This window comes from Vibrio methylphosphonaticus (assembly GCF_023634655.1).
In the GTDB taxonomy this organism is placed as follows: domain Bacteria; phylum Pseudomonadota; class Gammaproteobacteria; order Enterobacterales; family Vibrionaceae; genus Vibrio; species Vibrio methylphosphonaticus.
The window spans coordinates 1-57,671 of the sequence record NZ_JAMKMS010000016.1; the positions used below are offsets into that span (position 1 = coordinate 1).

Genomic DNA, 57,671 nt, shown 5'->3' on the forward strand with positions numbered 1-57,671 from the left:
CTAAATTTTTAAAGAACATTTCTAACGTTTTCGTCGCTTAGCGTCTCGTCGTTAGGGGTGCGTATCTTACGCTTCCCGACTGGAGAGTCAAGATGTTTTTTCAAACTTTCTTTTCTACTCCAAACCGACTCGTCTATGTGACTTTCGTCTCACTCCGTGTCGGTGAGGCGGCATTATAGAGATCACTCAACTGATGACAAGTGTTTTCTTCAAATTAATTATTGTTTGCTCAAAATGCCATCAAGATGCTTTTTTCTTGATTAAAATCCAACATTTGAAATACATCACATCAATTAATTGGAAAAATCCCCCTCAACTACGTAATATTCTTATATCTATTTTTTAACGATAGATGTCATTATTCGCAATTAAGAAAAGTAGTATTTAAATATGGATTCTAAAAAATCAGTCTTTCTGGTGATCGCTGTTGCCGTAATAGGGGGAATCATCTTCTCTCAATTTACAGTTTCGCCAGCTCTCGCATTTGTTGTTGGTGTGGTTGCCACTTTTTTCGTCGTAAAGCTTTCAACCTCCACACCTAAGCAAGTATCCGAATCATCGAATTCAACTAAAACTCTCTATGTAGGGAACCTACCGTATAAAGCTAATGAATCTCATGTAAGAGATCTATTTGGTGAACACGGGGAGGTTTTTGCTGTGAGACTAATGAAGGATAAAAGAACCGGTAAACGCAGAGGCTTTGGATTTGTTGTTATGGCTAGTTCTGATGTCGATGCCGCTATCAATGCTATTAACGAGAAAGATTACATGCAGCGTACATTGAAAGTTCGTGTCGCTAACGACCCTAAACACCCTGAAGGGGAAATAGTTGAATAGGTGTAAAACCTAACAATTGTACTGCGTTATTTAGTGCCGCCTCCTCTACGGGGGGCGCACTACAAAAAATACTCAATGCCCCTTCTTCTGCATCTTGCCCGACTTCTCCTAAAAGGCTCGCGACCCTTCTTGCGATGGCTTCACCAGAATCTATCAATTCAACCTTATCACCGAGTGCATAACCGATCTCTTCTCTTAATAGAGGAAAGTGAGTACACCCTAAGACTGCAACATCAATATTGTTATTGAGCGATGAAAGGATCTCCCCTATCTCACTTTGGTCTACCGCACGACCTCTCAGTTTATCCTCAGCTAGCTCAACTAAGCGAGTTGAGCCAATGAGCTTAACTTCTTTATCCGTTGAGAAATCACGAATCAGATCTTGCGTATACTGTCTCGTAATAGTGGCAGGAGTCGCAATCAGTGCTACTGCTGTCTTCGAAAGAATTGAGGCTGGCTTTATTGCAGGTACAACACCAACCACAGGGATGGCTGTCTGCTGACGCAAATGAGGTAACACAATCGTACTCGCCGTATTGCAAGCAATAACAATAATATCAATCCTTGTCACCGACACCATTTGCTTCACTAACGCGCAAGTTCTGGTCACTAAGACGTCTTGAGCCAATTCACCATAAGGGTACGCTTCATTATCGAACAAATAGATATAGTTTTCGTTAGGCAATCGAGCATAGATCTCTTTAAAAACTGAGAGTCCACCGACACCAGAGTCAAAGATGAGAACGTTTTTCTTGGTTACTTGATTCGACATAACAACAAAACTTTAGCGATATTGCCGCTAATCATACTGAGAAGCATGGTTAGCGTAAACCAGGTTAATGTTAATCTGACACGATGCGGTAGCGCAGATGACTAAATCGCTCTGCGGTTTCAATACTGCAATGCTCTAATTGAAGTGATGACGAAAAGTATTGAGAGTTCATCACCAGGGTATGAAACTCCCCATCTTCACCACAAGGGTCAACATGCTTAGGTAGATTATCAATTAATTCTTGAGTATAAACCTGTCCACATGTGGACTCTGGTAGCACGTTGCGATCCACCGTCACCATTACTGTTTCAATACCACGTTGGAGTATTTCTTTTGCTAGGCTATAGCTGTTCTCCCCTAGTAACGGAAAGACAGCCTCATAACCTGCAGGCTCCACGTAACTTTTACGGTAATCAACAATGCCGTTGCAAAACATATCGCCAAACGCTATTCCATCAATCGACATTCCTGACGCCTGTATCCCCTGAATAACTGTAGACTGATAAATCTCATTGCTAGGAAAGATAGCTGGTAACTCTATTGTGATGAGTGGTAAGCCTAATCGGTTAGCTTGCATCTCAACAACAGATAACGGCGTCACTTGAAAAGGGACTTCACCGTTTACGTGCGTCGTGTACAAACCTACTACATGGTAATCGTCAGATTCCATTAACCTTTCTAAGGCTAGCGTAGAATCTTTTCCTGATGACCAACTGATAATAATGTTTTTCATAATTTACAAAAAAGCCGCCATTATTGACGGCTGCTTCTCCTAAAACTCATACATAGCATTGACATAGTAGTTACGCTCAGGCGTTTTATAGCCTTTAACCATCTCATACTCTTCGTTAAGCAGGTTACCCACTTTAGCGCCTATGCTAACCCCATTACTAAAGAAATATGTCCCGGCTATATCCACTAGAGAATATGGGTCTAGTTCTTTAGTGTTGGTCAAATCATCATAACGCTTTCCTTGATAAAGGTAGCTTAAATCAAACTGCCAAGCCTCTAGACTATACGATGCATTCCATTTGCCGCTATGGCGTGCTCGCCTAGCTAAAAAGTTTCCCGTCGTTTCATCCTTTGCGTCTAAATAGTCATATGACACTTCGTGAGAAATAACCCCAGTACTAAATCTAGTGAGAATTTCAACGCCTTCGATTTTCGCTTTATTAATGTTCACATTCGTAGAACCATTACTTGCAATCATCTTATCCACGTTACTTTGATACGCCGCAAGACGAAAATCCAAATGAGAAAAATCCCCTTCCAACGCGATTTCTGATGTGGCAGATTCCTCAGGTACTAGATTTGGGTTTCCTTCATAACAACCCCAAGAGCCACACTCTTTAGGCCAATATAATTCATTAAACGTTGGCGCTTTGAAGGCTGTTCCGTGCATCGCAACAACCTTCAATTGCTCAGTAACACTAACGCCTCCACCAAGCTGATAAGTTGTGTAGTTACCATAGGCACTATTATCATCGTGTCTAACATTACCTTCGAACGTAACGATTCCTTGCTGGTAAAGTGCTCCGGCAAATACAGCACCATTGTCACGACTGTCCTTTGTCATCAGCTTAGTCGTATTGTCGATATTATCCTTATACCAATCCACACCACCAATTACATTTAGTTGTTCTGTAACTTTTAGATTGTTATTCCAATTTATCGCAACTCGATTTGTTGATATCGTCCCCTCAGGCTGGCCTTGTCCATAAGATTTAGCCTTATCTTGATTTGTGGACAACGATAACTCCGAATCAAAGCCTTCACGACTATATTCGCTAGCGACACTCAAGCTATACAGGTCACTATCGGACTTATCAACGCCTGTCCACGGATTATCAAACTCCGTATAGTGCTTTTGATAATAGCCATTGGCTTTAAGTAGCCACGCATCGTTAAGTCTTTTCCCCATATCAAGAACAAGATATTGGCTTTCATAGCCGTCGTCATCAGCATCTATCGGGTTGGTGCTTGTTGGCTGTATATTGTAACCTTCACTTGTTTGATGCGTTGCTGTTAAGTTCAACCACCCAGAATGAACGTCTCCTAATGATAGAGTGGCACCAATATTGTAACTACCAAAGCTACCCACCCCTGCCTTAACTCGGCTAGGAGCGTTGTTCTGACTAGTGGTAATAATATTTACCACTCCACTTACCGCATCAGATCCATAAACGGCAGCGCGAGCTCCACGAATAACTTCAATTCGCTGAACACCATCTAATGGCATTGCCGAAATATTCGCAGAGCCGGTCGTAGCACTACCCAGTCTCACACCATTAATCAGTACTAAGGTGTTCTTCGTCGAACGACCACGTATATACAGCTCCGCACTCTGCCCGACACCACCTTGATTAGCGATTTGAACACCTGGTAAGCGCCTCAACACCTCTGATAGTGACTTAGCTTGGATCGCGTCAATTTGAGTTCTGTCAATAATTTCAATTGGTGCTAAAACGTTAGTGAGTTTCTGCTCAACACGGTTTGCAGTAACTACCATGGTTTCTTGGGTTGGTTTTTCTTGCTCTTGCGCCAGTGAAAAAGAAGCATAAGAAGAGAGCGATGCAGCCACTGCTATCGCCAAAAAAGATTGGTTCATTGTTATATTGCCCTAATCGCGTAAGTCCTTCCAAGTCGCTCATGTTTTAGTGTTGTAAGCAACTTGGCTGCTGGCAGGTATTCGGACTTAAGAGCACAAGGAACATCATGTTCCTAAATCTACTAACTCGACTTCCCGTACTCAATACAGTGTCTTAATGAGTGTTCGTTCTCTTTTACCGCTGCGCGTCAGTTCTGGATTTACACCAGATTCCCTTTTCAGTGAGATTCCTTTGTCATTCTCACACCAGCTAAGCGGCATGGTATTAACAACATGATAATTTGTCCATAACAGATTGAACTAAGCTATAGATATACAGCCCTAATAATAGACATTTCTGGGAAAAACTGGACAACGACGGGAGATTGAATAAAATCTGCCCTCCTTTACAAAACTCATTACGACGATAGGCAACCATAATGGCAAACCTCGACTTCACACCAGAAGGCTACCAAATTCAGCTCGACGAAAAATCTCAACGACTGATCGACATGATGGCGCCTTATTCTGCTCCTGAACTCGAAGTCTTTACTTCTCCTGAGAAGCACTATCGCATGCGTGCCGAGTTCCGTGTTTGGCACGAGGGTGAGGACATGTACTACGTCATGTTCAACCAAGAAACGCGCGAAAAGTATCGTGTTGATCAATTCCCCGCTGCGAGCCGCCTCATCAATGATTTGATGCCACTTCTTATCGATGCGATGAAAGGTAATGAGGTTTTACGTAAGAAGCTATTCCAAGTCGATTTTCTTTCTACGCTTAGCGGTGAGGTTTTAGTTTCTCTGCTTTATCATCGTCAACTGGATGACGCTTGGAAAGTTGAAGCTCAAGCGCTAAAGCAAAGATTGAATGACGAAGGCTTTAAACTCAATCTAATTGGTCGTGCCCGAAAAATGAAAATCGTACTAGACCAAGACTACGTGATGGAAACTTTGCATGTAAATAGTCAGCCATACCACTACCAACAAGTTGAAAACAGCTTTACACAGCCAAATGGTCCTGTGGCGCAAAAAATGCTGGAATGGGCTGTGGATTGTACACAAGAGAGCAAAGGTGATCTGCTTGAGCTTTACTGTGGAAATGGTAACTTTTCTCTTGCTTTGGCACAAAACTTCGAACGCGTTCTTGCCACTGAACTTGCCAAGCCTTCTGTAGATTCAGCACAATTCAACATTGCAGCAAACCACATCGACAATGTGCAAATTATTCGAATGTCAGCAGAAGACTTTACTGAAGCCATGGAAGGAAAACGTGAATTCCGCCGCCTAAAGCAACAGAATGTCGATTTAAAAAGCTATAACTGCAATACCATTTTTGTCGATCCACCACGCTCTGGAATGGATGTAGATACATGTAAAATGGTGCAAGGTTACGAACGCATCCTCTACATTTCGTGTAACCCTGAAACCTTAAAGGACAATCTGGATATCCTTGGTGAAACACACACCATTACTCGATTCGCGCTATTTGATCAATTTCCCTTCACTCATCATATTGAAGCGGGTGTTATGTTAGAGCGTAAGGTTAACTAATACCTTTACGCTGTTAGAAGCAAAGCACCTTCAGAAATAAAAAAAACGAGCCATCAGGCTCGTTTTTTCATTTCTACATTCAACTTAGGCTTCTTTCATGATGTAGCCTAATTTCTTGCCAATCCAGAAAAGCAGCACCAACACGACAATAATCGCGAAGAAGTTACCACCCGCATCCGGATACTGCGCTTTAGTAAACGCGGAATGCCCAAATGCCCCAACAAAAAATGCCGCTAGGCCAACCATAGGGAAATCTTCAGGGATCGGGTTTTTTAGGTACTCTTGATAAAGAGCCTGCAGTGATAGCACAAGTGCAATCAAAGGAAAAATAGAGAAAGTCATGTCGCTAATCGTCAACCAAGACAACATAGCATTACCACACATACCAGCAATCAGTGCTAGTACCAGTGTTTTTTTACCGCTGTTACTGCTTTCAGAGGAAATTTCTTTAGACATCAGTTCGACCCTTCTTTTAGACGGTTTCGTTCACGTTCTTTACGGTACCAGTGTGCGCCCTTGGCCACGATTCTTAATTGGACAATCAACCTTTCAGCGAGTTCATATCTTTCCGCTTTACTCAAATCAAGCGCTTCAGCACCTGAACTGAATACTAGAATGACCGACGCCTCTGCTTGAGCAAATGCTTCATCACGATCCATACCAGTGCTAACCAAATACTCGGTCAGCTCAGCAGAAAAGTGCTGAATTTCTCTTGCTACCGCAGCGCGAAATTCAAACGATGTGCCCGAACGTTCTCTCAACAATAGTCGAAAAACGTTTGGACTACTCGCAATAAATTCCATAAAAGTCTCGACCGAAGTGCGAATCACACTGCCTTCTTTGACAATACGTTGGCGCGCTTGTCGCATTAACTGCCTAAGCAGTAAGCCCCCTTCGTCTACCATGGTGAGACCCAGTTCATCCATGTCTTTAAAGTGACGATAAAAAGAAGTCGGAGCAATGCCCGCTTCTCGCGCCACTTCGCGCAAGCTCAAATTAGAAAAACTACGATCAGCACTTAACTGGCTAAACGCAGCATCAATCAATGAACGACGCGTTTTTTCTTTTTGTTGTGCACGGATTCCCATTGATTTCATACTTAACCTAGGTGTACTTGTTGTTTACCGTCCATGACGGCAATCGAGGGAGAGCCAGTAATATAGCGCGAATAGTGACTTTGTATAAGTGTCGCGAAAAGGATTTTTACTAAAACCTTTTACAACTCTCACTTCACTTTGTAACCAATCACAACACGTCAAAGTGATAGCGCGATTTCTCTAAATCCCTACTGCGCTGTAATTTCAGTGCAAAGTCCGTGATCGTTCACACTGTATAGCCTCAGATTCGTTTACCTACGTTAATAATCCGTTAGAATCTCGATAACATAAATTTACGCAATGTTAATCAGCAATAACGTTAGTTAACCGAAATTAACGATATGCCCTCCCTTTCTCCACTGGCGCTTCAAAGCCAATACAGGGTATTGCTTAGTATTACCGCGAAACGAGGATTATTTAATGAGTCGCTCCAAACACTTTGATGCAATCGTTATTGGTAGTGGCCCTGGTGGCGAAGGTGCTGCTATGGGCTTAACCAAGGCAGGTCTAAATGTCGCGATCATAGAAAAAGAAGCCAGTGTCGGAGGCGGATGTACACACTGGGGTACCATTCCATCTAAAGCTCTACGCCACGCCGTAAGCCGAATTATTGAGTTCAACAGTAACCCACTATTTTGCAAAAACAACACCAGCTTGCATTCGACTTTTTCCAATATCCTCGGGCATGCTAAATCGGTTATCGATAAGCAAACTCGCTTGCGCCAAGGCTTCTATGACCGCAATGAGTGTACGCTTCTTTTTGGCACCGCCCGTTTTACTGATGCAAATACGCTAGAGGTCACCAAGCAAGACGGTACTGTGGATACGTATTCTGCGGATAAATTTGTTATTGCTACAGGCTCGCGCCCTTACCGCCCTGACGATGTTGATTTTGATCACTCACGTATCTATGACAGCGATTCCATTTTGTCTCTAGAGCACGACCCGCGTCATATCATCATTTACGGTGCCGGGGTCATTGGCTGTGAGTACGCTTCCGTTTTTCGTGGGCTTGGCGTAAAAACCGACCTCATCAACACCCGAGATCGATTACTCGCCTTCCTTGATAACGAAATGTCCGACTCATTGTCCTATCACTTTTGGAACAGCGGTATGATGATTCGGAATGACGAGACCTACGCGAAAATTGAAGGCACGGAAGATGGCGTTGTTGTTCATCTCAATTCGGGCAAAAAAATGCGAGCCGACTGTATTCTCTTCGCCAATGGTCGCACCGGTAACACTGATGCACTCAACCTCTCCTCTGTTGGTCTAACACCTGATTCTAGAGGCCAGCTAAAAGTAGATGGTAATTATCAAACAGAAATCGACAACATCTATGCGGTGGGTGATGTTATTGGCTACCCGAGTTTAGCGAGCGCCGCTTATGACCAAGGTCGATTTGTCGCCCAAGCTATCACACAAGGCGAAGCTGAAGGCACACTGATTGAAGATATTCCAACGGGTATTTATACCATTCCTGAAATCAGTTCTGTCGGGAAGACAGAGCAAGAACTGACAGAAGCAAAAGTACCTTATGAAGTAGGACGATCGTCTTTTAAGCATCTGGCGAGGGCGCAAATTGCCGGCAAAGATGTGGGTAGTCTTAAGATTCTATTTCATCGAGAAACAAAAGAAATCTTGGGGATACACTGCTTTGGCGAGCGAGCCGCTGAAATCATTCATATCGGTCAAGCGATTATGGAGCAAAAAGGGGAAGCCAATACCATTGAGTACTTTGTTAATACCACATTTAACTACCCTACAATGGCAGAAGCTTATCGAGTCGCCGCATTAAATGGACTCAATCGCTTGTTTTGAGCGCCTACTTAAGCGCCGACTTAGACGTTTAACATCTTTGCTCATAAAAACAGGACGATATTGAGTTCGTCCTGTTTTTTATATCCAAAATGTACTCGCTCATTTATTCCAAGCTTTACGCTGCCAAGAACGCCCCCTTACGCCACTGCTGGATAAAGATAACCGCAAGCCCAACTCCGCGCATTAACATAAAGCTGATCATGGCAAACCATAACGCATGATTACCCCACTCCGCCGACAGAGTGAAGATAAGAAAGAAGCAACACGTCGCAATAAACATGCTATTTCTCATCTCTTTGCCCTTGGTGGCACCAATAAAAATACCATCAAACAAAAAGCACCACATAGATATTAAAGGCATCGCTATCAACCAAGGTAAGTAATGTTGCGCTTGCTGCTGCACCGTTTCTATCGTCGTAATTAAAGCAACCAATGATGTTCCAGCTACAGCAAAAAGTACGGTTAGGGCAACACAAATAATGAAACTCCAGAAAAATGTTCCAACTAAGGATTCCACTAGCTCCGCTTTACTTTTCGACCCCATCGCCTTCCCTACCATGGCTTCCATCGCGTAAGCGAAACCATCCATTCCATAGGAGATAATCATCAAAAAGCTCATCAATACCGCATTGGCGGCAACAATATCATCACCAAAGGCGGCACCTTGAAAGGTCATAAAGCTGAATGTGGCTTGCAAACATAACGAACGAAGAAAAATGTCTCGGTTGAGTCGAACAAAACGAGCAAGATCTTGGGTCGCTTCGGAATAAAGAGCAGAGAGTCTAGGTAAATGTCGAGCTTTCCATGTTTTGGCAACACACAGTAAACCGAAGAGGCATCCACTATAATCAGCGATGACTGAAGCAAATGCCGCGCCTTCAACCTGCCATTTGAACCCCATAACAAACACAACGTCGAGTACAATGTTGATAACATTGGTGATCAGCACCATCCACATCGGAGCTTTCGCATTTTGGGTACCGAGTAACCAACCCAATAATACAAAATTCATTAACGCCGCCGGCGCACTCCAAGCTCGAATCGCAAAATACTGCGCCCCATAGTATTTCACTTGATCGCTGGCACTACTCAGTGAAAACACCACGTCTGACAACCAAGAGTGAAACACCAAGAAAAGAACAGCAAAACCTAATGCCATCAAACTGCCTTGCAAGAACACTAAAGCGAGTTGGCGCTTATCCTTTGCTCCAAAGGCCTGAGCGGTGAGCCCAGTTGTCGACATTCTTAAAAAACCAAGCAACCAAAATGTCACACTGATCATGGTGCTACCTAACGCAACACCGCCTAAGTACCACGCATGTTCGAGATGCCCAATAACGGCGGCGTCGACAAGGCCAAGCAACGGCACTGTAATATTGGAAAGAACCATAGGGATAGCAAGCAACAATACCCTACGATGTAAGGACATATTAAGTAGCAGCGAAAACGGATTTGATAGCACGCCAACCTCGATACATCACCATGGCAACCATGGCAAACAGCACAACGAAAAGGTCATGGTATCGCTAATCCTAATAGGTAAACAGTATGAAGAGGTTATTACGTGTTGAAGGTGCTGAATTACCAATGAATATTGATGACATTTGGCGTCAGTCTATTCTTGTAGACAGGTAATTTAGCAAGAACTCGTTGCCAGCGACTCCAGCGTTGGCAATGCTGATCTATTGGGGAGATCAGAGTAGCTCGATGAATCCATGGCAGCCAATTCAGCAAAGACTGAGTCGCTCTTTTAAAACCGTGCTGATACTCTTCACAACCCATTCTCTGGCCCAAACGGTTTTGACTCAGGTCACCCGCTAAAACAACGCACGCTTGAGCGTGTTGAAAATGACAACCAATAGACTGAACAAAATGTGCCACTCTGTTCTCTCGTCGATCCAAAAGCGCTTGCTCACACACGACTAAAACGGGCTGCGCCTGATCGCTCGGCAACTCGTGAAGCCATGCCATGTCGTCGATCGAGCCGCACATCAGCTGATAGCGCTCACTGCGATGAAATAACCGCTGACGCCACACTAAATGTTCGTTGGTATCCACTTCAATCCAGCGGCAACGCCCATTATCTAAACGATAGAAACGCGTATCTAAACCTGCCCCAACGTTAATGACCAAGCCATTAGGGTTAGACTCTAAGAAACGTCTTACTTGCAGGTCACAAATCTGTGTCACTGTTGCATGCAGCAACTGCCTTTGATCAACGTTTCCCGATAAACAATCAGAGGCGAGGTGACATCGACGACATGCATACGCCGCGATAGGGTCATAGACAAGCCCATCGTCCAACAAGCTCTCTCGACTTCTAAACCATAGCGGCTTAAGTAACTTCGAAGGTACATTTAGCGTTTTTGTGGTTGGTTGCTTGTGAGTTGTCATTTACACACCCCTTACAGAGTGGGAATGATAATCGATCTCAAGTATGGTCGCAAGTTAAATGATACTAGCTCTCATTTAACTTTGTGGAAGTGTAAAAAAAGCGACAGGATAACCTGTCGCTTTCTATCGCCAGTTGGCGAAATTGATCGGCATTATTCATGCCTCACAAATATCCATTTGTTATTCGTGCTTCCACTGCTAATTCTTATTTGTCATCATCCTGATGCGTTTTCATGTTCCCTAGCAAACCCATCTGCGAGAGTTCTTCCTAAACCCTGTCCCTTAAGTTTCTCAGCCTTGAGAAAGGTCACCATCCTTGTAAACCTGAACTCCAAGTTCAAGTTTTCCATTTATTCTTCTCAGCTTCCTAGCCAAGCATCCTTGGTTGTCATCCTGACACCAAATCCATCTCGCGACCCCCTGTCGACCCGGACTAATTTACCTGAGTAAAATGCAAAAACAACCGCTTGAAAATAATTATGAGTCGTCATTTCCCTACAACAGCCCAAAGCCTTACTATTCAATAAATTACGTCCAACACACTAGTCATCAACGATAGCAAGTATGGCAAATATCGCACACTGCTCTCAGAAAAGTTTCATCCATAACTCGCGCTTCTCAATAGTAATATGTGCGTGATGCCCAGAAATAACAAAGCCCTTCAAATGAAGGGCTTTGTTCGCTCGGATACGGGAAAAAAGAAACAGACGTTGGGCTCACGTATTCTAAACAGTGTCGGGCAATATTTTAGTGCAAACCACCAACATATTTCGACAATGTTGCAATATCTTCGTCGTTCAATTTCTTCGCGATATCACGCATCATGGCGTTCATATCGTTATTTCTATCGCCACTGCGGAATTTTTCCAGCTGGGCTTGAATGTATTCAGCATGCTGACCTGATATTTTAGGAAAACCGGATAACTCCGTGCCATTGCCTCGCGGCCCATGACAGGCGATACATGCTGTAATACCACGCTCAGCATCACCGGCGGTATAAAGGGTCTTACCTTGTTCAACGACATTTTCTGGTGTGCTGTTCGCTGAAATTGGCATTGACGCATAGTAGGCGGCCAAGTCAGCCATATCTTCTTCAGATAGTGGCATTGCCATACCACCCATGACGGGATCGTAACGACCTTGTTTACCGGCACTCGTCATGCCAAGTTTTAGGTCTTTCAATTGTTTTTCGATGTATTTTGCGTGCTGACCAGCAATTTTAGGGTATATCGTCAACTGACTGTTACCATCAGTACCATGACAAGCAACACAAGTTAGGGATTTTGCTTTACCAGCTTCAATATTGCCTTCAGCCCATACTGAACAGCTGGCTACAAGACTCAAGATTAGCGCTAATTTTTTCATGACATTCCATTATAATTATCAAGCTTCCAGTACCACTTTCCATCAGAGTTACACGTTTATTATTCGTTTGACGAGCAAAATAAGGTAACTCGGGCAATTAACACCGTTCATGGTACAATGTGTGGCCATATGCCGAGCACGGTTATTTTACACAATTTCACAAAAAAGTAATCAATCGACTACACAAAGTCGAGATGGAGTTAACAGTGAGCGTAAAAATTCATTATCAAAACACGCATTTTATAACAAGTGCGCCCGATATCCGTCACTTACCAGAAGATGAAGGTATCGAAATTGCGTTTGCAGGACGCTCCAACGCAGGTAAATCGAGTTCATTGAACCGACTCACCAACCAAAGAAGTTTAGCTAAAACCAGTAAAACACCTGGTCGAACTCAGTTGATCAACTTGTTCAAAGTGGATGAAGGCTGCCACATCGTCGATCTACCTGGATATGGTTTCGCTCAGGTTCCATTGGAACTGAAGAAAAAATGGCAACGTTCGCTCGGTGAGTACTTACAAAAACGCAAGTCCTTGAAAGGACTAGTGGTCCTCATGGATATTCGCCATCCAATGAAAGATCTTGATCAGCAGCTCATTGTTTGGGCCGTAGAATCCGATATCCCGGTACAAGTTTTGTTAACGAAAGCTGACAAACTGAAAAGTGGCGCTCGTAACGCTCAGATTCTGAAAATTCGCGAACAAGCAGAAGCGACATTTGATGGTGATGTACAAGTAGATGCGTTCTCATCATTAAAAGGGATGGGGGTGGAACAGCTTCGTCGTAAACTCGATACGTGGTTTGCTCCTGCATTTGAACATTTAGCAAAAGCTGAAGCGCAAGATGAAGACGCGATCCAAAAGCCATCTGAATCTGAATAACTCGTTGTAGTTTTTCAACGATAGAAACAAAACGCCCCGCCGTCCTGGCAGGGCAATGGGAGAGAGAAGATTTAGTTATTGTTTGATGTAAGAATTCATCAAGATAACTATTTTTTCAATTCAATGGTCTGTAAAATGTGACCTCTTCGACTCTCCCAATCTTTACTCCCTCGTAAGTTACGCAAAGAAAAGCCTCTTTCATTCTATATTTTTCAATACCTTAAGTTAACATCCCCAAAAAACGCCACTGACTTGATTTCAGCCTGAAATTATCATTAGTGTGATGGTGATTAAATTACAAAACGATAGGTAATAAAGACACATGAAATGTCAGAAATAATGAGAAAAGAAAGAAAAGCAGGGGTGAATTGATTTTTCTTTCGCACAAGAAAAAACGCCCCAGTCAAATACTGACTGGGGCGGCTGAATCAGCCTAATCCAATAACGTGAAACAAAAGGTCTGAAAGATAGAACATCTTACCTCTGTACCCTACACAACCAATGTACAACAACTGATCTAAAAATGAAACAGATTTTGTAATTTTTTTTCACCCTATTTTTATTAACCAACGAAATGAATCAAAAGGAATTCGCTTTATTATTGATACAAAAAAGCCAGTGTTTGTGCACTGGCTCATGATTTTCATACGATAATGGTCAATAAGTGTCTAGTGAGCTTGATCCCAGTTGTCACCGTGGCCAGAATCCGCCACTAACGGCACAGCGAGATCTGCTGCAGATTCCATCAAATCTTGTATTTTACTTTCAATTTCGCCTAAGAATGACGATTCTACTTCAAATACCAATTCATCGTGAACCTGCATTAGAATACGAACCTTTCCATCGCCTTCATTTTCAACCCACTCATCGACAAGTAGCATCGCTTTCTTAATGATATCAGCCGCCGTACCTTGCATTGGCGCATTTATCGCCGCACGCTCTGCTGCTTTACGACGCATAGCATTTCGAGACTTAATTTCAGGTAAGTGCAGACGACGACCAAAAATCGTTTCCACATAGCCATTTTCAGACGCGGCAGAGCGAGTATCTTCCATGTACTGCATCACTCCAGGATAGCGCTCAAAATAAGTATCCATATACTCTTGAGCTTCACGACGTGGAATGCCTAATTGCTTCGACAAACCAAACGCACTCATGCCATAAATCAATCCAAAGTTGATCGCTTTCGCTCGGCGACGTTGCTCTGTCGACACGTGCTCAATATCAACCCCAAGAATTTCAGCCGCAGTAGCCGCATGAATATCTTTACCCAATTTAAAAGCTTCCAGAAGTGCTGGGTCGCCAGATAAGTGCGCCATAATTCTCAACTCAATTTGAGAGTAATCGACCGCCAAGATTTTCCACCCGTGTGGCGCAACAAACGCCTGACGAATACGACGCCCTTCTTCATTCCTGATTGGGATGTTTTGCAAGTTAGGATCGGTCGACGACAGACGGCCTGTCGCCGTCACCGCCTGATGATACGATGTATGGACTCGACCCGTTTCTGGGTTAATCATCTTCGGCAGTTTGTCAGTATAAGTGGACTTCAATTTTGCTAAGCCACGATACTCTAAAATCAGTTTTGGTAGAGGGTAGTCCAACGCTAACTCTTGCAACACCTCTTCATTAGTAGAGGGAGCACCTGATGGCGTTTTCTTGATCACTGGCAGGGCCATTTTCTCAAATAGGATCGCCTGTAATTGCTTCGGCGAACTAAGATTAAACTCTTGACCGGCGACGTCGTAAGCCTGCTGTTCAAGCTCATCCAGTCTCACGGCTAACTCTTGAGATTGTGCCCCCAATAACATGTCATCAATGAGTACTCCGGTTCTCTCAATGCGTGACAATACAGGAACCAGTGGCACTTCTATCTCTTGATAGATCCGCTTAAGATCTTCATTTTTCTCAATTTCACCATTTAAACGCTGATGAAGTCTTAGCGTTACATCCGCATCTTCAGCGGCATAAGGTGAAGCTTCATCTAATTCGATCTGGTTGAAGGTCAGTTGGGACTTCCCTTTACCTGCAATTTGCTCGAAAGAAATACAACTATGCTGTAGAAATCTCAGAGCCAAGCTATCCATGTCATGTTTGCCACCCACACTGTTGTAAACATAAGACGCTAACATGGTGTCAAATTGAATGCCCTTGAGCTCAATATCATAGCGAGCTAATACACTGGCATCATATTTTAAGTTCTGACCAACCTTCTTTAGGTTCTCGTCTTCAAGTAAAGGTTTAAGCTGCGCAAGTACCCAATCCCGATCAAGCTGCTCAGGCGCCCCCATATAGTCGTGCGCCACAGGAAGATAAGCAGCAACGCCTTCTTCAGTAGCAAATGACAATCCAATAAGGTTCGCCACCATATAATTAAGGCTATCGGTTTCTGTATCTAAGGCAAACACCGAGCTCGACTTTATTTTTTCAAGCCAAGCCGTAAACTGCGCTTCGGTCAAAATCGTCTCATATGCGCTGCGATCAATCGTGACCGCAGACAGATCCATGTCCGAATCCGCACCTTTAGGAGAAGAGGAAGAACCTGATGCCGAGCGAGAGTCAGCAACCACCTCACCCGTCCCACCCTCTAACAATTCATTCAACCAAGATTTAAAGGTCAACTGAGCAAATAAGGTGGTCAACTCGTCTGTATTTGGTGTCTGCTTCAATAACTCTTCTGGCTTGTAATCAAGCTCAACATCAAGTTTTATCGTAGCAAGCTCATAAGACAGCGTCGCGTTATCTTTATTTTCTACCAGCTTTTTAGCCATCGTTTTCGACCCACGAAAACCGAGCGCGGCGATATCATCAAGACGTTCATAAATACTTTGAATACTGCCGATACCTTGTAATAAAGCGGTAGCCGTCTTATCCCCAACGCCTGGTACGCCAGGAATGTTATCGACTTTGTCGCCCATTAGGGCAAGATAATCAATAATCAACTCAGGTGGGATACCAAACTTCTCGACAACACCTTCAACATCCATAACAGTATTTGTCATCGTGTTAATAAGGGTCACATTTTCATCAACCAACTGAGCCATATCTTTATCACCAGTACTGATCAGTACCGGCATACCGACTTGAGAAGCTTGGTGAGCTAATGTTCCAATCACGTCATCCGCTTCCACGCCAGGTACACAAATGAGTGGTAACCCCATTGCTCGAATAACATTATGCAGTGGCTCTATTTGACAGCGAAGATCATCAGGCATTGGAGGACGATTCGCTTTGTATTCAGGATACATATCGTCGCGAAATGTTTTGCCTTTCGCGTCAAACACAACCGCAATACGATCAGAGGCGAACTGTCGCATCATGCTTCTTAGCATATTCACAACACCATAAACCGCATTGGTGGGGATCTCACCGTTACTCATCGTTTCAGGGTAAGCGTGGAATGCGCGATAAAGATAAGAAGAGCCATCGATAAGAATCAGCGGGTTGTCTGGTATATGAGCCATGTCTAGTCATCCAAAATTAGGGGATTTAACCTAAGGATGCCACGTCTGTTTACACTATGCTACGACCTTTCACTGGTTAGATACACAGCGATCACCTTTTACGAGTATAATCTCACGGCCAGCCTGTGGATAAGTCTGTTTATAGTGTTGTTAACACTTGAGAATAACTTGACTGACCACTAAAAAAATCACATATAAAGCACTGTTTTAAAAGGAATATAATACAGATCAACCACAGCACACATGATCCTTGATAGATCACGTCGTGTGGAAAACCATTTTGGCGAGAAATCTCGTAGCATAGAAGAATGTGCTGAGAAGCCGTGTTGATAGAACGAACAGATTTTAGATAGAAAAAAAGCGACATCATAGATGTCGCCTAGCAAAATAGAGGGATGAGCATCTCAAACAGAGAACATCTACCCTACCAAAAGCTATAAATACACTGGAAGCAATGTGAGCAATGTCGTGTCAAAAACGAATCCATTCCGCTGATAACCTCTATCGCAAAAGCACTGCTTAAAAGATAGGCTTATCTGGAATGTTTCCCCTTAAGACGAGGCTAATAATAATCATTCTCATTTGAATCGTCAACAACTAATTGCGAATTATTATCATTTAATTACTTATGCTTTTATTGCCACTCACTAGCGTTTTGATAAACATGATCCGTGACTCTACCAAAGGGACCCTGTGTTCATACCCCTCGATCAAATAATCATTTTTGATCAGCAATCTCAACATTGACGGAAACTGATTGCGAGATTTTACGGTAATCATTTGATAAGCGTGCTGACTCACCCAATTTTCTTGCCACTCTAGTAACGCCTGAGCAACACCAAGTCGGCGGGCATGTCGGGTCACACCACCGAACCAACTATAAAAGGTCAGGCCATCAATTTCATAACCTATTTTAAATCCAAGCAGCTCGCCATTGCTTTCAGCCACCAAAACGAGGCTGCGCTTATCATTTAAACGAGATGCTAAACTCTCTTCAGTTTCCTTTTGCGAAAATTCATCAATGGTCGCGACAATATCAGCGACTTCTTTCAAGCTCCCTTCACGAATCAACATCTTTTCATCTCCAACAAAAAAGGTCGGCAAATGCCGACCTTTATAACAATCAACAACCACGACTTAACGAAGGTGTTTTTGTGCCTCGCCATTTTCTTCAGCAAGCCATTCCGCTACATCTTTAGCGAAATAGGTGAGAATACCATCCGCCCCAGCTCGCTTAAAACAAACCAGTGATTCGAGCACCGTCTCACGCTCTTTAAGCCAACCATTTTGAATCGCGGCTTTATGCATCGCATACTCACCCGACACTTGGTACGCAAAAGTCGGTACTTGAAGCTCTGATTTCACTCGACGTACTACATCTAAATACGGCATTCCTGGCTTCACCATCACCATATCTGCGCCTTCATTAATGTCCATTGCTACTTCGTGCAAGGCTTCATCACTATTAGCAGGATCCATCTGGTAATTTTTCTTATTACCGCCTTTCAGGTTTGATGCTGAACCGACTGCATCGCGAAATGGCCCGTAATAGTTCGACGCATATTTTGCTGAGTACGCCATGATTTGAGTATGAATGTAACCGGCGTCTTCTAGTGCTTCACGAATTCTACCGATACGTCCATCCATCATATCAGACGGTGCAACCACATCCGCCCCAGCTTCAGCGTGCGACAGAGCCTGCTTGATCAATACTTCAGTGGTTTCATCATTTTGCACATAACCATTGTCATCGATAATGCCATCTTGACCATGGGTGGTAAACGGGTCTAAAGCGACATCGGTAATGACCCCCATATCTGGCACATTTTGCTTCAGTAGCTTCACAGCGCGTTGGACAAGCCCTTCAGAATTATAGGCTTCAACCGCACAGATACTTTTGGCATCCTGGTTAACCACTGGGAATAGCGCGATTGCAGGCACACCCAACTTTGCTAAGTACTCAGCTTCTTCCAGCATCAAATCAATAGACAGGCGTTCAACACCTGGCATCGACTCCACCGATTCACGACGATTTTTACCCATCAAAATAAACATTGGGTAAATCAAATCATCCACAGAAATCTGGTTTTCCGCCATCAAGCGACGGCTAAAATCGTGTTTACGCAAACGGCGCATACGTCTTGCTGGAAATTGACCTTGAATCGATACAGACACTTCGTGCTCCTTGTCTGGAAAATGCGAAAACCAAGCATAGCATTCTCAATGCTGCATGCTAGTAGTAATACTGGAAAATGCCGATCCACATTTAATTGCATAGGAACGTCTGTAGTATCGGTTGATATTACGACAGTGATTTTCGCCGCGAGAACTTGTGTATATACTTACCCAATCATTTAGACAGTAAAGTAATCCTATGATCGACACCCATGCCCACATATACGCCGAAGAGTTTGATGCAGATCGCGATGATGTTGTCCAACGTGCTCTTGCCGCTGGCATAGAGAACATTCTCTTACCGAACATCGACTTAGCATCAATTGAACCTATGCTTGCCACCGAAGCGGCTTATCCATCCATTTGTCGTTCAATGATGGGTCTACACCCTTGTTACGTTGACGGAAATGTCAAAGACACCCTCAAAGAGATTCAAGGCTGGTTCGATAAACACCACTTTATTGCCGTGGGTGAAATTGGCATCGATCTCTATTGGGATAAAACTTACAAAGCCGAACAAGAATATGCTTTCATCACCCAGCTTAATTGGGCTAAAGAGCGTAACCTTCCCGTTGTGATCCACACTCGTAACTCCATTGAGCAAACCCTTTCTCTACTTAAAAAAGAGCAAGATGGCACATTAAAAGGGGTGTTCCATTGTTTTGGCGGTAACTTAGAAGAAGCAAAAGCCATTAATGGATTAGGCTTTCATCTCGGCATTGGGGGCGTGTCAACATTTAAGAATGCGGGTATGGATAAAGTCATTCCTGAGCTCGATGTAAAGTGGCTGCTTCTTGAAACCGACTGTCCCTACTTGGCGCCAGTCCCACATAGGGGGAAACGCAACGAGCCTGCCTATACCGCTTTGATTGTTGATCGAATGGCACAATATAAAGAGACAGATAGAGAATCACTGATCGCAATGACGACCAGAAATGCAAAAGCGTTGTTCTCATTGTAAATACATAAAAAACATACAAATATTTACTTGATACCACTAAAAGCATACCCTTCCGAAATACCAACAAGTAGAATACACACCGGTAGCATATTGGTTGGCGGTCATGCCAACTTCTGAATCATTTTAGGTAGGTGGGTATGTGCAAGCACGGCAGTTTATTACAACGACAAAAGCGAACGTTTTGGCAGCGGCTTAAAGGCATTAAAGAAATTTATATTTGTTCTGGATGTGGACATACTGTCATCGTTAAGTAGCCTCACAGCCTTTCGCTTTATGCGATCAGCCACTTTACCCAAGAGTGGCTTTTTCTTTTCATCAATAACCCCTTTTTCACAAACCATCATCCCACACTGCGTACATCATGTGTTTCACTCATATTAAACTGTGATACTGCTTCCAATTTGGCATTCCCAAAGAAGTTCGTAATCAATAAAATGCCAGGCCAACAATCTCTCCAATCAAAGTATTATGGGTAATCAAGGAGATAACTATGTGTGAGCACGGAGTCTTACTGTGGCGTCATAAGCGTTCTATTTGGCAAAAACTCAACGGAGTAAAGCAGATCTTTATATGCCGTGCGTGTGGCTATACCATCATGGTAAGAAGCTAAAAAAATAGCGGCTCAATCGCCGCTATTTTTCTATCTCTTTTGGTTTAATCGTCGTCTTGCTCTTCTAACTCATCATCTTTACGAGTGTAAAACCTCGCAAAGAACAACCCGACTTCAAACAACAAGCACATTGGAATTGCCAATAGTGTTTGTGAAATCATATCGGGTGGCGTTAGCATCATCCCGACAATAAACGCTCCAACCACAATATACGGGCGCTTCTCTTTCAGACTTTTCACATCCGTTGCGCCAGTCCAGCACAATAGAATGATAGCCACCGGCACTTCAAAGGCGATACCAAACGCTAAAAACAGCGCTAAGACAAAATCAAGATAGCTGGATATATCCGTAGCAAACTCTACCCCACCCAATGAAATGGCAGTGAAAAAGCCAAACACTAAAGGGAAGACCACGAAGTAAGCAAACGCCACACCACAATAAAATAGCAACGAGCTCGAAAACATCAACGGCATGACTAAACGTTTTTCATGCTTGTACAAGCCAGGCGCAACAAACGACCAAACCTGATGCAATATAAAAGGTACAGACAAAAATATGGATGCGATGAGCGTTAATTTAAGCGGAGTAAAAAACGGCGACGCCACATCCGTCGCGATCATCGTCGCCCCTTCAGGCAAGCGTTCGACAAGTGGTTTAGAAACAAAATCGTAGATATCGCCAGAGAAATAAATCAAACAAAGAAAAACAACCAGTACCGCACCAATGGCACGCAACAATCGGTTTCTGAGTTCGAGCAAATGGCTAATTAAAGGTTGCGTCTGTTCAACGGTAGACATGAAAACCTCAAACAAGTAAGAAGATGACTAAACTAAAGCAGGGTTATCTTCGATATATAAAAAATAAGAGCGGATTACCGCCCTTATTGCACTTTTTTATCTGGCGACTCAGTTTCCACAGGTTTAACCACGTCTTCAACAACCGGTGAAGGCTCTGTCGTATCGGATGTGGTTGTTTGCACCTTGTCCTTAGCATAAGGACGAGTAACCTCTTGCGCAGCTTGCTTGAGTTCTTCTACAGAGCTTTTCAGTTCTGGAGACAGGTCTTCCATGCCCATTTTCTCAGCTTTACGCAAATTGTCTTGCAACTCTTGAACCTTAAGTTCATGCGAGAGCTCATCTTTGACATTATTTGCCATGCTCTTTGCTGAACTAATGAAACGAGAGACGCTGCGGATAGCAGTTGGTAAACGTTCTGGTCCAAGAACGACTAAACCAACCACTGATATGAGTACCAGTTCCCAAAAACCGATATCAAACACCGATTAAACCTGCTCTTTGTCTTTCTTAGTTTCCGTTGGTTCCGCTTGAGCTTCTGTTTTCTGTTGCTCAAGATTCTTCGGTTCAAAGTCCGCATCTTTTGTCTTCGACTTATCCGCAGACTCATCTTCGCTCATGGCCTTTTTGAAGCCTTTTACTGCTCCACCCAAATCACCACCAATTCCGCGTAATTTCTTAGTGCCGAATAACAGTACAACGATGACAGCAATAATAAGAAGTTGCCAAATACTAATACCACCCATTTTCTTTACCTCGGGTCTTGATTAACAAAGAATAATAAAATTAAAGTTTATCGCTTAACGTCGATAACTACGCCAACTTAACAGCCAAAATGTGATACCAACAGCACCGGATACACCGGATAGCTCTTGGTAAGAACCTCCTAGCAATATGGCTGAGCATACGATTAAAGTCGCACCAACGCCAAATAAAAATTGTCCTGTCGCATGTTGCCGTTTTGTTTCACGGTACCCATGATAAAGCATGTCTACACGCTGATTTATCATGCGACCTTGTTTCAAGCTATCGTACAGCAACTCTGGTAATTCAGGTAACTTTTCTGCCCAAAACGGCGCGCGTTCCTTAATCCCATTGATAACAGCTTGGGGCCCCACTTGATTCGCCATCCACTTTTCCAAAAATGGCATCGCGGTTTCCCACAAATCGAGTTGTGGATACAGCTGCCGCCCCAATCCTTCAATATACAACAACGTTTTTTGCAACAACACTAATTGAGGCTGAACTTCCATGTTGAAGCGACGAGCGGTGTTGAATAAATTGAGCAGTACATGACCAAATGAAATCTCACCCAGCGGTTTAGCAAAAATCGGCTCGCACACCATACGAATTGAGAATTCAAACTCATCCACGTTTGTATCCGCGGGCACCCAACCAGAATCAACATGCAACTCTGCTACTTTTCGGTAATCGCGGTTAAAGAACGCCAATAAATTTTCAGCTAAATAGCGCTTATCTTCACTGTTTAACGTACCGACAATGCCACAATCCAAGCCAATCCATTTAGGGTTCTCTGGGTGCTCATAACTAACAAACACATTGCCTGGGTGCATGTCTGCATGGAAAAAGCTGTCACGAAAAACTTGGGTAAAGAAGACACTCACCCCCCGTTCCGCGAGCAACTTCATATTGGTGCCATTGGCTTGTAAGGTAGGAATGTCGCTCACTTGAATCCCATAGATTCGCTCTGAAACCATCAAGCTTTCACTGCTAAAATCGGGCAATACTTCAGGGACATAGAGCTCTTCGCTGCCTTCAAAGTTGCGTCTCAGTTGAATGGCATTGGCAGCCTCGCGACGCAAGTCCAACTCATCTAACAGCGTTTTCTCATATTCTCTTACGACCTGAACAGGTTTCAAACGACGTGCTTCTGGCAGCGCTTTTTCAACAATGCGCGCCAAGCGATACATCAACTTAATATCCGCATCGATAACGGGACGAATATCAGGGCGAATCACTTTGAGCACCACCTCTCGCCCATTTTCTTTTAGCTTGGCAGTGTGCACCTGAGCGATCGACGCCGATGCCAGAGGCTGTACATCAAAGTCACTAAACCACTGCTCAACCGAACCACCCAAGGCTTTTTCAATATGCGTCTTGGCCAATTCACCATCAAATGCCGAGACTTGGTCTTGCAGCAAAGCCAGCTGGTCAGCAATATGAGGGGGAAACAAATCTCGACGAGTCGACATCATCTGACCAAATTTCACCCAAACCGGACCTAATGCCTGCAAAGCCAAACGTAAACGTTCACCTAGTGGTTTCTCTGGGTGAGCATTTTTAATCCAAAACAGGGATTTTCGTGCTAATAGGGGGGCTTTAGTTAACTGATGCGTAGGGACCAACTCATCTAAGCCATACTCTAATTGCACTTTGACTATTTGGTATAACCGCTTCATTTCACTCGGGGTCATAAGTGCTCCGAGTTATCTTCTTTCGAAGCTGTACGCGCATTCAGTGCACTCGATTCCAATAGATGCTCAATACGCACAGCAAGCTTATCTACGGCACTGCGCACATCATCCACTTGATCACAAAATGCAGCAATTTCTAACGGTGCGGGCGCTACTTTCCACTCTTCAGTCAGGACTTGTCCTAAGTGATCTTGATGCTTTCTCATTTGGGAAGAGACAAACCCGACCGCTCCTTTCGCGCCTTGCACAAAAGTATGCGCAACGACATCGCCCGTCACACGAGACAGCCACTCTTCTAAATCAGGCTTACAATCAGTCATCAACTGAGCAAACTTTTGCGCCAATTGAATATCGCCTTCAAGTTCAAGCTTATCTTGTTTAATCAAACGAGTGATATTAGCTTGCTCTCTTAGTTCAGGGAGCACAGATAAATTCAACGACAGCGAACAATCCGCCACCCCTTCATAGTTTGCCAACACATCGAGTTGATGGCTAAAGATAAAGGTCAACGACTTATTGAACTCACGCAGGTGAATTTGGATGCTTTGACCTTTTAAACGCGTTACGCGTTTAACGAGGTCATCATCATCTTTAATCAGAGTATTCAGCGTGGTCTCAACCACCGCCGTCACTAGTGGATCAAATGGCATTTACCTATCCTTAGAATTTATAGCCGCGGTGCAAAGCGACAATACCACCGGTCAGGTTAAAGTACTTAGTATGTTCAAAGCCAGCGTCTTGCATCATCCCTTCTAGCGTTTCTTGATCTGGGTGCATACGAATAGACTCAGCCAAATAACGATAACTCTCGGCGTCATTTGCCACGATCTCGCCTATTTTTGGCAACAAGTGGAAAGAATAAGCGTCATAAATTTTCGATAGTGGATCTAAGATAGGTTTAGAGAACTCTAGGACCAATAAACGACCACCAGGTTTAAGCACGCGATACATTGAACGTAGCGCTTTATCTTTATCCGTCACATTGCGAAGACAGAAGCTGATCGTAATACAATCAAAATAGTTATCTGGGAATGGCAGTTCTTCCGCATTCGCTTGGACATAATGAACATTACCAACGATGCCCGTATCTCTTAATTTATCACGACCCACATTGAGCATGGAGTTATTGATATCCGCTAAGATAACGTGGCCTTGATCACCGACAATACGTGAGAATTTCGCCGTGAGATCGCCCGTACCGCCACCTAGGTCAAGAATACGCTGACCTGGTCTTGCTCCACTGCAATCAATCGTAAAGCGTTTCCATAATCGATGGACTCCGCCCGACATGAGATCATTCATAATGTCGTACTTAGCAGCTACTGAGTGAAAAACCTCCGCAACACGCGTGACTTTTTCACCCTTAGAAACCGTTTCGAAACCAAAATGCGTGGTTTCATCTTGTTGATTTACTTGATTCGATTGCACGTTAGTATCCGTCATTATCCTTCCTCATACGCAGCGCGACATTACCCCGGCGCTGCCGACGGTCAGTTTACTTTATCCGTCTCTGGTTGTCTTTCCACCAAAGCATCATTTTGTGTAATTTCTGTGATAGAGGAAGAAATTGAGCGTTTCACTTCTACCCCCAGTTCTTTAAAGCTTTCTGCCTGACGAATGGCGTTTCCTCGCCCAGTGGCCAATTTATTCATGGCGCCTTGATAATTCTGATTCGCTTTATCTAATGCGCCGCCCAATGCTTCCATATCATCGACAAACAGTCTTAGCTTGTCGTACAACTTGCTTGCCTTATCGGCAATGATTTGCGCGTTTTGATTCTGCCTTTCATTGCGCCACAAGTTATCGATGGTACGTAAGGCCACCAGCAACGTGGTCGGGCTCACGACGATAATATTGTGTTCCATCGCGTCTTTTACCAAGCTTGGGTCGGCTTGAATCGCAACCTGAAAAGCGGGTTCGACCGGAATAAACATCAATACGTAATCCAGTGAACGAATGCCTTTTAACTGGTGGTAGTCTTTTTGTGATAAACCACGAATGTGGTTTCTTAGCGCCAGTAAGTGATCGCGAAGTGCCTGTTCTTTCTCTGTGTCCAAATCAGCATTGAAATAACGCTCGAAAGCCACCAGCGCCATCTTGGAATCAATCACCACTTGTTTGTCTTGTGGTAAATGTACAATCACATCGGGCTGAAAACGCTTACCTGCTTCATTTTGCAAATTAACCTGAGTTTCGTACTCATGCCCTTCACGTAAACCAGACTCTGCGAGTACGCGCGCAAGCACCACCTCTCCCCAGTTACCTTGTTGCTTGTTGTCTCCCTTAAGTGCCTGCGTCAAATTCATCGCCTCGCGAGTCATCTGATCATTCAAGCGCTGTAGGTTTTTCAGTTCATGTACTAGCGTATGTCGCTCTTTCGCTTCTTGGTTGAAGCTGTCGTTAACCTGCTTTTTAAACCCTTCAAGCTGTTGCTTTAACGGCGTTAAAATCCCATCCAGGCTCTGACGGTTCTGCGCATCCACTTTATTGCTATTAGCTTCTAACACTTGGTTCGCCAAGCGCTCAAATTGCTCTTTTAATCGCAGCTCAGATTGCTCAAGAAGCTGCATCTTTTCCGTATCTGAACGCTGCTGCTGTTGAAACGTGGCCAGCTGCTCACGTAATTCGGTTTCCGATAGGGATCGAGCCTGACGCACACGTTCAAGCTCTTGCGCATAATGTTGGCGCTCTTGTTTCACCGCTTCAAAATAACGCAATTTTTCTACCGCAGCCATCACCTTACCGTGCGCTTGTTTAAGCTCAAATGCCGATTTATCCCGCTCATCATCAAGCTCATCTAACTCTTGCTTGGCTTCTTTTAAGGCCTGCTGCAACCGTTCAATCTCTTGCTCTAAGCTCATTTGAACCATGTCCGCTTTTTGCTCGATGATTTCAGCGGTTTGTCGCGCTTTAAAGAAAAATATGGCAGCTGCCGAAAACCCTAGGCAGGTAGAGACAGAAGTGATTGAAAGTAGGAGGGTTTGGTGATCAATGATCCATTGCATGTTTGGTCAGCCATCAGCGTTTCGTCTAATGCTAATGGTAATTTATACTGGATAAATGTCCAGATATTTACAATTTTCTCAGCTTTAAACGCGAATTAATAATGTCTTCCATTATCTTTTGATCACGTTTGGCTTTTTCATATTTTTGTTTGTTTTTCCAACGCTCAAGTACTTGCTCTAAGCCATGCACACGCTGCGACTTTTGCTGCAATTGTGCCTCTATAGCATGACACTCCGCCTGCATCACCGCCTGCTCATGAACTTGGTGGTTCAACATGCTTTGCAACATACGGTCTACCATCGTCATGTTCATCAAACTCAGTCGACTACGAGATTGCACACCATGACCGTGGTGAAAGGATTTCAGCTCAGCTAATGCTGACAATCGCGACTCTAGTTTCTCGGTTTGTTGACGTGCAGTATCTAATTGCGACCCAATGCGGTCACGTTGAGTTTCTTCAAGCATGGTCAACGCGCCGACCGCTTTTATTTTACTCTCCATGATACCCTTCCTTGATAGTCAACACGCGACATGGCGCCGTTACGGCGACGTTGCTTCACTAGCAAAGAGCTGCGCCAGTTGCGTTAAGCTTTGCGAGTAATCCAGTGTCTCGTCGGCACCTTGAAGCAAATAGGCTTTCAACTGTGGGTGCATCATCACTGCGCGATCAAGTTCGGGGTCTTGCCCGGGCTGATAACCACCTAATGGCAATAACTCCTTGACCTGCAGGTAGCTGGCGTAACATTGACGAAATTGATTGGCAATCATGTGATGCATTTTTTCAGTACAAGCATTCATGCATCGGCTAATCGAGGCGTTAATGTCTATCGCCGGATAATGCCCTTGTTCCGCGAGTTGCCTAGAGAGCACAACGTGGCCATCTAATATGGCACGAGCAGAGTCGACCACCGGATCTTGCTGGTCATCGCCTTCCGCTAACACCGTATAGATTGCCGTGAGACTGCCATCCGGGTGCTCACTGTTTCCGGCTCTTTCTAACAATTGTGGCAAAATACTAAATACCGAAGGTGGGTACCCTCGTGAAGCCGGTGGTTCTCCCAATGCTAAGGCAATTTCTCGCTGAGCCATGGCATAACGGGTCAGTGAGTCCATCAACAACAAGACATCTTGACCTTTGTCACGAAAATATTCCGCAACACGATGACAAAGCAACGTAGCACGCAATCGCATCAATGGTGATTCATCCGCGGGGGCTGCAATAATAATGGCTTTGCGACGCGATTCTGGTGTGAGATTACGTTCAACAAACTCACGCACCTCACGACCGCGCTCACCAATGAGCCCGACCACAATAACGTCAGCTTCTGTGTTTTGGGTAATCATACCCATCAAGACACTTTTACCCACGCCACTGCCCGCCATCAATCCAATACGCTGTCCTTTTCCCACCGTGAGTAAGCCATTAATCGCGCGTACCCCGACATCAAGAGGCGTATCCACCGGACGACGTTTTAACGGATTGATCGGTTGAGGTTCCAACGATACTCGATCTCCCCCTGTTAGCGGCGCCCCATCATCAAGGACTTCCCCCAAGCCATTCACCACCCGTCCTAACCAGTGATGCCCCAAATGTACATGACTGTCCCCTTCTAACGGGATCACCTTAGCACCGGCAAATAATCCCCCTAAGCGACGAATCGGCATGAGATAAGCAATCGTATGATCAAACCCAACCACTTGTGCTTCAATCATGTCGCCTTCTGCCGTCTCAACTAAAAATCGCTGGTCGAGCTTAAAACGACACCCCACCGCTTGCAGCATCAACCCATTCACTTTAACCAAGCGACCCGTCACTTTCGCCACCGGCACCGCCTCCAATGATGCCATCGCATCATGAAGCCTTGCCGTTAGGGGTAACGACGCGGCACTAGTCATGATTGGACTCATGGCGCGCTGGCAATGTTTCGTCAAGTAGGTGATTCTTCACGTTATCCATGCAGGTTTCCAACCGCGCATCACAACTGGCATCCGCTTCTGCGTCATCCGTGACCAAATGACAACCGCCCACAGGTAGCTCGGCTTTCGCTACTAGCTTCCAATTATCGGGCAGTTCAGCATTGATGTTAGCGATACGCTCTAAATCTTGCGGATTCAAATGCACCAACACTTTTTCAGTCTTACCAGGCATCGCTTCCAACGTTTCATCCACCAGCGCGAGTATTTGCTGTGGCATGAGCGTCAATTCTGCACGAATGACCTGCTGGGCAACCTTTTGCACCAATTCACAAATCACGTGGCGCTGCTGTTGATCTTTCTCTTCCTGCCAACGCTCTAAATGATGGTAAATCTCGTTGACGGGCTTAATCGCCTCTAAAAAAGCCTGCTTGCCTGATTGCTCGCCGGAGATAAACCCTTTTTGAAATCCTTCTTTTTGCCCTTCAAGTAAGCCTTGCTGCTGACCTTGTTCAAGACCTTGTTGCACCCCTTCTCGGTGCCCTTGTTCAAGCCCTTGCTGAAATCCCATCTCGAGCTTTTCTTGCACGTCTGCCTGTGACGCCTCTTCTCCCCACATTATCTCTTCAGACCGATCATTGGCTTGAATTTTAGGGGCGACAGGAGGAAAACGATGCAGCCGATAATCGGATGCCGCTAGCCTAAGTATCGGCTTACTTTCAATCGCAAGTGGCGAGGTAACCTTATGCTTCATCGCTATTCCACCGTCTGTTCTTCGTACAGTGACAACTCAATTTCGCCCGCTTCAGACATCGCTTTAACCATCTGCATAATCTCACCACGCGCACGTTCCACCGCACTAACAGGCACTGCGCCTCTCAGTTGCATGTCGTCTTCCAATGCCTGGACTAAACGCTGAGGCATGGAGCGTTTTATTGCTTGCTGAAGCGAGATTTCGGCGCCTTTCAACGCGGTTCCCCACAGTTCGAGTGGAACTTGTTGTACCAATCGGTCCATGGTGTCTTCACGCTGTCGACCAAGCACCATGAAATCAAACATGTTTTCTTCGATTTCATTCACCACATCTTCATCATGTAGCTTGAGCATTTCCATCAACATACTCTTATCGCCAGAGAAGCGATTGATAATATCCGCCACTTGTTTAACACCCGACAATGGTGCACTTTGGCTCGTGGAGACATGCTCTATACACCGTTCAATCAACTCATTTAGATCGCTTGCCACGTCATGGTCTATCTCCTGCAAACGCGCAATCCGATACAACAGCTCATCATGATAATCTGCGGGCAACTGCTCAAGTACTTTCGACGAGGTTTCTGGAGGCAAATACGCCAAGAATATGGCCTGCATTTGGGGGTGCTCTTGAGCAATAAAGCGCGCTAAGATCTCGGCATCAACCCACTGTAAGCGCTGCATGTTGTTGCGAATTTCATCCCCATACAGATTGTTAAGCAGCCCCTTCGCTAAGTCATTACCTAACGCCTTGCGTAGCGTGTTCGACAAATACGCTTTTGATGCACCACGGATGCCACTATGTTGGCGAAAATCATCAAAAAAGTGTTGAATGACCTGCTTAGCATTATCACTTTTTATACCGCTCAAACGTGCCATTGCTTTGGTCACACGCTGCGTTTCATCTCGAGTAAAGTGTTGAAACACCTGTGCGGCGGCATCTTCCCCCATCCCAAGCAGTACCAGTGCGGTACGCTCAACATGACTAAGCGTGGCTGGTGTTGACTGCGCTGTTTTCATTCACGTTCACCCATTGTTTTAGTACTTCTGCGACACGCTCTGGCTCTTCGTTAGCAATAAGCTGCAGATGTTTTAATTGAATTTCTAGCGGAGAGCCCGCCGGCGGTAACATGTCGCTGCTTGCATCCAGACCCGATGAAGCCGACGTAATGCCCTTCTCAGACAACTTACGATTGAGTAACTCTTCTCGTTCTCGCTCTTCTCTGGTTTGCACATTCTCTTGATAGTCATCTTGAGGATTCTCAGCAAACTCAAGGCTCGCATTACGCTGATCGGCCCCTGTTAAATGCATAATCAAAGGACGCAACACAAACATAATCATCGCCATCCCTAACAGCCCACCAATCACATAACGCAACGGCTGCTGAACCGTTGGGTCTTGCCACCATGGCATGGCAACTGGTGCGTCAATTTCAATCGGCGTAAAGTTAAAACTCATCACGTTAAGGCGATCGCCACGACCTGCCGAGATCCCCACCGCATCCATAATCATGTCCGATATTTGATTACGTTCCGCGTCTGTCCACGCCGTACCATTCGGTGCTGCCGCTTCATTAAGCAATACCGATACACTTAACTGTTCCACTTCACCTTGCTGATATTGCGTTCGGCGAATACTGCTGCCCACCGCATACTGGCGATTCAATTCACTGCGCGCATTGGTATTTTTACTGTCTTGTGTTTCAACTTCACCTGTCACCGGTGGCTGGTTACTTAACGCGCCAGGAATACCTAACGCAATATTGTCGATACTGTTGTTTTGAATACTGTGCTCATTACGAACAACAGGAGTCGAATCAAGGATCTCTTGTGTTTCTTCTACTTGGCTGAAGTTAAGATCGGCCGCGACTTGAACTCGGTAGTTACTCGGTCCAACAATGGGCGTAAGCATATCCGCCGCGCGTTGAATCACCTGCTTTTCGACACTCTTCTGATAGTCGAGATATTTAGCATTCACCTTACCGGCTTCCATTGAGCCAATATCAGCACTAAGCAAGCGACCATATTGATCAATAACGGAAACAAACTCAGGCTTCATTGCCGTGACACTGCCCACCACCAAGTTAACAATCGCTTCGACTTGTTCTGGTTTAAGATCATCGCCAGCCTTGAGCTCAAGCATGACTGAAGCGGAAGGCTCTTCACTTTGCTGACGGACAAACAGCGTTTGACGAGGGATCGCTAAATGCACCCGAGCATTAGCAATAGCGTTGAGCGAGATAATGGTGCGAACTAACTCGCCTTCTAGGCCATGTCGATAGCGAGCGTTTTCCATAAATTGACTGGTGCCAAGCGAGCTGTCTTCTTTCAAAGCATCTAAGCCAGTTGGCAATTGCGCTTTTACGCCTTTCGCCGCCAACAACATACGAATCTTCGCAACCTGCCCTTCCGTCACTAACACCTGACCATTTTGCTCTTGCAGACGATAGGCAATCCCTTCCGCTTCTAGCACAGAAATGATTTCGCCAATATCAAAACGCTCTTGTTGGCTATACAAAGGACGATAACTTTGCGAGGAACTCCATAAGGCCACCACAATAATCGCGGCAACAATGGCGGCTAATACAGCAGACAGTACGAGGTTGCGCTGCGAGCTTGACCACAATAATTTTAGTTTCTGACTAAAATCACCGATAGGTTTCTTGTGAGCAAAAGCCTGGCTTTTAGACGACGATGACTCGATAGCCCCAGGGCTTGGCATCGTTTGAGACGTTAATTCTGACATTATCTACACCGGCATTTTCATGATTTCATCAAACGAAGATACGACTTTATTACGAACCTGCATCAGGGCCGAAAATGATAAACTCGCTTTTTGACTCGCGACCATCGCTCCAACCAAGTCGTCACTTTGGCCAGTCTCGACTGCCGTCATTTTGCTGCTTGCTAATGACTGGTGCTCATTCACCCGATCCAACACCCCTTTCATTGCCGTTGAAAAAGATAAAGGGGACAAAGAGTGCTGTGTATCAACCGGATTTGATGACACCACAAAGTCTGGTTGTATCTGTTGTTGCATCGATTGAAGCTTGGTCAGCATAAGTTGTTCCGCTGAAACCGCACTATTGATAGGTTGCATTGCCATCATACTTCTCCTTTACGCAGCCGAGCCTAATACCGACTGCAGATCAATTCCTTGCTCTCGCATTGCCGCCAACTTATAGCGCAGCGCACGCGTTGAAACCCCCAGCGCGTTCGCCGTTTTAGTTCGGTTACCACCAAACTGACGCAGTTGCTCTAGGATAAATTGGAACTCTGCCTGTTTTTTTACTTCCACATGCCCGAAAGAAGCACCGCCAGATCGATGAGTAGAAAGCGCAGTGTTAGACAGGGTTGGGGCAGAGAGTGAGTGCGGCGGTACCGCCAGTTCAATTGGAAGCATCAGATCTTGGGCTGTAATAAAATCGCCGTGGCGCATCACTAATGCGCGCTGAATAACATTTTCTAATTCACGGATATTGCCTGGCCAGTGATATTGGCAAAGCGCTTGTTGCGCATCTTCTGACAGATGACAAGCCGCCTTCTCTTTATATTTATTGATAAAGAATTGGCTAATCGGCAAGATATCTTCCTGACGTTCACGAAGTGGTGGCCAGTACAATGGCAGCACATCCAAGCGGTAATAAAGGTCTTCACGAAAATGGCCTTTCTGCACTTCACTTCTCAGATCTTTATTAGTCGCGGCAATCACACGAATATCGAGTTTGATGGACTTATGACTGCCAACTCGCTCCACTTCTCGCTCTTGCAACACGCGAAGCAGTTTGGCTTGAACCGCCGGCGACATTTCACCAATTTCATCCAATAAAATGGTGCCGCCATTGGCCTCTTCGAATTTACCGCTTTGAGAGCCCGACGCTCCGGTAAACGCCCCTTTGACATGACCAAATAACACCGCTTCAAGCATTGACTCCGGTATCGCCGCGCAATTCACAGCAATAAAAGGCTGGGATGCGCGAGGCGATTGGTCATGCACATAATGCGCAAGCACTTCCTTACCCGTCCCTGACTCACCTGAAATCAATACGCTGGCACTGGTGCACGCCGCACGATGAGCCAATTGCAACACCTGTTTGCTGCGCCATGATTCCGCCACAATATTCGCTATTGGTTTTTCCATCGCTTCAACGCGATCAAGTAAGTTTGTTAACTGCATCGCTTCAAAAGGACGCAACAAATAGTCTGTGGCGCCTGCCTTCATAGACTCCGCCGCTAGCACACCTTGATCTTGTTCGACAATGGCAATAGCAACACCCGCGTTAGTCTTACGCTGCTGACACACCACCCATTCACGAACGCTCATATCCGGCAGGTTTGAACTGACCAAACTGATTGCCGCCGTTGGTTCCAATAACGCCGCTCGCCCCGTTTTCACATGACGAACAAGAAACCCTTGCTGCTGCAGCACGTCAATAATCGGTCGGGCATCATTGTCGCAAGGCTCAACGAGTAAAATATCCTTATTCATTTCAGTGTCACCCTCGCCTTCTCATCCTGAGAAGACGTCAATGTGTTCATAGATTGACGAATCACTCTTACTGTCACTCGTCGATTTTTAGCTTGTCCTATTTCTGTTGCATTGCTCATCACGGGGTACCGATCGCCATGCGCTCTCACTTCAATTAACGAGTTTGATGTCCCCTGTTCGGTTAATAGACTCGCCACATCATCAGCGCGTACCCGAGAAAGTTGTAGATTCGCCATAGATGAGCCTAGATTGTCGGTATGCCCATCAATCAACACGCGTTGAACCGTTTTGTCCGACTGGATATAACCAGATAAGGCTTTGAGTACTTGCCGTTGCGAAGCGTTCAAAACTCGTTGACCCACACGGAAGCTCAGCTCTATATCTCGAGCCTGCTCATACGACATACCCGGTAATGCCGCGCGACAATCATTAAACTGACTGTACGCCTGGTCGATGCGAACGGAAGGAACCGTCAAGCTCTCCGTGACTAAGAGCTTGCCCTGGTCATTATCGTGACCGAACTCCAAGTGCATCCACGCCCCTTTGGCAAAGACGGTCAAAAAGGCTTCAATACCCTGACCAAACGCCACCACGCCCGATGAGACTTGGTGAGAAGTGGCAATCGCATTTGAGTACGCTGGCGATTGCCAAGGCGGAGAAATTTGCAACAACGTCGCTTGAGGGTAGTTGACGTGTGTCTTACGCAGCTCAATAGGCTTATTTGGTTCAGCAACAAAAACAATATATTCTGAAGCCGATAAGGAGTAACGTAACTGACATTTAAATTCGGACTCAATAAACTGCCAATTTACCATATCCATTGGAATACTATTTCTAGCGGCAAATGAGACATTACCCCAAAAAGCCAGAACGCAAATAATTATTAGCGGAAATAAATCTTCCGCCCGGAATGAATTACGCTTCCTCCACTCAGCTATAATTTCAAGTGGGAAAAACAACTTAAACCTACCTTTGTGAATAAATCTAATATTCATATCAATACCAATTCTGACATGTAACAAGGCGCATACATTTCTATCTAATATGAACACCAAAAAATAAAGATAAAGCATTAACCTTGAAAAACAGAAACTTAAAATGACATATCATACAACAAGTAAATCATATGATAAGGGTTTCATTTAACTTGGTTATATTTAGTTTTTTTAATATTTATTATTTAGCCAAACTAACCCTATTTATTTTTTATTTAAAGATGCTTTTATAATGCATAAACAAACATATGAACCAAGCTCACAAAATTAAATCTTACGACTAAAAATATATAAAAAAAACAGAGTAGACTAAAACAATAACGCCTAGTTATTAATTTGAAGTGTCGGTATTTAGTCTTATCGATAACTCAATCACTTTTCGGTAATATTATGGCTTCTGAGCATTCATTGACATTAGAGCACGCACAATCACTCAATATCGAGCTTCTTGGTAAGCCGATCCATAGAGTAAAGAATAAACTGGAAGACGAATTTAGACGCTCCAGCCATTCCTTACGTCAAACGATACAATCTTGGCTCAATAGTTCCGATGTTGATGTCACTATTCAAGCGATTACGATCAACAGTGACCGCCATCAGTTTCAAGATTTTGAAAGCATCAGCGCACTGCAACACGAGGCATGTGGTCATCTATCCGTTCACCTTTCAAGCCCCTTGCTTATTCATCTCGCTGACCAATTTTATGGGGCAAGTATCGAGCGAACGACAGATGAACGGTCAGCCAGTGACCTACGACTCCAAGAACGTATTGCAAAACTAATCAGTACTTGGATTGCGCCGATGGAACATTGGCACTCCAGTGCAACTATTCCCCATCAAGGCATGGGGATTGTGGCAACCCTTGCCATTACATACCGCCACCCAACCAGCGGCAATATGACGGCCAACCTAACCATTCAACTCGATAGTGGTTTAGTACAAACCCTCGTGGATGAATTAGCGTTGACCCCTAACCCTCATATTGCCAACGATTTTCAACACGCTTTGCAATCCACCCCTGTGCGACTCAATGTGCAATTAAGCCAAACTCAGTTGCCATTAACCCAAGTATTACGTTTACAGCCTGACGATATTTTACCTATCAACTTACTCACAAGCGTCCCCGTCCATATAGGAAAGGAGCGCCTCTTTAGTGGCCGCGTCGCTGAACAAGATGGGCAATTGGTTTTAATTTTAAATAATGAAAAGGAAAGCAACTCATGAGTGACACACCTGAAAACAATGCCTTTGACGGTGACGATTTGAGCTTTGATGACTTTCAGCTAGAAGGGTTTGATAACGATATACCGCTGAGTGCCCCCGTTACACCTCAGCGTGACCTTAGCTTTTTTAAAAGTATTCCTGTCACCGTCACCCTTGAAGTCGCCAGTAAAGAAATCGCGTTAGGTGAGTTAATGAGTGCCGGTGAAGGCAGCGTGATTGAGTTAGACAAACTCAATGGTGAACCTCTCGATGTGAAAGTGAATGGCTCACTAATGGGGCACGCAGAAGTTGTTGTCATCAATGACAAATACGGGTTAAAGCTGATCGACGTAGTGGACTCCGCACTAACAACAATGGGGCAATAGTTAGTGTCTCATCCGCTTACTCACAAGGTTATGACATCGGTCAAACACCACCTCACTTTACTGTGCCACCTTCCTTGGAAGCTCATCGTACTGGTGAGCTTAATCAGTTTTCCTGTTGCCGCTGATAACGGATTAACGTTTTTAACCGTCAATGATGGTCAGACCGATCAAGCGTATAGCGTCAAATTGCAGATTTTGCTGCTCATGACTGCGTTGAGCTTTTTGCCAGCCTTTATTTTAATGGCCACCAGCTTCACACGAATCATTGTTGTCTTAGCGATTTTGCGACAGGCGCTTGGTCTGCAGCAGAGCCCGCCTAATCGCGTGTTAGTCGGCATTGCACTTAGCCTGAGTATTTTAATCATGCGTCCGGTCTGGAGTGACGTTTATCAAAATGCCTTCCAACCATACGACCAAGGTGAAATAACCTTAATGCAGGCATTTTCTACTGCAGAAAAGCCTGTACGTCATTTTATGTTGGCACAAACCCAGCAAAACGCATTGGAGCAGATGTTGCGAATTGCCAATGAACCTCTTAATCAAAATGTCGAGGATATTTCGTTTGCGGTGATTTTGCCGGCCTTTGTGATTAGCGAACTAAAAACCGCCTTTCAAATTGGTTTCATGCTGTTCATCCCTTTCCTCATCATCGACCTTGTCGTGGCCAGTGTTCTAATGGCGATGGGGATGATGATGCTTTCGCCACTCATTGTTTCGCTGCCCTTTAAGCTTGTGGTCTTTGTATTAGTGGATGGCTGGGCGATGACCGTGGGTACGCTCTCGGCCAGTTTTGGATAGTACAAGGACCAACTATGACTCCAGAAATGACCGTCACGCTATTTTCTAATGCCATCTGGCTTATCATCAACATGGTGATGGTACTGGTTCTCCCTGGGTTAGGAGTGGGGTTGATTATTGCCATTTTCCAAGCCGCCACACAAATACAAGAACAAACCTTAAGCTTCTTACCTAAATTACTCGCGACCCTGTTAATGGTGATTTTTGCAGGCCACTGGATGCTACGAAAAATCATGGAGCTGTTCGATTACCTGTTCCACAACATCCCTGGGATGATTGGCTGATGCAACTAACCTTTGCCGATCTCTCACAATGGCTGGGGCAACTGTGGTGGCCCTTTTTTCGCGTTGGTGCGGCATTCCTTTCTTTACCCTTTTTTGGTGATGCGCTGATTCCGATTTGGGTACGCAGCTTGCTCGCGCTGTCCATCGTCGTCATTACCGCTCCGCTTATGCCACCAATGCCTGCGGTCGAATTATTTTCGATGACATCCTTGTTCCTTGCCTTTGAACAAGCGCTATGGGGGGTATTTTTCGGTCTGATTTTGCATCTGTTTTTTACTATTTTCACCATGCTTGGACAAATTGTTTCCATGCAAATGGGGCTCGGTATGGCCATCATGAATGACCCAGTCAACGGGCTGTCGGTGGCGATTCTAGGACGGATATTTTTACTGCTCTCCACCCTGTTGTTTTTAGCACTAGAAGGCCACCTTTTAGTGATTGATATTCTAGTACAAAGCTTTGTGATCTGGCCTGTAGGTTCTGGTCTCAGCATGAGCGCGCTCAATCAAGTCATCGGACTCTTTGGCTGGATGTTTGCTTCCGCCCTTGCGCTCGCACTGCCTGCTATTGTTTCCATGTTACTTGCCAATATCAGCTTTGGTGTGATGAATCGCGCCGCACCTAGCTTAAATGTCTACGCGCTCGGTTTTCCAATGACCATGCTGCTTGGTCTATTCAGTATCTTGCTCACCGTTACTGGCATTCCAAGTCGCTATACCGCCTTAGTTCATGAGGTGCTTCGCCATCTCAACGGATTTGTTGTGGGGGGCGTATGAGCGAACAATCTAGCCAAGATAAATCAGAAAAAGCCTCACCGCAAAAGGTCAAAAAAGCGCGCCAAGAGGGACAAATCCCGCGGGCCAAAGAATTCTCCTCCGCGGTTATCTTCCTTGCCGTAGCGCTGTTTTTTAATAGCCAACTGCCCAGTATTTGGGCGCATATTTCCGGTGTTTTTCGTTTCAATATGAGCCTGACTCGCGAGGATCTTGATAACCCAATGCAAATGATTGAGCAGCTCGGTCATAGCTTAGGGATCCTGATCGACATGCTGCTGCCCATGTTCCTAGTTATTGTGATTGTCGCGGTTGCCAGCAGCCTGATTTTAGGTGGCTGGATGTTTCGCCCCGCCAACGTCCAACCAAAGCTCAGCAAACTCAGTCCACTGGCCGGCATTAAACGCATGTTTTCTACCCGCTCACTGGCCGAGTTACTCAAATCAACGTTCAAGGTTTCGGTCATTTTTGCTCTGCTCTACAGCTACCTCAACAGTAATCTTCAACACTTGTTAGGCATGCAACAGCTCACCCTAAACCAAGGTGTCACCATGGTGATGACCATTTTGTTCGAGGGCTTACTATTGATGGGGGTGGCACTGTTGATATTCGGCGTCATCGATATTCCGTATCAACGCTGGGAACACCTAAAACAGCTCAAAATGACCAAACAAGAGCTCAAAGAAGAGTACAAAAATAATGAGGGGCGACCGGAAGTCAAACAACGGATTCGACAAATCCAGCAACAGTTTGCCCGTCGTAAAATAGAAAAAACCGTGCCGAAAGCGGACGTGGTGATCACCAACCCCACGCATTATGCCGTGGCATTAAAATACGACACCAGCCTATCGGACGCGCCATTTGTGGTGGCAAAAGGTATTGATGAAACCGCGATGCACATCCAGCGCATCGCGCGAGAAAATCAGGTGGAGATATTAAACTCACCGCCCCTGACACGATCGATTTATCACACGACTGCGATAGAACAAGCGATACCGAGTCAGCTCTATATTGCGGTCGCACATATCCTGACCTACGTCATGCAGCTGAGATCGTTTCGCCGTGGAGCAGGAGAGAAACCGCTGCCGATACCGCAGTTTTCGATCCCAAAACATTTACAACACTAGCTTTGAAATGACGGCATTTATATTGAGTGCAGAACACCACTATCACTCATCGCCAGCTATCACTCGTCGCCAACTATCATTTGTCGCCGACTATCATTTGTCGCCGACTATAGAAAAAAGGAACCTTCATGTTGAACCGAATCAAACAACTTCAGCGAACCAGCAAAGGGTACATTGGTATCCCTGTCGTGCTGCTGATGATTCTGGCGATGGTTATTTTACCACTTCCACCTTTATTGTTGGACGCCTTATTCACCTTCAATATTGTCCTCGCGATACTGGTACTGCTGGTCAGTACCACCGCGAAGCGACCATTAGACTTCTCTATTTTCCCAACCATTTTGCTTATCGCGACGCTCATGCGATTAACGCTCAATGTCGCCTCTACTCGAATTGTCCTATTGGAAGGGCATCAAGGTGGCGATGCAGCAGGTAAAGTTATTCAAGCGTTTGGGGAAGTCGTGATCGGCGGCAATTACGTGGTCGGTATGGTGATATTTGTCATTTTGATGATCATCAACTTTGTCGTTATCACCAAAGGTGGCGAGCGTATTTCCGAAGTCTCCGCGCGTTTCACCCTCGATGCACTGCCAGGCAAACAAATGGCTATCGATGCCGACCTAAATGCGGGGTTAATCGATCAAGAATCGGCAAGACAACGTCGACAAGAAGTGGCAAACGAGGCCGACTTCCACGGCTCTATGGACGGTGCTTCAAAGTTTGTTCGCGGCGATGCCATCGCCGGTTTAATGATTCTCTTCATTAATATTATTGGTGGTATCAGTATCGGGGTATTTGAGCACGGTCTTGCTGCCTCAGAAGCGTTTAAAACCTACGCCCTGCTGACCATCGGTGATGGCCTAGTCGCACAAATTCCGTCTCTACTCTTGGCAACCTCCGCCGCTATCATCGTGACTCGTATTAACGACAGCGAAAATAGCATGGCTGAGACCATGCAAAAGCAATTGCTGGCCACCCCGGCGACTTTATTCACTGTGGCAACCGTCATGTTGATCATCGGTATGGTTCCCGGCATGCCGCATCTGGCCTTTTTTACCTTTGCCGCAGCGCTTGGATTTGCTGGCTGGCGACAATCCAAATCCACCCCTGACGATCCACAACTGGATGAGGTCGCAGCGATCTCTCAAGTGATGCACGACAATCCTGATGTTGCACTAGCTTGGGAAGATATTCCCCACGTACACAGTTTGTCATTGGCGCTTGGCTATCGCTTAGTCCACTTGGTCAATAAAGAGCAAGGCGCACCGCTTGCACAGCGTATTCGAGGGGTACGTAAAAACCTCTCAGAACAAGTGGGTTATTTACTGCCAGAAGTCGCCATACGAGACAATTTAAACCTCAAGCCCAATCAATACACCTTGTCACTCAACGGAGAAATTATTGAAGAAGGCTTGATTGAACCCGACCGACTCATGGCCATTGCCGTAGGCGAAACCTACGGAGAAATTGACGGCATTTTGGGCAGCGACCCCGCCTATCACCTGCCGGCGGTGTGGATCACGCATCAAGATAAGGCCAAAGCGCTCAATATGGGCTATCAGGTGGTTGACGACGCGACCGTGATTGCCACTCACATCAGTAAAATAATGAAAACGCACCTTGCCGAGCTTTTTAATCATGATGACGTCGATGCCATGAACCTGCGTTTGAGCCAACAAGCGCCTAAACTTTGCGAAGCGTTAAGTGCAGCATTAAGCCTGTCACAGCAATTAAAGGTGTACCGACAACTGCTTGTCGATCAGGTGCCTCTTAAAGATATTCGCACCATTGCCAATACCATGCTGGAATCGGCTGAAAATACCAAAGACCCGATTTTACTCGCGGCCGATGTCCGTTGCGCGCTGCGTCGTACATTGGTGAACTTGATCGCAGGTCAACGCAAAGACTTAAATGTGTATGCGCTGTCCGATGAACTCGAGCAGATGTTAATGACGTCTCTGCAACAAGCGCAAGCTAGCGGCACAGTCATGCTCGATAGTTTCCCGATTGAGCCTAATATACTCAATCAATTCCAACAAAACATGCCGTTAATCAAGCAGCAACTTAAACAACAAGGGCTGGCACCAATCTTGTTGGTGATGCCGCAATTAAGGCCTTTACTCGCTCGCTATGCACGTACGTTTTCACAAGGATTAGCGGTACTGTCATACAACGAAATTCCAGATAACAAACAGATAAATGTGGTAGGAAACCTTGGATAATCTCACTTCAAATCAAGCGCTGTATTACTATCTCAGCCAGTTGATCGGTCAGCACGTCGTGACGGAAGACGACCAATTGATCTTTTCTGCATTCGAAGCCAATGACATTCATCATGCTTGTCAGGCGATTCGAGATACTGACACTGGTGAGATTGAGTACCAACACCTCACCCTGCGCTTTGGTAGCCATAGTGAACAAAGTGTGTATCAATTCGATTTGTCGACGTCGATGCGATTTTGCTTGGATCTCTACAGCTTATATTTGGCCGTGCGGCAAACGAAATTTCAGATTGAAACATTCCACCCTGATCTCATCAGCAATGTCGTTGTTCCCATCAGTCACGATGCACTGTTATGGCAACAAGGGCAGTTTTTCCTACAACAGATCATACGCTTTCATGCTGGCGCGTTTTATCACATCATCCCCTCGTTGCAATTAAGTGATACCAGTACGCTGCATCCTGAAACTCAACCACTGAGCGAAACTCTCAAAGACTATGCTTACGCATTGTGGTTTGATATTTCACCCTCTCAAATGCAGCTCGACCATTTGCTGCCACTCGCACCGGATGCCTTTAAAATTGCGGTAACGATTGAGAGCAAACAAGATCGCAGCGACTTATTACCATTAGTGCGTTTTTGTCGGCTACATAAAATCAAATGGGTCGCTGGGCGCATCTGTAGTCAAGAGGAACTCACCCAGTTCAAACGGCTTGGTGCGAGCTATTATTTCGGCTATTTCAGTGATTTACCCACCGCCATGTCATTTAAATCGTTTGGCGATGCGCATAATGAAGTGATGTGAGGTTCTAGGTTCTAGGTTCTAGGTTCTAGGTTCTAGGTTCTAGGTTCTAGGTTCTAGGAGATCATGTGGGACGACCCATTATCGTCAACGAAAGCGAATAATATCGCCCCACTCTTTACTCCCACTCTTAACTCTCACCCTCTCCTCTAGGAGTTAGCCACCAGGTACCGCTCTATACCCATAAACCGCTTTACCCCTCCTTTCGCTTGAACCAACCTCACACATTCACGTCCAATTTCAACAATTTGGCTATTTTTTTCACTTTCGAGTTAATCCTAGAAATTAACTGACCGCCTCTTGTTAGTGAGCGGGGCGATAGTCCCAAATTGATAGTGATTCAAGGAGAACGACAATGGCTTTATCAATGCACACGAACTACGCGTCGCTAGTGACACAAAACACACTGAACAATACCAGCGGTCTACTTAATACTGCAATGGAGCGTTTAAGCACAGGCTACCGCATCAATTCAGCAGCGGATGACGCAGCAGGTCTACAAATTTCGACTCGTTTAGAATCACAAACTCGTGGTATGAATGTCGCGATGCGTAATGCACAAGATGGCATTTCTATGATGCAAACGGCTGAAGGGTCAATGGATGAAATGACCAACATCGTTTACCGTATGAACGATCTTGCTACTCAAGCATCGAATGACACCTCTTCTACGGCAGATAAAACAGCACTTAATAAAGAGTTCCAACAGCTAAACGAAGAACTTGTCAATATCATGGACTCAACCAACTTCGGTGGCCAAAAATTATTCAATACGACTGGATTTGCAGCTGGCCCGGTGAATATGCAAATCGGTACTAACTCTGGCGAGCAACTTTCTGTCGATGTGTCTGCCGACATTACCGCGTTAAACACTACCGTGGGCGCAGCGGGTGGTTTCGCTCTTGGTGATATTACAACAGCTGCGGGCGCACAAACTGCTTTGGATACATTGACAGGCGCCAATGGCGACGCTGGCGTGCTGGCTGATATCGGTACCACACGTTCTAGCTTTGGTGCCAACATTAACCGCCTAGAGCACACCATTGCCAACCTAGGCAACATGGTTGAAAACACTTCAGCAGCGAAAGGTCGTATCACAGATGCTGACTTCGCGGTTGAATCTTCAAACATGACGAAAAACCAAATGCTAATGCAAGCCGGCACAACCGTGCTTTCACAAACAAACCAAATGCCTAGCATGGCGATGTCACTGCTACGCTAATTTGGCCTCATCTTTGATAACGGTTGTGATGGCACTCTATCTAACTCAACCGTTATTATGGATACGAAGAGTTTTCCTTTATTCGCTCTTCATCCGTCCTTGACCTCCCTCGGGAGGTTTTTTTATTACGGCCACTTACGCCTACACCGTCGTAAATCTGAACCCATATCCCACAATGCCCAACGAACTCTTCAATGCAGTTAACAGTTGCATGATATCAGCCGCCTTATTGTTCTAGTGAAAAACCATTATTCGCGGAAAGCGGAAATTAGCCACTGGAAATCCGGCTTCCGCCACTTGCAAACCTAAAACATAAACAACTGATTTAAAACAAAATAAATCATGGCATATATCTTGATTTGTTTACTATTCACCTCTGAGCTGTTCACGATAACAATCATACAGCCAGCATGATTAGGAGCATTCTAATGAGTTCATTAGACCCCATTACTATGGCAACCCAACTCGCGACTTACGACGTGCAGCCATTTCAGAACCGCTACCAAATGCAAGCGGACAGCTATCAAGCGCAAATGACCGCATTAGGTAAAGTTGAATCGGCGCTTCGAGAATTTAGAACCGCTGTCAACGCAATGAATAGTACTGACTCGAACGTGATTAAAAATAGTGCCTCCATTTCGCAAGAGGGGTTCTTTAGTGCCAAAGCCGATGCCAAAGCGCTGGCTGGCAGTTATCAAGTTTTCGTGGAGCAAGTCGCGACTGCGCATCAGTTATCCACCGGTATGCCTGCCAACCTTGATTCGACCACCGAAGTGCCAACCACGGGGACGCTCGACTTTACTATTGATGGCGAAAGCCTCTCGCTTGACCTTTCCACATTAGACAGCGACGGTGATGGCAAAGCGACAATGGCGGATCTTGTTTCTGCCATCAACAACGATCCAGATAACCCCGGCGTCAACGCCACCCTCGTACGATCCAACGGTCAAACGCACTTTATGTTGTCGAGTACTGAAACCGGCGTCGCCAATACTATTAATGTTTCGGCTTCAGGCACAGGCGCAACCTGGTTTGAAGATGCATTCGCCAACACCAGTGATATCAGCACGCCACAAGATGCGGTGATTTGGCTCGGAGCCGAAGGAACGGGGCTCAAGCTAGAAAACAGCAGTAATACCTTTACTGGCGTCATCGACGGCGTTGATCTCACGGTCAGCAAAGCACAAGTTTCAGGTGAAGCGCCGCTAACCCTCAATATTGGTGCCGACTCCGAGGCGACGAAAGAGCAAATTAATCAATTTATCGACGCTTACAACACCCTAATGTCAACCATCGACGAACACACAGGCATCGGCGGTGAAGATAAATCACGCGGCGTATTAGCCAGTGATCCCACCCTTCGCTCAATTGAGAGTCAGTTGACCAGTTTAGTTCGCGGGGAATATGAAGAGCTGCGCCTAAGCCAGATAGGTATAGAGATTGACCGCAGTGGCACCATGACGCTAGACGCCAGCAAATTTGAAGAAGCACAAACCAATAATAGTGCCGCCCTAGAAGCGATGTTCAATGGTGACGGTAACCTTCTCGATTCGATCGATGCGATGGCAACGCCATTCTTACAATCGGCGTCGGGGTTGTTTACAAGCCGTAAAGATACCTTACAGCAAAATATCTCTCGTATTGATGATAAGCAGAGCACATTAGATCGCAAATACGACATGGCTTACAACCGTTACCTGAAACAATTTACCCAAATGAATACCTTAATGACCCAGATGAATCAAACCATGGGTATGTTCGGTTAACCAAGGAGGCAACAATAAATGTTAATGGACTCAGGCTACGACTCTTATCAACAAGTTGACTTAAACGCTCAAGCGGCGGCTGCGAGCCCTCACCAGCTCGTCATCATGCTCATTGATGGATTGCTCGATGAAGTAGAACGAGTACGCGGCCATATACACGCAGGTCGACTCGCAGAGAAAGGCGATGGCATCAGCAAGAGCATGAATATCTTAGTCGGTCTCGACAGTGCATTGGACTTAGAGGCTGGCGGTGAAATTGCCGAAAACCTACACCAACTGTATGACTTTTGCCAAGTCGAACTGTATCAGGCAAGCGTCAACAACGATATTGACAGATTGACGAACGTTGAGCGCGTCATGGGCACAATCAAAGAGGGGTGGCTAAATTTTGGCAAACACGCATAAGGTGTCCCCTGAGCGATTTCGACACCTAAGTCAACTAATTGAAATTGCAACAAAAACACAAGACTGGCCCACACTCCAGCGCTACGACGTGCAGCTTAGGGAGCTTTTGGTCACCCATGATCCTTTTACTAAAGGCGGCCGCCAAGACCCACGTTTAGCCGCTGAGATAGAGCGGGCAAAACAAGCGCACTTGCGCGCATTTATTGCGCTATCCGAAGCGACCAATGCGTTAAAAACGCAGCTTGGGGAAGCCGATGAGCAAAAAGAAAGAGCGCAAGCTTACCAACTGGCGATGAGTCTGGAGTAACCCATGGTAACCATACCTGCAGCAACCAATACCACTACTCAAACAACGCCGCATCGCGGGGCTGAAGGTGAGCGCTCTATCGCCCCATCCAGCCAAGAAAATGCGCGACAAAATACGCCCGCGTCCTTCAAAAAATTGGTCGGCGACAAAAAAACACAACTGTCATCATCAAACGAAACGGATGCACTGCCTAGCGATGCGATAGCAATGAATGCCACCGCAGATACGCGAGTACCACCATTAATCACGGCATTGCCGCTCACGCCTCACCATCCCAGTGACGGAACATTTCACACTCCAACGAGCTCACTAGGCAATATGACGCTTGCTACGCAAAGCCGTACCGCTCCACACGGTGCTATGCAGGCTCAAGCTCCTCTTTCCGAACCGCGGGGCAATCCGCTTCTTGAGACTAGAGGCAGCACGCGGGATCAGTCGATTGGACAACAGGCTCATGCAACGGCGTTAGCCCACTCGAGACTCAGTACGTCAACATTAGGCAATGACATTCCGTCATTACTTACAGCGGCGAGCGCACCTAGTAGCCCGTCAGCGGCGCACTCTCCAGTGCCATCAGCAGTAAATAGCAATACAGAAACCAGTACAGCGCAATGGGCCAATGTCCGTATTGATACTCAAGCAGGGAAATGGGGTGAGCAGATGCTTCAGGTACTGCATGACCGAGTGACCCTGCAGTCCCAGCAAAACTTACAAGAAGCGCGCATTCGACTTGACCCACCAGACTTAGGCAAGCTCGACCTAACGGTTAGAGTCGAGGGCGATAGGCTCAGTGTGCAAATTAATGCCAATGCCGCGGCGACGCGCGAGGCGTTAATGCAAGTTTCGGATCGACTACGCAATGAATTGCAGCAACAAAACATTCTGCAAGTCGAGGTTCAAGTGGGCTCTGGTGATAACCCCAATCCTTCTTCCAACACGCCAAATCACGATGAAGAGGCGGGCATCTTCGCCGCACGAGAACGAAATGAGCAGCCGACGAGTTTCTCATCTCACTCATCTTCTGACCACTGGTTCAACATTCACGCCTAGTGCATTCATAAGGAAATAGGTCATGACCAAACAACAAATTTTTGCTCTCTTTATCGCCACCATTATCTGCAGTGCATTGGTCTCTGGCGGAACGGTTTTTGGCACTGCTTGGTACCTACAGCAAGAAAAAAACAGCGCCTTAACTAGTGAGTCATGGCTATCAGAGCTATTTAACAATCAACCGGAACGCCAGCAACAACCAAGTTTTCAAGCACTTGAAAAACTCGTACTCAGTGTGAGAGGAAAGAAGCAGACCCACTTTGTCATGCTAGAGCTCGCCATTGAAACCCGTCGTCCAGAGCGCATGGAAAATATTAATGACTACATGCCAGTGGTTCGCAACGCCATGCTCAACCTCTTTAGCCAAAAGACCTATGAAGAGCTACACGGCGAAAATGCGCTAGCGATGCTGCAAGATGAAGTGAAACTGACTGTACTTGGCGCGTTCGAGAAAACGGATCTCGTCCGCGATATTGACGATGTGCTCCTGACTAAATATGTCGTGCAGTAGGTGATGCTATGTTGGATATGAATTACAAGGACAGTTACGGCATGGAAGAAGAGATTCAATCTCCCTCTGTGCCCATTGATGAGCCGCGATTACTGAGTCAGCATCAGATACTCGTCAAGCGCGTCGTCAACCAACTGCGCCATCACGCCACCACGCATTGCAGTATAGAAGACATGCAGCAAATTGGGCTTATTGGGTTACTGGAGGCCGGGCGACGTTATGGGGATATCGATGACGGTCAATTTCCTGCGTTTGCTGTGTGCCGAATTCGTGGTTCGATTTTAGATGAATTACGTCGGCTCGACTGGCGCTCGCGCAAGACTCGCCAGCAGGCCCACGAACTCAACGACATCACACGTGATCTCACCAAATCTTTAGGTCGCTTACCTACCGACAAAGAAATCATCTGTGCTTTGGGTACCGACCAAGCGGATTACTTATCTCGTCTTAATGCTTCCATGGCAGGCGAAATGCAAAGCCTCGATCAACTGCTCGATAGTGGTCTCGAGGGCAATATTCATTCGGCTTATGACGCCACCCAACATGAACACCACCGGCGCAGCCTTGAAGTCGCATTAGGTCAGTTGGCCAAACGTGAACAGCTACTCATGACTCTGTTTTATCAACACGACATGAATCTTCACGAAATTGCGTTAGTACTGGATTTAACGCCACCACGCATCTGTCAGCTTCACAAGCAAGCTCTCAAGCAACTCAATCAATTGTTATCTTCCTAGGAGTCTCCTATGCAAAAATTTATGGGCGCGGTCATCATTTTGATGTGTGTCTTCGGCGGCTACGTTTGGGCTGGAGGCAGCCTAATGGCGATCTGGCAACCGGCGGAATTCCTCATCATCATTGGTGCAACGGTTGGCTCGCTGATCATTGGTAACCCACCACAAGTACTCAAAGAAATGCGCCTCCAACTGCGCTCTATCTTGTCACCCCACAAAGAAGAGCAAGCCTTCTTCATGGAGCTGATGGCACTGCTACAGATCCTACTAGAGACGGTGCGCAGTGGTGGCTTTAAAGCGCTGGATAAGCATATTGAAAACCCAGAAGAAAGCTCAATATTTAACCGCTACCCACTGGTTAGTCGTGACTATCGCCTCGTTTCCTTCATTACCGACAATTTACGTTTAATGGCCATGGGGCAAATGTCGCCTCATGAATTAGAGGGGCTACTAGAACAAGAAATCGAAGCCATACAAGCTGATCTTCTTCTGCCGTCGCGCTCCATGCAGAGAACAGCAGAAGCACTGCCAGGCTTCGGCATCTTAGCAGCTGTTGGTGGCATTATTATCACCATGCAGGCCATCGATGGTTCAATCGCGATGATTGGCTATCACGTCGCAGCGGCTTTAGTAGGCACATTTTTAGGGATTTTTGGTTGTTATTGCTGCTTAGACCCAGCGAGTAACGCCATGGCTCAGCGCGTAAAACGAGATATGTCAGCCTTTGACTGCATCCGCGCCACCTTAGTGGCGTATGTTGCCAAAAAGCCAACATTGCTCGCTATTGACGCTGGCCGTAAGCACATTCAGCTAGACATCAAACCCACTTTCAACCAAATGGAGAGGTGGCTTGCTGAACAGGAGGGGTAATGCAAAAACAAGAGCACGTCGTCTTTAGGCGCTCAAACCGCCGCCATGAAGAAGCATTTCATGGCGGTGCATGGAAAGTCGCGTTCGCCGACTTTATGATCGCACTCATGGCTCTGTTTCTCGTATTATGGGTGATGCAAGTCGTTGATAAAGAAGAGCGGAAAGCGATTGTCGCTCACCTACAAATGGCCAGTGTTTTTGATAAAAGTACCGGCAATCTCTTTGATACCTCACAAAGTCTCTCGCCGATTGATCTAACCTCAGACTCTTCTGTTGCGAGCCGTCATGATTCGGTGCATACGGTGAGCGCTTTTTTTCAAGGCGATCGCGATGGACCAGAATCCGACTCGCTGATTGACGGCACATTTGATACTCAAGAACGCCTCGCCGCCCTTGCCAAAGTCATCAATGATGCTATGCGTCAAATCAATGCCGAGGGCAATGTTGATATCACGGTCACGCCACAAGGCCTAAGGATCGTGCTGCAAGATGACTACAAACAAAATATGTTCCGACGAGGTGGTTCAACATTAACGCCATTTTTTGAAGACTTATTGCTGGCTTTAGCGCCGATCTTTAACCGTGTTGAAAACCCGATGATTATTAGCGGTCATACGGACGCGACCCAATATAAAAAAGCGTTTCGTGATTCATCAAACTGGGAACTGTCCTCCTCGCGAGCGAACCGAGCCAGACAAACCCTTGTCGCTGGCGGGATGCCTGAGCAACGAGTGTTACAAGTTACTGGCATGTCAGACCGAGCACTGCTAAACCGAGAAGAGCCCAAATCGAGCGAAAATAGACGCATCGAACTGTTTGTGCTCACCACACCCGCTGCGCAGGTGATTAGCACCTTGTTTGGCGAGCAACCAACCAGTGAACTCAATAAAGCGCGACAAAAGGCCAAATTCAATCAACCTGTATTCAGACATGACACGATTGGTTATTCGGTGGACACCTCTCCTCCCATAACCCCTCAACCTCTCTAGTGGTTATATTGCTAGTAAGTTCTATGCTTACGATAACTTGCTAGCAATCAACATGTGTTTGTTATGAATGATGGTGACCGACCCTAAATAGGTCGCCTATTGATGAGTTTAAGTTGAGTCTTTATGAACCAGACCCCTCCACATACTGCTGCGTCTCAACCAGACTCGCTAAAGAAGGCGTTTTTGTGGTTGGTGATTATTGATTATATGCTTCTGGCGCTGTTCTTAAGCCAGTTACCAACCCTCACCCTTAAAGCTGGGACGGGCATCAGTCTATTATTGGTTATTTACAACGTGTTACTCAGCTTTCTTTGCTTTCGTCGCACCCAACAAAGAGATGGCTATATCATTTACCCCACTCTCTCCGCCACTCTACTGGCGTTTATCTGCTTTTTGTATTTTTTCTTTTTGGTGTGATTCTGTTCGGTGTCACTCGCAAGCTTGCCCACCACTTGACATGGCCACTGCACAATAGTTCAACTGAGTCACTTAGTTTTAGGCTGTTTTTTTTTATTTTTTGAAGTCGGTTAAAAGCTGAAAGTTTAAAGTGTGAACCATCAACCACATCTTACTTTTTACGCTTTGTTTCAATTTTTGAACATTTATTATGTATGACAATAATACATACTAGGAATTACAAAATGAAACAAACTCTAGCCCTCACTAGTTCATTGTTGCTATCATTTTCAGCCTTCGCTGACGTGGCAAACAACGGCGTATCATACCCTGTCCCTGCCGATAACTTCGACATGCGAAACTGGAAGATCACGATTCCATCTGACATCAATGAAGACGGTCGAGTCGATGAAATTGAGGGCGTAGCGATGATGAGCTACTCTCATTCTGACTTTTTCCACCTAGATAAAGACGGTCATCTGGTATTTGAAGTTCAAAACAAAGCTATCACCACTAAAAACTCAAAGAATGCGCGTTCAGAGCTTCGCCAAATGGCACGTGGTGCAGACTTTTCAATAGGCACTCATGACAACCTTAACAACTGGGCGCTTTCAAGCCACCCTGATGCAAAAACGTTCAGCGCTGTTGGCGGTAAATTAGAAGCCACCCTAAAAGTTAACCATGTTTCTTTACACGCAAAGTACCCAGAAAAATACCCAGCGCACTCGGTAGTTGTAGGACAAATTCACGCGGATAAAGATAACGCACAGATCAAAGCCAAAACGGGTTATGGTCACGGCAACGAGCCAATTAAAATCTTCTACAAAAAATTCCCTGGCCATGAGATGGGGTCAGTATTCTGGAACTATGAGCGCAATCTAGCGAAAAACGATCCAGATCGCGCAGACATTGCCTACCCAGTTTGGGGTAACACGTGGGAAAACCCGGCTGAACCAGGAGCAGCAGGCATCGCACTCGGTGAAGAGTTCAGCTATAGCATCGAAGTTAAGGGCACAATGATGCACTTGATTTTTGAAACGGCTAAACACGACACCGTTAAATACGACATCGATTTGAGCCAAGGTATCGACGATAAAGACTACCCAACTGGCTACGCAAAAGATTCATTCTATTTTAAAGCTGGCGCTTATGGTCAGTGTAGCGTGCAAGAATCTCACCCAGTATGGGGCCCAGGCTGTGAAGGTACTGGTGACTTTGCAACAGATAAAAAGAATGGCGACTACAACAGTGTGACGTTCACTGCACTGAAGCTAAACGGTAAGTAACTGCCAATCATTCATACCAATACTTGCCCTTCATTGCCAACGCGATGAAGGGCATCGTTCGATAAATAAAATCTTCTTAAAAGAAGGCCACGCCTGATTAAACAACTTCAGCCACCGGCATGCTGGTCAAGCTGTCGCGATAGCACCGATTACTTAAGCAGGGCTACAACCGTATGACGTCGTACATTCGCTTGGGCATTGAGCGCTCGAAATGTGCTGGTGAAATCATTCGATTGCTGGCTAAATTGCGCCAATGAGCCGTTCACCTGAGTGGCTGAAGGAAGGTTCGACTGGCTTTGAAGTTGCGACATTTGCGAGTTGAGTTGAGATTGGAAGTGTTTACTTTCTTGTAGGCTTGATTGCGCCTGTTGTAAGTGTTGATTGACCGTCGCGATCGACTGTTTAATTCCCTCACGAGACCCTAAGTCAAAACGCAATTCAGCAATGCCATCCGGTTCTGCTTTTACGGTAAACGTATTGGCTTGACCTGCAGGAAAGCGATGCCCTTGTCCGGTCACCTTTACTTGCTGCTGCATCGCGATATAGGCCGATTCTTGCGCTTGAAATACGATATTACCATCCTGAGAAAGACTGGCTCGCATCCCCATTGGAATCAGGCTTCTATCTAGCTTTTTGACGGTGCTGTCATGATTGGACTGCGTATCCATCTGACCGTCGAACTGCATAATAACCGTGCCATGCCCGGGGAAATCAAGGCGAACTTGCTCGCTGCGCTCACTCATTCTACCGATATTTAAGCCCGGAATAGAGAAATGGCGCACATCCGCGCTGTTGAGTTTCAGCTTGAGTTCATTATCCACAACGCGTTTATCATCAAATCGTGCATTATCCAGTGTCGATTCAATGCCTTGCTTGGAACGTGACAAAGAAGCCGTCATGGCATCCGACACACCGTGCGTTAATGCTTGAGTCAGTGTGCGTTTCACTTGAGTCAACTCACGCCCTACGGTTTGCAGCGTTTTACTTGCAATCTGCACTGACGTTGCCTGTTGCTGACCTTGTGTGAGCAAAATACCAGAGAGCGAATAGGACGTAGGCGCCATATTCGCTTGAGGGGTAAGGTAACGCTTAGACAGGGAAGTGCTTGGTTCCGAGGCTTGGGATGGCGCAATATTAGTGGTTTCCTGCCCGCTTAATTTAATACTATGCGGTCTTACTTCCACGGTACTTACTGCCATATTTTGTTCCCTAATTGACTCTTCACTGGTTAAATTCGATCAAACAATGACAAGTCATTGATTTTCACATAGCTGGCCTGCGTGGCTTGCAGTGCCGCCATATAATTACTTAAGCGTACCGAGGCTTCTCCGTAATCCAGAGCAGAAATGTCGCTGGTGACTTTATCAACAAAGAGTTGATTTTCACTGTGTGCACCATCGAGTAAATCGAGATTATTATGACGACCACCAATTTCGGTCATCGCCCCAAGTACGTTACCCAAGGTATCATCGATCGCCGCAATGCTGGCATCAACTTCGGGTCTAAAATTTGGACTCGGGTTCTTAAATTCAACAATAAGTGCGTCAATTTGATTCAGAACATTAGCGCCTCCGCCAAGATCGAGAATGTCTTTTGCCGTCATGTTGGACGTCATGGTCACACCCTTAGCAACGGTCACAACCCGCTTATCGCTATTGCCATCAATGGTATAACTTGCACCTGAATTCGACAGCGCAGCGGCATCGGTTTTGGTCCCAGAGAACAAAAAGTGCCCTTCTTCATCTTGAGCATTGAACGAAGAGACGACAGAGTCTCGTAAGCTTTCCAGCTCGGTGATCATGCCGGCACGGTCTTCATCAGTTAACGTACCATTGGAACCCCAAAGCACGAGTTCCCTCATGCTTTGTAAGCTTTCCGTTGCCGAATCAAGCTGAATCTCCTGACTCGATAAGGTGGTTTTTACGTTGGCGATATTGCGATGATATTGATTAATGGCGCTGCCTTCTCGCTCTAAGTTGAGCAATTTAATCGACGCCATGGGATCATCCGATAACTTGGTTAGCCTATCGCCCGTTGCCATTTGTTGCATCACCTTACCTAAACCTGCATTGTTTAACTGCAAACTTTGCAACATCATTTGGCTAAATTGAGTATCACTGATTCTCATCATTGCTCCTTAAAACAGTTGCAGAACGGAATCAAACAATTGATTCGCAGTGCTGATCACTTTCATATTGGCATTATGAGCATTGGCAAACGTCATCAAGTTTGCCGCTTCTTCATCGCTGCTCACCGCGCTCACATTGTCGCGCGCAGCAACGGCTTGTTCGTTCATCGCGTTTTTTGCCTGATAATCAGACTCGGCTTGGCGAGCTTTAATTGCCGTTTCACCGATCATGGCCGTAAAGGCATCGTTGAGTGATAGTGACCCAAATCCTGATACCGCTACTGGCTTATTACTGATGGCAATAAGGTCGGTTAAGTTATCACTGTTCCCCGGATTGCCATCGCCCGATAAGGCCAATTCATCGGATTTGATATCACTGATAGAAAGGCTGGCCGCAGGGTTGGCTGGGTCATAGGTAAATAAAGGCTTGCCCGCATTGCCATTAAGATCTAACCCCGCTGACAACGTCGTATTAAATTCATCGGCGAGATGCATCGCCATGTCATTCAAAGCGTCTTGATTTGGCTTAAGTACCTCGACTTGGTATTCATGCAGCGCACCTAATTTACCGCCAATATCGCCATTGGTGGCAAAGGTTTGCTGACCAAACTCTATATGCAGCTGAGCTAAATACGGGTCACTGGCATTTGGAATCGCAGTAATTGAACCAGCATCACCACCCAAAACTAGAGGCTGCCCAGAGGCGAGTGATACCTGCACACTGCCATCGGGTTGATTGGTGGTTTTCACTGCCATCACTTCCGACAACGAACCGATGAGGTTATCGCGAGTATCCATGAGTTGCGCCGGATTGCCGCCAGTCCCGTTGGTTTCAACGATCTGTTTATTCACTTCAGCGATATTCGCCATGAGGCTGTTGGCATGAGAGATCGCAGCGTTTCTCTGCTCGTGCGTATCTTTATGTTGATTGTGCAAGGACTCTGTCAGGGTATTAAAACGACGAGCCAGAGCTTCAGATTCGTTAATAATTTGCTGTCTGAGCGGTGTCGACTCTGGTTTTGATGTCGCATCATTCAGCGAGGCAAACAGAGAGTCCAACCCTTGGTTCAAACTAAAGCCATCAGCCCCGAGCATGCTTTCGAGCTGACTCATGCTACTCATGTAGCTGGCGGAATAATTGGCCGCGCTGCTGGTCGACCATGTTTGAGACACTAAATACTGGTCGGTAACACGGCGAATACTGGTGACCTCGACACCCATACCTGCGCTGGTCGCGTTGTACTTGCCCCCAGCGACGGACGCCATCATTGCCTGCTGACGGCTGTAGCCTGGGGTATTAATATTGGCCACATTTTGCGCCGTCACATCCAGCGCAACGCGGTTGGCGTTCATGCCAGATAACGCAATATTGACGAGATTCATAATAGCTCACGCTCCGTTGTTCTCATAAGAGGCTGGGAGAATGCCATCGTGGTGGCAGACTCTTGCGGGGATTGCAAAGTAAAGGCGACCTTGGGCGGTGCAGCATTAATCTCAGGGGAAGCTTTGTTGCCCGCTATTGGCATAGCTTGTGAGCTTGCTTCCAGATCATTGGCAGACGCCATTGCCAATGCGCTATTGGTATCAAACTGCACTTCTGCATGAGAGGGACTCAATTGCTTAACCAGCATATCGGCAATACCGGAATGCTGCTTTCGGGCGAGTTCAATAGACAACTGGCCATCGTGCATATCTCGAAATACCCCTTGTTGCTGCGATGAAAATGGGCTGTCTTCATCGGCAAGCACATCACTGCTGCTGCGCATTTGTCGCAACACCATTTGCAAAAACATCGCCTCAAACTGCCCGGCAACCTCTTTGAGTGCCGTTTGAGAATCCGCACTGTGCTTGATGTTCGCTAACGCCGCATTGTCGTGATACAGCACTTGTGTCTTCATCGCCGAATTCGTCGTATCTATCTTCATACTGCTCTCCTAAATCACGACAAGTTCTGCGTTAAGCGCACCCGCTTCATGCAGCGCCTGTAAAATAGACATCAAATCCGTTGGGGTAGCACCTAAACTGTTCACAGCATTCACAATGGTATTGAGCTCAGTACCTGCTGGCCAAATCACCATTTGAGCTTGGTCTTCACTAATATCGATTTTTGACTGGTCAACAACGACAGTATCGCCATCGGCAAAAGCGTTAGGCTGGCTCACTCGTTGTGATTCTGAGATGGTCACCGTCAGATTACCGTGGCTTACCGCCGCTTCACTGACTTTGACATTTTTACCAATCACCACGGTGCCAGATCGAGAGTTGAAGACGATACGAGCAGGTTTACGCCCTTCCACAACGCTCATTTCTTCCAGCATTGACATCATGGTGACTCGTTGCTGAGTATCTTGAGGCGCGCGCATATCGACTCGTGCTTTATTGACGGCAATGGCGACATCGGGTCCAAACGTTGCGTTAATTTCGCGGGCAATGTTTTTCGCGGTGGTAAAACTGGCTTTGCGCAGATGTAAGGTCACTTCATCGCGACTATTAAAGTCCGACGGAATCTCACGTTCTAATATGGCACCATTTGGGATGCGTCCCGAGGTTGGCGTATTCACCGCGATTTTCGAGCCACTTCGTCCCTCGGCCGACACCCCACCAATGACTAAATTCCCTTGACCTACCGCGTAGACTTCCCCATCCACACCTCGCAGTGGCGTGAGCAAGAGCGTACCTCCTCGCAAACTTTTCGCATCACCAATAGAGGACACGACAATGTCTAAGGCTTGTCCTGGCCCCGCCATTGGATCGACCATTGCCGTCACACTGACCGACGCCACATTCCGCAGTTTTGGATTATCGGCATCATCAATTTGCACCCCGAATTGGCGCAACATATTCATGATTGACTGGGCGGTAAATTTCACTTGGTTACGGTCACCCTGACCATCCAATCCCACCACTAAACCATACCCAACCAACTGGTTGTTTCGGATGCCCTGAACATCCACCAAGTCCATGATTGGAATCGGCGTTTCTGCTTTTGTTGTTGTCACCATGCCAAGCGTCAGCACCAAAAACAGCGTGGTGCATATTATTTGTTGTCGGTTCATTAAAAAGGTATCCATGGGCTGGTAAAGAACTGCGTTAACCACCCGGCTGAGTTGCTGTCAGCCAATGCGCCACGTCCTGAGTAGGTGATACGGGCATCACCAATACGATGGGAAAATACTTGGTTGTAACGATCGACATCATCAATACGTACGATCCCTGTCACGCGAATAAATTCATCCCCTTGATTGAGGCGAATCCATTTTTCTCCACTGACTCGTAATACGCCATTAGGTAGCACTTCATGCACGGTAACGGTAATCGCCCCTTCCAAACTGTTGCCCTGAGAGCTGGCAGCGGAGCCATCGAAATTACGGTCGCCATTGATACCGACGGCGGTTTCATCGATTGTTTTTCCGCCAATGGTAGCAGCACCAAAATTCACACTCGAAGACTTGCCAAATTTAGTATCGGCTTTTTTGCTAGATTGCGTTTCTTCCGCCAGCAATATCGTC

Annotated in this window: 56 protein-coding genes, 1 pseudogene and 1 riboswitch (1 of these 58 running past the window's edge); of the genes and pseudogenes, 24 read left to right on the forward strand and 33 right to left on the reverse strand. The window is 45.9% G+C overall.

What is annotated here, in order from left to right; all coding sequences use genetic code 11:
- Positions 1-390 precede the first annotated feature (390 nt).
- Positions 391-837 (forward strand): RNA-binding protein, encoded by a 447-nt coding sequence (locus M9196_RS17295; RefSeq protein ID WP_250618769.1) that lies wholly within the window; start codon positions 391-393, stop codon positions 835-837.
- Here the strand turns inward: M9196_RS17295 and murI are convergent.
- The 3 genes from murI to M9196_RS17310 form a co-directional block, all read right to left on the reverse strand.
- The gene (gene murI, locus M9196_RS17300) at positions 806-1,609 is read right to left on the reverse strand and encodes a glutamate racemase (RefSeq protein ID WP_250618770.1); all 804 of its coding nucleotides are present in this window, start codon (positions 1,607-1,609) and stop codon (positions 806-808) included. The genes M9196_RS17295 and murI overlap by 32 nt on opposite strands.
- A gap of 70 nt (positions 1,610-1,679) precedes the next feature.
- Positions 1,680-2,345 carry a Dph6-related ATP pyrophosphatase gene (locus tag M9196_RS17305; RefSeq protein ID WP_319946366.1) on the reverse strand — a complete coding sequence of 222 codons (666 nt, stop codon included), beginning with the start codon at positions 2,343-2,345 and terminating at the stop codon, positions 1,680-1,682.
- Positions 2,346-2,381: 36 nt separating this feature from the next.
- Complete coding sequence (locus tag M9196_RS17310; protein ID WP_250618772.1) at positions 2,382-4,217, reverse strand: TonB-dependent receptor domain-containing protein; 1,836 nt, start codon at positions 4,215-4,217, stop codon at positions 2,382-2,384.
- A 55-nt stretch (positions 4,218-4,272) separates the two neighbouring features.
- Positions 4,273-4,483: riboswitch (cobalamin riboswitch) on the reverse strand.
- Positions 4,484-4,636: 153 nt separating this feature from the next.
- Between M9196_RS17310 and trmA the strand changes: the two genes are divergently transcribed.
- Complete coding sequence (trmA, locus tag M9196_RS17315) at positions 4,637-5,749, forward strand: tRNA (uridine(54)-C5)-methyltransferase TrmA (RefSeq protein ID WP_250618773.1); 1,113 nt, start codon at positions 4,637-4,639, stop codon at positions 5,747-5,749.
- A gap of 84 nt (positions 5,750-5,833) precedes the next feature.
- Here trmA and M9196_RS17320 read toward each other — a convergent pair whose 3' ends face one another.
- Positions 5,834-6,205 carry a YijD family membrane protein gene (locus M9196_RS17320; protein WP_250618774.1) on the reverse strand — a complete coding sequence of 124 codons (372 nt, stop codon included), beginning with the start codon at positions 6,203-6,205 and terminating at the stop codon, positions 5,834-5,836.
- Positions 6,205-6,846 carry an HTH-type transcriptional repressor FabR gene (gene fabR, locus M9196_RS17325; protein ID WP_250618775.1) on the reverse strand — a complete coding sequence of 214 codons (642 nt, stop codon included), beginning with the start codon at positions 6,844-6,846 and terminating at the stop codon, positions 6,205-6,207. The genes M9196_RS17320 and fabR overlap by 1 nt, the downstream gene beginning before the upstream one ends.
- A gap of 420 nt (positions 6,847-7,266) precedes the next feature.
- Between fabR and sthA the strand changes: the two genes are divergently transcribed.
- The gene (gene sthA / locus M9196_RS17330; RefSeq protein WP_250618776.1) at positions 7,267-8,667 is read left to right on the forward strand and encodes a Si-specific NAD(P)(+) transhydrogenase; all 1,401 of its coding nucleotides are present in this window, start codon (positions 7,267-7,269) and stop codon (positions 8,665-8,667) included.
- A 115-nt stretch (positions 8,668-8,782) separates the two neighbouring features.
- Here the strand turns inward: sthA and dinF are convergent, their stop codons facing one another.
- From dinF to M9196_RS17345, 3 genes are all read right to left on the reverse strand, one after another.
- Positions 8,783-10,096, reverse strand: coding sequence for an MATE family efflux transporter DinF (gene dinF, locus M9196_RS17335; RefSeq protein ID WP_250618777.1), 1,314 nt, complete (start codon positions 10,094-10,096; stop codon positions 8,783-8,785).
- A 152-nt stretch (positions 10,097-10,248) separates the two neighbouring features.
- Entirely contained in the window at positions 10,249-11,061 is an 813-nt protein-coding gene (locus tag M9196_RS17340) for a class I SAM-dependent methyltransferase (protein WP_250618778.1), read from the reverse strand.
- 747 nt (positions 11,062-11,808) lie between these two features.
- A complete protein-coding gene (locus tag M9196_RS17345; RefSeq protein WP_250618779.1) occupies positions 11,809-12,426 on the reverse strand; it encodes a c-type cytochrome in 618 nt (205 codons plus the stop codon).
- A 194-nt stretch (positions 12,427-12,620) separates the two neighbouring features.
- On the opposite strand from M9196_RS17345, the gene yihA reads away from it, so the two are divergent.
- On the forward strand, positions 12,621-13,307 hold the full coding sequence (yihA, locus tag M9196_RS17350) for a ribosome biogenesis GTP-binding protein YihA/YsxC (protein ID WP_250618780.1): 687 nt from the start codon (positions 12,621-12,623) through the stop codon (positions 13,305-13,307).
- 428 nt (positions 13,308-13,735) lie between these two features.
- Here yihA and M9196_RS23765 read toward each other — a convergent pair whose 3' ends face one another.
- From M9196_RS23765 to hemB, 4 genes are all read right to left on the reverse strand, one after another.
- Positions 13,736-13,783, reverse strand: a complete 48-nt coding sequence (locus tag M9196_RS23765) for a hypothetical protein (protein WP_438356636.1) — start codon at positions 13,781-13,783, stop codon at positions 13,736-13,738.
- Positions 13,784-13,975: 192 nt separating this feature from the next.
- The gene (gene polA / locus M9196_RS17355) at positions 13,976-16,771 is read right to left on the reverse strand and encodes a DNA polymerase I (protein ID WP_250618781.1); all 2,796 of its coding nucleotides are present in this window, start codon (positions 16,769-16,771) and stop codon (positions 13,976-13,978) included.
- 618 nt (positions 16,772-17,389) lie between these two features.
- On the reverse strand, positions 17,390-17,845 hold the full coding sequence (locus tag M9196_RS17360; protein ID WP_250618782.1) for a GNAT family N-acetyltransferase: 456 nt from the start codon (positions 17,843-17,845) through the stop codon (positions 17,390-17,392).
- Between the two features lie 63 nt (positions 17,846-17,908).
- On the reverse strand, positions 17,909-18,946 hold the full coding sequence (hemB, locus tag M9196_RS17365) for a porphobilinogen synthase (protein WP_250618783.1): 1,038 nt from the start codon (positions 18,944-18,946) through the stop codon (positions 17,909-17,911).
- Between the two features lie 199 nt (positions 18,947-19,145).
- On the opposite strand from hemB, the gene M9196_RS17370 reads away from it, so the two are divergent.
- Positions 19,146-19,907: a TatD family hydrolase gene (locus M9196_RS17370; RefSeq protein ID WP_250618784.1), complete on the forward strand. Its 762-nt coding sequence runs from the start codon at positions 19,146-19,148 to the stop codon at positions 19,905-19,907.
- 654 nt (positions 19,908-20,561) lie between these two features.
- Here M9196_RS17370 and tatC read toward each other — a convergent pair.
- The 15 genes and pseudogenes from tatC to M9196_RS17445 form a co-directional block, all read right to left on the reverse strand.
- Positions 20,562-21,314, reverse strand: a complete 753-nt coding sequence (gene tatC, locus M9196_RS17375; RefSeq protein ID WP_250618785.1) for a twin-arginine translocase subunit TatC — start codon at positions 21,312-21,314, stop codon at positions 20,562-20,564.
- An 83-nt stretch (positions 21,315-21,397) separates the two neighbouring features.
- Entirely contained in the window at positions 21,398-21,796 is a 399-nt protein-coding gene (gene tatB, locus M9196_RS17380) for a Sec-independent protein translocase protein TatB (protein ID WP_250618786.1), read from the reverse strand.
- Between the two features lie 3 nt (positions 21,797-21,799).
- Positions 21,800-22,057: a Sec-independent protein translocase subunit TatA gene (gene tatA, locus M9196_RS17385; protein WP_250618787.1), complete on the reverse strand. Its 258-nt coding sequence runs from the start codon at positions 22,055-22,057 to the stop codon at positions 21,800-21,802.
- Between the two features lie 54 nt (positions 22,058-22,111).
- A complete protein-coding gene (gene ubiB, locus M9196_RS17390) occupies positions 22,112-23,746 on the reverse strand; it encodes a ubiquinone biosynthesis regulatory protein kinase UbiB (RefSeq protein WP_250618788.1) in 1,635 nt (544 codons plus the stop codon).
- On the reverse strand, positions 23,743-24,396 hold the full coding sequence (locus tag M9196_RS17395) for a ubiquinone biosynthesis accessory factor UbiJ (RefSeq protein ID WP_250618789.1): 654 nt from the start codon (positions 24,394-24,396) through the stop codon (positions 23,743-23,745). Before M9196_RS17395 ends, ubiB begins: the two co-directional genes overlap by 4 nt.
- A gap of 10 nt (positions 24,397-24,406) precedes the next feature.
- Positions 24,407-25,189 carry a bifunctional demethylmenaquinone methyltransferase/2-methoxy-6-polyprenyl-1,4-benzoquinol methylase UbiE gene (gene ubiE / locus M9196_RS17400; protein ID WP_250618790.1) on the reverse strand — a complete coding sequence of 261 codons (783 nt, stop codon included), beginning with the start codon at positions 25,187-25,189 and terminating at the stop codon, positions 24,407-24,409.
- Positions 25,190-25,236: 47 nt separating this feature from the next.
- Positions 25,237-26,571, reverse strand: a pseudogene (rmuC, locus tag M9196_RS17405) (DNA recombination protein RmuC); the annotation flags it as partial.
- Between the two features lie 247 nt (positions 26,572-26,818).
- A complete protein-coding gene (gene fliJ / locus M9196_RS17410; RefSeq protein WP_250618792.1) occupies positions 26,819-27,253 on the reverse strand; it encodes a flagellar export protein FliJ in 435 nt (144 codons plus the stop codon).
- Between the two features lie 39 nt (positions 27,254-27,292).
- A complete protein-coding gene (locus tag M9196_RS17415) occupies positions 27,293-28,648 on the reverse strand; it encodes a FliI/YscN family ATPase (RefSeq protein WP_284677215.1) in 1,356 nt (451 codons plus the stop codon).
- Complete coding sequence (gene fliH, locus M9196_RS17420; protein ID WP_250618793.1) at positions 28,641-29,420, reverse strand: flagellar assembly protein FliH; 780 nt, start codon at positions 29,418-29,420, stop codon at positions 28,641-28,643. The genes M9196_RS17415 and fliH overlap by 8 nt, the downstream gene beginning before the upstream one ends.
- Positions 29,421-29,422: 2 nt before the next feature.
- Positions 29,423-30,439 carry a flagellar motor switch protein FliG gene (locus M9196_RS17425; RefSeq protein ID WP_250618794.1) on the reverse strand — a complete coding sequence of 339 codons (1,017 nt, stop codon included), beginning with the start codon at positions 30,437-30,439 and terminating at the stop codon, positions 29,423-29,425.
- Positions 30,405-32,165: a flagellar basal-body MS-ring/collar protein FliF gene (gene fliF / locus M9196_RS17430; RefSeq protein WP_250618795.1), complete on the reverse strand. Its 1,761-nt coding sequence runs from the start codon at positions 32,163-32,165 to the stop codon at positions 30,405-30,407. Before fliF ends, M9196_RS17425 begins: the two co-directional genes overlap by 35 nt.
- 3 nt (positions 32,166-32,168) lie before the next feature.
- Positions 32,169-32,525 (reverse strand): flagellar hook-basal body complex protein FliE, encoded by a 357-nt coding sequence (gene fliE / locus M9196_RS17435; protein WP_250618879.1) that lies wholly within the window; start codon positions 32,523-32,525, stop codon positions 32,169-32,171.
- Positions 32,526-32,537: 12 nt separating this feature from the next.
- Entirely contained in the window at positions 32,538-33,908 is a 1,371-nt protein-coding gene (locus tag M9196_RS17440; RefSeq protein WP_250618796.1) for a sigma-54-dependent transcriptional regulator, read from the reverse strand.
- Positions 33,905-34,729 (reverse strand): MotY family protein, encoded by an 825-nt coding sequence (locus tag M9196_RS17445; protein WP_250618797.1) that lies wholly within the window; start codon positions 34,727-34,729, stop codon positions 33,905-33,907. Before M9196_RS17445 ends, M9196_RS17440 begins: the two co-directional genes overlap by 4 nt.
- 564 nt (positions 34,730-35,293) lie before the next feature.
- Here M9196_RS17445 and M9196_RS17450 point away from each other — a divergent pair.
- The 19 genes from M9196_RS17450 (at position 35,294) to M9196_RS17540 (ending at position 52,034) form a co-directional block, all read left to right on the forward strand.
- Positions 35,294-36,127 (forward strand): FliM/FliN family flagellar motor switch protein, encoded by an 834-nt coding sequence (locus M9196_RS17450; RefSeq protein WP_250618798.1) that lies wholly within the window; start codon positions 35,294-35,296, stop codon positions 36,125-36,127.
- Entirely contained in the window at positions 36,124-36,492 is a 369-nt protein-coding gene (fliN, locus tag M9196_RS17455) for a flagellar motor switch protein FliN (RefSeq protein WP_250618799.1), read from the forward strand. The genes M9196_RS17450 and fliN overlap by 4 nt, the downstream gene beginning before the upstream one ends.
- Positions 36,493-36,522: 30 nt before the next feature.
- Positions 36,523-37,290, forward strand: a complete 768-nt coding sequence (gene fliP / locus M9196_RS17460) for a flagellar type III secretion system pore protein FliP (protein WP_250618880.1) — start codon at positions 36,523-36,525, stop codon at positions 37,288-37,290.
- 14 nt (positions 37,291-37,304) lie between these two features.
- The gene (fliQ, locus tag M9196_RS17465; RefSeq protein ID WP_250618800.1) at positions 37,305-37,574 is read left to right on the forward strand and encodes a flagellar biosynthesis protein FliQ; all 270 of its coding nucleotides are present in this window, start codon (positions 37,305-37,307) and stop codon (positions 37,572-37,574) included.
- Entirely contained in the window at positions 37,574-38,350 is a 777-nt protein-coding gene (fliR, locus tag M9196_RS17470) for a flagellar biosynthetic protein FliR (RefSeq protein ID WP_250618801.1), read from the forward strand. The genes fliQ and fliR overlap by 1 nt, the downstream gene beginning before the upstream one ends.
- Positions 38,347-39,474 (forward strand): flagellar biosynthesis protein FlhB, encoded by a 1,128-nt coding sequence (gene flhB / locus M9196_RS17475; protein ID WP_250618802.1) that lies wholly within the window; start codon positions 38,347-38,349, stop codon positions 39,472-39,474. Before fliR ends, flhB begins: the two co-directional genes overlap by 4 nt.
- Before the next feature lie 128 nt (positions 39,475-39,602).
- Complete coding sequence (locus M9196_RS17480) at positions 39,603-41,696, forward strand: flagellar biosynthesis protein FlhA (protein WP_250618803.1); 2,094 nt, start codon at positions 39,603-39,605, stop codon at positions 41,694-41,696.
- Complete coding sequence (locus M9196_RS17485) at positions 41,689-42,501, forward strand: diguanylate phosphodiesterase (RefSeq protein WP_250618804.1); 813 nt, start codon at positions 41,689-41,691, stop codon at positions 42,499-42,501. Before M9196_RS17480 ends, M9196_RS17485 begins: the two co-directional genes overlap by 8 nt.
- Positions 42,502-42,853: 352 nt before the next feature.
- Positions 42,854-43,720: a lateral flagellin LafA gene (lafA, locus tag M9196_RS17490; protein WP_250618805.1), complete on the forward strand. Its 867-nt coding sequence runs from the start codon at positions 42,854-42,856 to the stop codon at positions 43,718-43,720.
- A 428-nt stretch (positions 43,721-44,148) separates the two neighbouring features.
- Positions 44,149-45,486: a flagellar filament capping protein FliD gene (gene fliD / locus M9196_RS17495; protein ID WP_250618806.1), complete on the forward strand. Its 1,338-nt coding sequence runs from the start codon at positions 44,149-44,151 to the stop codon at positions 45,484-45,486.
- 18 nt (positions 45,487-45,504) lie between these two features.
- Positions 45,505-45,891 carry a flagellar export chaperone FliS gene (gene fliS, locus M9196_RS17500; protein ID WP_250618807.1) on the forward strand — a complete coding sequence of 129 codons (387 nt, stop codon included), beginning with the start codon at positions 45,505-45,507 and terminating at the stop codon, positions 45,889-45,891.
- Positions 45,875-46,198 (forward strand): LafD, encoded by a 324-nt coding sequence (locus M9196_RS17505; protein ID WP_250618808.1) that lies wholly within the window; start codon positions 45,875-45,877, stop codon positions 46,196-46,198. Before fliS ends, M9196_RS17505 begins: the two co-directional genes overlap by 17 nt.
- A gap of 3 nt (positions 46,199-46,201) precedes the next feature.
- On the forward strand, positions 46,202-47,248 hold the full coding sequence (locus M9196_RS17510; protein ID WP_250618809.1) for a flagellar hook-length control protein FliK: 1,047 nt from the start codon (positions 46,202-46,204) through the stop codon (positions 47,246-47,248).
- Positions 47,249-47,270: 22 nt separating this feature from the next.
- Complete coding sequence (locus tag M9196_RS17515; RefSeq protein WP_250618810.1) at positions 47,271-47,759, forward strand: flagellar basal body-associated FliL family protein; 489 nt, start codon at positions 47,271-47,273, stop codon at positions 47,757-47,759.
- Between the two features lie 8 nt (positions 47,760-47,767).
- Positions 47,768-48,496, forward strand: coding sequence for a FliA/WhiG family RNA polymerase sigma factor (locus M9196_RS17520; RefSeq protein ID WP_250618811.1), 729 nt, complete (start codon positions 47,768-47,770; stop codon positions 48,494-48,496).
- A 9-nt stretch (positions 48,497-48,505) separates the two neighbouring features.
- Complete coding sequence (gene motA / locus M9196_RS17525) at positions 48,506-49,363, forward strand: flagellar motor stator protein MotA (protein ID WP_250618812.1); 858 nt, start codon at positions 48,506-48,508, stop codon at positions 49,361-49,363.
- Positions 49,363-50,352, forward strand: a complete 990-nt coding sequence (locus tag M9196_RS17530) for a flagellar motor protein MotB (RefSeq protein WP_250618813.1) — start codon at positions 49,363-49,365, stop codon at positions 50,350-50,352. The genes motA and M9196_RS17530 overlap by 1 nt, the downstream gene beginning before the upstream one ends.
- A gap of 123 nt (positions 50,353-50,475) precedes the next feature.
- Positions 50,476-50,769 (forward strand): hypothetical protein, encoded by a 294-nt coding sequence (locus M9196_RS17535; protein ID WP_250618814.1) that lies wholly within the window; start codon positions 50,476-50,478, stop codon positions 50,767-50,769.
- 224 nt (positions 50,770-50,993) lie between these two features.
- Positions 50,994-52,034, forward strand: a complete 1,041-nt coding sequence (locus M9196_RS17540) for a polysaccharide lyase family 7 protein (RefSeq protein ID WP_250618815.1) — start codon at positions 50,994-50,996, stop codon at positions 52,032-52,034.
- Between the two features lie 149 nt (positions 52,035-52,183).
- On the opposite strand, the gene M9196_RS17545 is transcribed toward M9196_RS17540, so the two are convergent.
- The 6 genes in view from M9196_RS17545 to flgH are tightly spaced (at most 29 nt apart) and all read right to left on the reverse strand, a layout consistent with a single transcriptional unit that may run on beyond the window.
- Positions 52,184-53,233 (reverse strand): flagellin, encoded by a 1,050-nt coding sequence (locus M9196_RS17545; RefSeq protein WP_250618816.1) that lies wholly within the window; start codon positions 53,231-53,233, stop codon positions 52,184-52,186.
- Positions 53,234-53,262: 29 nt separating this feature from the next.
- Positions 53,263-54,162 carry a flagellar hook-associated protein FlgL gene (gene flgL / locus M9196_RS17550; RefSeq protein ID WP_250618817.1) on the reverse strand — a complete coding sequence of 300 codons (900 nt, stop codon included), beginning with the start codon at positions 54,160-54,162 and terminating at the stop codon, positions 53,263-53,265.
- Between the two features lie 9 nt (positions 54,163-54,171).
- Positions 54,172-55,545: a flagellar hook-associated protein FlgK gene (gene flgK / locus M9196_RS17555; RefSeq protein WP_250618818.1), complete on the reverse strand. Its 1,374-nt coding sequence runs from the start codon at positions 55,543-55,545 to the stop codon at positions 54,172-54,174.
- The gene (locus M9196_RS17560) at positions 55,542-56,087 is read right to left on the reverse strand and encodes a rod-binding protein (protein ID WP_250618819.1); all 546 of its coding nucleotides are present in this window, start codon (positions 56,085-56,087) and stop codon (positions 55,542-55,544) included. The genes flgK and M9196_RS17560 overlap by 4 nt, the downstream gene beginning before the upstream one ends.
- A gap of 9 nt (positions 56,088-56,096) precedes the next feature.
- Positions 56,097-57,218, reverse strand: coding sequence for a flagellar basal body P-ring protein FlgI (locus M9196_RS17565; RefSeq protein ID WP_284677216.1), 1,122 nt, complete (start codon positions 57,216-57,218; stop codon positions 56,097-56,099).
- On the reverse strand, positions 57,218-57,671 hold the 3' portion of the coding sequence (gene flgH, locus M9196_RS17570; RefSeq protein WP_250618820.1) for a flagellar basal body L-ring protein FlgH. 221 nt of this gene lie beyond the right edge of the window; only the last 454 of its 675 coding nucleotides appear in the window; the start codon falls outside the window, past its right edge; its stop codon occupies positions 57,218-57,220. Before flgH ends, M9196_RS17565 begins: the two co-directional genes overlap by 1 nt.

Coding starts and splice junctions, on each gene's coding strand:
- M9196_RS17535 (WP_250618814.1), top strand. CDS start 50,476: ATGAACCAGACCCCTCCACATACTGCTGCGTCTCAACCAGACTCGCTA.
- M9196_RS17545 (WP_250618816.1), bottom strand. CDS start 53,233: ATGGCAGTAAGTACCGTGGAAGTAAGACCGCATAGTATTAAATTAAGC.
- M9196_RS17415 (WP_284677215.1), bottom strand. CDS start 28,648: ATGACTAGTGCCGCGTCGTTACCCCTAACGGCAAGGCTTCATGATGCG.
- flgK (WP_250618818.1), bottom strand. CDS start 55,545: ATGAATCTCGTCAATATTGCGTTATCTGGCATGAACGCCAACCGCGTT.
- polA (WP_250618781.1), bottom strand. CDS start 16,771: ATGGCTCATATACCAGACAACCCGCTGATTCTTATCGATGGCTCTTCT.
- M9196_RS17395 (WP_250618789.1), bottom strand. CDS start 24,396: ATGCCATTTGATCCACTAGTGACGGCGGTGGTTGAGACCACGCTGAAT.
- fliE (WP_250618879.1), bottom strand. CDS start 32,525: ATGGCAATGCAACCTATCAATAGTGCGGTTTCAGCGGAACAACTTATG.
- M9196_RS17340 (WP_250618778.1), bottom strand. CDS start 11,061: ATGACAACTCACAAGCAACCAACCACAAAAACGCTAAATGTACCTTCG.
- tatC (WP_250618785.1), bottom strand. CDS start 21,314: ATGTCTACCGTTGAACAGACGCAACCTTTAATTAGCCATTTGCTCGAA.
- M9196_RS17515 (WP_250618810.1), top strand. CDS start 47,271: ATGACCAAACAACAAATTTTTGCTCTCTTTATCGCCACCATTATCTGC.
- fabR (WP_250618775.1), bottom strand. CDS start 6,846: ATGAAATCAATGGGAATCCGTGCACAACAAAAAGAAAAAACGCGTCGT.
- fliR (WP_250618801.1), top strand. CDS start 37,574: ATGCAACTAACCTTTGCCGATCTCTCACAATGGCTGGGGCAACTGTGG.
- murI (WP_250618770.1), bottom strand. CDS start 1,609: ATGTCGAATCAAGTAACCAAGAAAAACGTTCTCATCTTTGACTCTGGT.
- fliS (WP_250618807.1), top strand. CDS start 45,505: ATGTTAATGGACTCAGGCTACGACTCTTATCAACAAGTTGACTTAAAC.
- ubiB (WP_250618788.1), bottom strand. CDS start 23,746: ATGACCCCGAGTGAAATGAAGCGGTTATACCAAATAGTCAAAGTGCAA.
- trmA (WP_250618773.1), top strand. CDS start 4,637: ATGGCAAACCTCGACTTCACACCAGAAGGCTACCAAATTCAGCTCGAC.
- M9196_RS17320 (WP_250618774.1), bottom strand. CDS start 6,205: ATGTCTAAAGAAATTTCCTCTGAAAGCAGTAACAGCGGTAAAAAAACA.
- fliQ (WP_250618800.1), top strand. CDS start 37,305: ATGACTCCAGAAATGACCGTCACGCTATTTTCTAATGCCATCTGGCTT.
- M9196_RS17370 (WP_250618784.1), top strand. CDS start 19,146: ATGATCGACACCCATGCCCACATATACGCCGAAGAGTTTGATGCAGAT.
- M9196_RS17530 (WP_250618813.1), top strand. CDS start 49,363: ATGCAAAAACAAGAGCACGTCGTCTTTAGGCGCTCAAACCGCCGCCAT.
- M9196_RS17480 (WP_250618803.1), top strand. CDS start 39,603: ATGTTGAACCGAATCAAACAACTTCAGCGAACCAGCAAAGGGTACATT.
- M9196_RS17450 (WP_250618798.1), top strand. CDS start 35,294: ATGGCTTCTGAGCATTCATTGACATTAGAGCACGCACAATCACTCAAT.
- M9196_RS17345 (WP_250618779.1), bottom strand. CDS start 12,426: ATGAAAAAATTAGCGCTAATCTTGAGTCTTGTAGCCAGCTGTTCAGTA.
- lafA (WP_250618805.1), top strand. CDS start 42,854: ATGGCTTTATCAATGCACACGAACTACGCGTCGCTAGTGACACAAAAC.
- fliJ (WP_250618792.1), bottom strand. CDS start 27,253: ATGGAGAGTAAAATAAAAGCGGTCGGCGCGTTGACCATGCTTGAAGAA.
- fliP (WP_250618880.1), top strand. CDS start 36,523: ATGACATCGGTCAAACACCACCTCACTTTACTGTGCCACCTTCCTTGG.
- motA (WP_250618812.1), top strand. CDS start 48,506: ATGCAAAAATTTATGGGCGCGGTCATCATTTTGATGTGTGTCTTCGGC.
- yihA (WP_250618780.1), top strand. CDS start 12,621: ATGGAGTTAACAGTGAGCGTAAAAATTCATTATCAAAACACGCATTTT.
- M9196_RS17440 (WP_250618796.1), bottom strand. CDS start 33,908: ATGAATAAGGATATTTTACTCGTTGAGCCTTGCGACAATGATGCCCGA.
- M9196_RS17565 (WP_284677216.1), bottom strand. CDS start 57,218: ATGAACCGACAACAAATAATATGCACCACGCTGTTTTTGGTGCTGACG.
- M9196_RS17520 (WP_250618811.1), top strand. CDS start 47,768: ATGTTGGATATGAATTACAAGGACAGTTACGGCATGGAAGAAGAGATT.
- ubiE (WP_250618790.1), bottom strand. CDS start 25,189: ATGACGGATACTAACGTGCAATCGAATCAAGTAAATCAACAAGATGAA.
- flhB (WP_250618802.1), top strand. CDS start 38,347: ATGAGCGAACAATCTAGCCAAGATAAATCAGAAAAAGCCTCACCGCAA.
- fliH (WP_250618793.1), bottom strand. CDS start 29,420: ATGAAGCATAAGGTTACCTCGCCACTTGCGATTGAAAGTAAGCCGATA.
- M9196_RS17540 (WP_250618815.1), top strand. CDS start 50,994: ATGAAACAAACTCTAGCCCTCACTAGTTCATTGTTGCTATCATTTTCA.
- fliD (WP_250618806.1), top strand. CDS start 44,149: ATGAGTTCATTAGACCCCATTACTATGGCAACCCAACTCGCGACTTAC.
- M9196_RS17560 (WP_250618819.1), bottom strand. CDS start 56,087: ATGAAGATAGATACGACGAATTCGGCGATGAAGACACAAGTGCTGTAT.
- M9196_RS17310 (WP_250618772.1), bottom strand. CDS start 4,217: ATGAACCAATCTTTTTTGGCGATAGCAGTGGCTGCATCGCTCTCTTCT.
- fliF (WP_250618795.1), bottom strand. CDS start 32,165: ATGTCAGAATTAACGTCTCAAACGATGCCAAGCCCTGGGGCTATCGAG.
- fliN (WP_250618799.1), top strand. CDS start 36,124: ATGAGTGACACACCTGAAAACAATGCCTTTGACGGTGACGATTTGAGC.
- M9196_RS17295 (WP_250618769.1), top strand. CDS start 391: ATGGATTCTAAAAAATCAGTCTTTCTGGTGATCGCTGTTGCCGTAATA.
- M9196_RS17510 (WP_250618809.1), top strand. CDS start 46,202: ATGGTAACCATACCTGCAGCAACCAATACCACTACTCAAACAACGCCG.
- sthA (WP_250618776.1), top strand. CDS start 7,267: ATGAGTCGCTCCAAACACTTTGATGCAATCGTTATTGGTAGTGGCCCT.
- M9196_RS17445 (WP_250618797.1), bottom strand. CDS start 34,729: ATGGATATGGTAAATTGGCAGTTTATTGAGTCCGAATTTAAATGTCAG.
- flgL (WP_250618817.1), bottom strand. CDS start 54,162: ATGAGAATCAGTGATACTCAATTTAGCCAAATGATGTTGCAAAGTTTG.
- tatA (WP_250618787.1), bottom strand. CDS start 22,057: ATGGGTGGTATTAGTATTTGGCAACTTCTTATTATTGCTGTCATCGTT.
- dinF (WP_250618777.1), bottom strand. CDS start 10,096: ATGTCCTTACATCGTAGGGTATTGTTGCTTGCTATCCCTATGGTTCTT.
- M9196_RS17360 (WP_250618782.1), bottom strand. CDS start 17,845: ATGTTGATTCGTGAAGGGAGCTTGAAAGAAGTCGCTGATATTGTCGCG.
- M9196_RS17425 (WP_250618794.1), bottom strand. CDS start 30,439: ATGAAAACAGCGCAGTCAACACCAGCCACGCTTAGTCATGTTGAGCGT.